This window comes from Desulforhopalus sp. IMCC35007 (assembly GCF_005116575.1).
In the GTDB taxonomy this organism is placed as follows: domain Bacteria; phylum Desulfobacterota; class Desulfobulbia; order Desulfobulbales; family Desulfocapsaceae; genus Desulforhopalus_A.
The window spans coordinates 1-41,330 of the sequence record NZ_SWCN01000033.1 but is presented as its reverse complement, the minus strand read 5'-3'; the positions used below and the strand labels follow the sequence as shown (position 1 = coordinate 41,330).

Sequence of the window (41,330 nt, the reverse complement as noted above, 5' to 3'; positions counted from 1 at the left end):
ATAACAGGGCAGAAAGGGATCTTCGAATGGCTAAAGTGAAGCAGAAAGTATCAGGATGCTTTCGGAAGCAACAATACGCTCATGCATATTGTCGGATCTCAAGTTATCTGCAAACTATGGCGGCCATAGGAGTTAATCCCCTCGTTGCTATTCAGATCGCTCTTACAAAACAAGATTTAGCACCGAATAATGATAGGGGTGAGTAGTTACGTACAAAGGATATATCGGGAAATATAGTGTCGGTACATCTCAAGTGGTACTGTCAATAAATGAGTTGAAAAAAATTAAATTCAAAATTCCCTGTGATGATGAGCAGAAGGAGATTAGCCAATTTTCATTGCAGTTAGACACCAAAATAACCACAGTACAAACCCAACTCACCCAAACCCAAAACCTCAAAAAAGGTCTGCTGCAGAAAATGTTCGTATGAGCACTCAATCCGAAGCTAAACTGGAACAGGAACTTATCAGCCAACTCGCTGACCAGGGGTATGAGAACATCCCTATCAACGATGAGGTGTCCCTTCTCTCCAACCTGAAGGGCCAGCTTGAGAAGTTCAACAACACCAGTTTTTCGGATAAAGAATTTGCAGCCATACTCAACCATCTTGCCAAAGGTAATGTCTTTCAAAAGTCCAAAACCTTGCGTGACTATTACCAACTGACCAAGGATAACGGTGACGGCACTTACGTCCGTTTCTTTAATGGTGAAGATACTGCCAAAAACCTCTATCAGGTAACCAATCAGGTGACTGTCCAGGGGGTCTATAAAAACCGCTATGATGTTACCCTGCTTATCAATGGCATCCCACTGGTACAGGTTGAACTCAAGCGCAGGGGCCTTGAACTTAAAGAAGCCTTTAACCAGATAAACCGTTATCAGCGCCACTCCTTCTGGGTTAATACCGGCCTGTTCCAGTATGTGCAGATATTTGTCATCAGCAATGGTGTGAATACCAAGTATTATGCCAACAACAGGCGTCAATCCTTCAAGCAGACCTTCTATTGGGCAGATACACTCAATCGCAACATCACCGGCCTGAAAGACTTTACCTCATCCTTTCTTACCACTACTCACCTGGGCAGGATGATAGCCAACTATGTGGTGGCCAATGAAACCCATAAAATCCTGATGGTGCTTCGGCCCTATCAGTATTATGCCACCGAGGCCATCATCGACTCTGTTACCAAAAATAGAGGGGATGGTTATATCTGGCACACGACCGGCAGCGGCAAGACCCTCACGTCTTTTAAGGCCAGCCAGATTATTATGGATATGGCCGGGGTGCGAAAGGTTGTCTTTGTTGTTGACAGGAAAGACCTCGATTATCAGACGATGAAGGAGTTCAACAGCTTCAAAAAAGACAGTGTCGATGTAACCAACAACACCCGCTCACTGGTTAAACAGTTTGCAGATGACACCAAGTTGATTGTCACCACCATCCAGAAGCTGAATAACGCCATCACCAAGGCACGTTACACAAAGAGCATGAACCATTTAAAAGATGCCAAAATGGTTTTTATCTTTGATGAGTGTCATAGAAGCCAGTTTGGTGCAACGCACCAAAAGATTACCGGGTTCTTTACCAACCTCCAGCTCTTTGGTTTTACCGGAACACCTATCTTTGCCGATAATGCCCAGAAGAATGAGATGGGTAAGCGGACGACGAAAGATTTGTTTGGCAGGTGTCTGCATAAATATGTCATTACCGACGCCATCCGTGACCAGAATGTGCTCCGCTTTAGTGTTGAATACCTGGGGAGATATAAAAAGACAGGGAACACAGAGATAGATATTGATGTTGAGGCTATCGACACCGGAGAGGTTCTGGATGCCCCTGAACGACTGGAAAAGATAGTAGATTATATTATCCAGCGTCACGACCAGAAGACCCACAGCAGGGCATATTCGGCCATATTTGCGGTGAGCAGTATCGCTAACCTTATTACCTATTATGACCTCTTTAAGAAGCAAATAGAGAATAATAAAAGTGAATTACGCATTGCTACCATCTTTACCTACGGTGGCAATGAAGAGGATGCTGATGCCGATGGCTCACTCCCTGCCGATGACTATGCAATACATATCGCTGCTGAACCTGAAGCCCTCTATAAATCCAGCCATAGCCGTGACAAGCTGGAGGAGTTTATCGGTGATTATAACACGATGTATAACACCAGCTTTTCCACCAGGGACAGCCAGCAGTTTGAGAACTATTTCAAAGATATCTCCAAACGCTTGAAGGAGAGAGAAAAAGAAGGGTATCCCGAGAAGGACAGGCTGGATATTCTTCTGGTGGTCGGCATGTTTCTTACCGGCTTTGATGCCAAAAAGGTCAACACCCTGTATGTGGATAAAAGCCTGAAACACCACGGTCTCATTCAGGCATTTTCCCGCACCAACCGCATTTTAAATGAGCAGAAGTCTCATGGTAATATTCTTTGTTTCAGGAACCTGAAAAAAGCCACCGATGAAGCGATAGCACTTTTTTCCAATAAGGAGGCCAAAGAAGAGATACTGCTGCCTCCGTATGAAGATATTGTCCGCAAATTCTGTGAAGCCTTTGGAAAGCTGTTAGTCATTGTGCCAACGGTGAAGAGTGTGGATGACCTCAAGAGTGAAGAAGACGAGCTGGCCTTTATTCAGGCTTTCAGAGAGCTGATGCGGATCAGGAATATACTCACTTCCTTTACTGACTTTACCTGGTCTGACCTGCCTATGACAGAACAGGCTTTTGAGGATTATAAATCAAAGTACCTGGACCTCTACGATAAGGCGAAGGGTGATCACCAGAAGGAGAAGGAATCTATACTCAACGATGTTGATTTTGAGTTGGAGCTTATTCACCGTGATGAGATCAATGTCGCCTATATCCTGAAACTGCTGGCCAAACTGAAACAGGCCCAGGCGAAAGACTGGTCGAAACAGAGAAAGGCCATCGTTGATTTACTGGCGGGAGAGGTAGAGCTGCGCAGTAAGCGTGAGCTGATAGAAAAGTTTATTGATGAGCACCTGCCCAAGGTTGACGATGCTGATGACATCCCCGATGAGTTTGAAAAATTCTGGCAGGAAGAGAAGGTGCTGGCCCTTGGGAAGATCTGTGAGGAAGAAAACCTTGACCGGAAACAGTTTCAGGCCCTTATTGATTCCTATATCTACAGCGAACAGGAACCACTACGGGATGATATTTTTAAGTGCCTTGATAACAGACCGAGTGTGCTACAGGCCAAGATTATCGGTAAACGGATACTTGAGAAGATGAAGGAGTTTGTACAGGTCTTTGTTGAGCAGATGGTGGCGTGATACCATGGGCTTTCGTCTTGAATATTCCATTTCATTCATTTTTTACTTATTTCTGTAAAAAGTCCACAAGTAAAAAGTGGGAAACGTGGCAATCGCAACCTGCTAACCAGACAGCCTGTAGATTTTATAACCGAAGATCACCCTTGTGAATGGCATCTTCCCATCTGAACATCCCTTAAAACTTCTGTTTCGGCATAGATTCGAGGTGGCGCTTCGTGTCAATACGCCCGGCAATGAGGTCGTATGGCGTTAGTTGTAATGGCCACACCAATACGTGTTTAGCGGTTTGAGGGGAGAAAAATATAAATATTCTTGTTTCTAGAACCTGATTCAAAGAACACAAAAAAACCTCCTTACAGCGAACCGTAAGGAGGTTTTTTTACAGCTACGACAAGCGTTGCATTACCAGACAGGTTTTAAATCAACTCTTCTGTTTTTTGCTCTGCCTTCTTTGGTTTTGTTTGTCATAATTGGTTTGCTTTCGCCATATCCAACCGCTTTTAAACGATCAGCTTCAATCATGGTTCTTTCGATGAGAGCCTTTTTAATTGCATTGGCACGTCGCTCAGAAAGACCTTGGTTATATTTTTCAGTTCCTATGGAGCAGGTATGGCCTTCAAGCTCTATCGTCATTTTAGGGTTGTCTTTCAGGATCTTGGCAATTTCATCAAGCATTGGGTAAAAGACTGGTTTAACCACGGATTTGTCAAAATCAAAGAGATAAGTCTGCTCCAAACTCCAGCAGCCTCTTTCGTCTACCTGAACGCCTTTTGGAGTCCCTGGGCAGACATCGACATCGTCACAGACGCCATCACCATCAGAGTCTACGCAATCTGTTTCAACAACGGCTACGGTTTCCATGACAGGAAGGCTGTAGGCAGCAAGGATTGTGCTCAGCTCTTTGCTGTCGTAGGCAGTTGAAATATTTCCAAAGGTGATCTTCCCATCAGAAACTGTGCAATAGGTGACTACACCTGACAAGGTAGCGGCATCTTCAGGGGTCAGTTGCAGACCATAGGCTGTAAAGATATTGTGATAATCTTGAGGAGTATATGCGATGGAATTCTGGTTAAACATCACTTTGTCCTCGGCCATTTTTGCGTAGCTCGTCGGTACTCCTGCAACTCCTTCAGGAGCAAGGGTCAAACCGTATGCACCAAGAATTGCATTGAAGGTATCTGAATCGTAGGCCGTCGTCGTGTTGTTATAGGTGATTGTTCCATCGGCAACTTTTGCATATGCAGATGGGACATTCGTCGCGTCGGGGCTCAATTCGATAGCCATGGCGGATAAGCACATAGCAAGTGTAGCTACACTGAACACCAGCATACTTATACTTTTCTTCATCTAAATTTCTCCTTACTTTTTAATACTCAATAATTTTACATTTTTCTGGAGTGCACAGCGCACTCAAACAGACTCGTTTCCCAGCCAATCACTTACGAAATTCATTCACTTAAGTTCTGCTTGCCCTCCTCCATGTTTTAAATGAAATAACTGTCGAAATATTTCCATTCCTCAAATTACTGCTAACAATTCAAGAACAGCACCACAATACTAAGTGCGGAGAAAAACTTCAAATCAGCTATTCAAAAAAAAAAATAACTAAATCATTAAAGTGATAGGTTATTCATTTATTTATCCAGGATCAAGTGGATATACTTAAGTTCGTGTAATTTATTTTTCAGTGGCCAAATAAGTTGTTTTATGTTGAGTAACATACAGGAATTATGTGTATTTTTTTCTAAAAAACGGTCTCTGCAGAAAGATAGCATTTTCAGGGCGTTGTAGCCTTGTTGAGTGCTAATCGCTGTTTTTGCGCGTTTTTTAGTTCGTTGGATTTCATGTTGGACGTAATCAGGGTTAGGTAATTTTTCCCGGCAGAGTGTCCATTGTCCGCTGCCATAGCACACCAGATATACGCTTTGACATAGTCCTGGGGGACACCAAGGCCGTTGTAATACACTAAAGCCAGGTTGTATTGCGCACCTGCGTAGCCATTTTCAGCCGCCTGGCTATAGAGTTTAATGGCTTGCTGATAATCTTGAGTGACACCCTGACCATTTTCATACATTATTCCCAACTTGTTCTGGGCTCCGGCATAGCCCTGATCGGCAGCCTTTTTGTACCAGTTATAAGCTTTAGCGTAATCTTTAGTTGCACCGTTTCCGGTCTGATAGATCACACCGAGGGTGTATTGGGCGAAAATATAACCCTGTTCTGCGGCTTTTTGATACCAGATGAGGGCATCATTGTCGTTTTTGGCCACACCGTTCCCGTTAAAAAAAATCTTACCCATTTTGTACTGGGCAACGGGATGTCCTTGTTCGGCGATTTTTTTGAGTTGGTCAAATGTTAACTCAAGAGCTGTTGCTGGTTGTACAAACAGCGACAATCCAAAAAGCGTGATAAGAAAAGATGCTCGTTTATGCATAGTTGGAACCTTCTCAGAGTTTGTCAGAATAACAAAGCAGTACCATTTAGTCTCTTAAACGTAAAATTCTAAACACAGAGTCGGCTTTCAGGACGGTGATGTCAACCAGAAACGTTATTGATTTCTTTGTCAACCCAAGGCGACGGTAGGAAATCAGGCTAGCATCTCGTCTCAGGGAGCCTCAACAATATTGTCGTACTTGATCTTACACTGTACTCATAACAATATACCACTGTGACGGCAGGATGGGGAAAATTTTTCTGAACAAAATGCCTATGTTTGTCGCTGTAATGGTGTTCATCACATATGATATGAGGTTTAAAGAGGCAATAGAGCGTATTATCTGTGGACTATGTGTTTCTGAAATATTGACCATCAGGGTAATTTTTTACTCCATTGTTTTGGTGGTATTCAGGATTATGGTTTGCCTGGGATAAGAATCATGGCAAAATCTGTTGTCATAAGACTTACCCAGATTTTTGTGCAGACCCGTGTAGATAAGAAGTAACGTCGACAAACATCGAGTTTAATTTGTCCTTGTGTATTAAAAACAATGTGAAAGAGGAAAGGCATGAAAATTCTTATTATTGGAGCAACCCGAGGAATTGGAAAAGCACTGCTGGAAACCGCCCTGGAAAAGCACCATGATGTGACCGTTCTTGCCCGAACACCCGAAAAAATAACACTCGATCATTCGGGACTTCAGGTGGTTCAAGGGGATGTTCTGGATCTGGCAGCAGTTGAGGCTGCGGCAAAAGGACAGGATGTTATTTGTTCGTGTATTGGGGTGCCCATTACTTTTAAGCCGGTCGATTTATTTTCAAAAGCAGCGCACAATATACTGGCCGTCGTAAGGAAAAACCCTGGGCAGAAACTTATAGCGGTAACCGGGATTGGTGCGGGGGATTCCAAAGGGCATGGGGGTTTTCTCTATGACAGGATTTTTAAACCTCTTTTTTTGAAAAGTATTTATGCTGACAAAGACCGGGAGGAGGAACTCATAAAGGCCAGCGGTCTTGATTGGATGATAGTTCGCCCCGCCGGTCTGACCAATGGCAAAAGAACGGGAAAATATCACGTCTATAACGATTTAACAGGCGTGGTGTCCAAAAGAATATCCCGTTTGGATGTTGCTCATTTTATTGTAGAGCAACTGGATAACCCGACACAATTCGGTAAGACCCCGTTGCTGACGTATTAACAGCCGCAGGCGCAGCCTAAATATAAAAATAACGTATCGTAACTTTCTGATGATAAAAGATATAACCTCAAGACTCTACTCGGATATTCCACAGGAGCGACTGTATCACTACACAGGTTTTACTGGGCTGTTGGGTATTGTTGACAGTAATGCGCTCTGGGCAAGTGATATCCGCTATATGAACGATTCAGCCGAACTCAAGCACACGGCAGATCTTATTCGTACAGAAATTACCCAGAGGATAGCCGCTGGTCACCCAAAGCCCAACCTCCTTAATCAGTTTCTTGACTGGGTTATCCACCGAATCACCAACGGCCATATGCTTTTTGCATCATCCTTTCGCTCAAATGGTAACCTTTTGAGCCAGTGGCGTGGCTACAGCAGACTCGGCAAAGGGGTAAGTCTCGGCTTTGATCCCGACTATATTCTGCAGTGCGCAACCCAACAGTCGTTCCAGATTGGTAAATGTATTTACAGTTGTGAAGCCCAGCAGCAATTGATTTGTCAGGTTATCGATGCCGTTGAGGCTCTGGCCGAAGAGCATCCCAAAGATCTTGACAGTAGAGATCCCCAAAATGATAACGCCTATCACCCTATTTTTCACATGATAGAGAGTGATCTCCTTCGTATTGCAGCTATTTTGAAACATCCGTCGTTCAGGGAAGAGGAGGAGTGGCGGGTCGTATCACCGGTGATTACCGACTATGTCAATGCGGCGGTTCTTTTCCGTGAGGGTGCCTCCATGCTGGTGCCTTATATTGAGTTTAACCTTGCACCAGCGGGGAACTCAACTATTACCATTGAGCATATTTTTTTAGGACCGACCCCAAACATCACCATTTCAATGAACTCAATGACGATGTATTTGTCCAAACATGGCATTCAGCCGCGCGAGGGCATCTCCTATTGTCAGATTCCTTTTCGGGCAAGGTGAAAGATAAAAAAGGAAAATACAGTCTGTCCCTTTTCTTTTAAGACAACAGTCAGCATAGTGACAACATCGCCGTAAGGATTGCGCGTTGCAGCAACACCGAAGTTTGCACCTCAGAGAACAGAGGGCAGGGAACCTGTGACATGCAAGAAAATGTAAATGATAATAGTTAAGGAGAGATGATGTACACCATATATACCATTCCCGGATCCTGCTCTTCAGGCGTTGTGGTCCTGCTTGAAAAACTACAGGTTGAATATACCGCTGTAAAACGTGAGGCGGTTCCCAACTATTCAGAAATAGTTCCTACCAATCAGGTTCCGGCATTAAAAACTCCCGAAGGTCAGCTTATTACCGAAGGTGCTGCGATTGCCCTCTATCTCCTGGAAAAGCATCAATCCGATATGTTACCTGCCGATTTGTCTCAAAAGGCAGAGTTTTTACGCTGGCTGATGTTTGATTATGCCACCCTGCATCCTGCCTATGGAAAAATGTTCGCAATCAAATTCAGGGTACAAATGGATGAGGGGGAGAGGACAAAGGTCCTGCAGCAGTTGTCGGCTGCAGTCTCTGGCCTTTGGGCGATTCTCGATAGAGAACTGGCACAGAAAAGGTTTATCTGCGGTGATGACCCGACTATTGTCGACTATCTGGCCACCATTTACACAGGCTGGGGAAACAATTTTCCAGACATAAAGATTGAACTTGGAAAAAATGTTGAACGCCTCGTTGATGAGGTCTCGGCTTTACCGGAATTTCAGGCTGCCTATAAAAAAGAAAAAATAGAGTTTAAAAAAGCAGTGTAATTGGCGCTTGGCAAGGGCTGTATAAAAATATAATAAGCCGGACAGTATGATGCTGTTTGGCTTTTTTTATATGGCTGTCCTTTGCGGGGTGTGCTGTTTTTCTACTGTGGTACTGTTGTATGTTTGACTACCCTTTCTAAAAGTGGCTGGGAAGACGTATTTTGTCGATTTTTTTCTTCCAACAAATTAGAATTACTTCATTTTTTATTGATACTGTGCGAGGGGATGAGGTCTTCCCCCCGTGTGTGCTGGGTGGACTGGTCGGTTTTTTTTGCTTTTTACTCATCGTATGTTGTCGTCGCGTTCGCCTCAGAGGGTGGTGCACAATAATTCTACGGTACAATTTGAGAACCCGCCCGTCATCAAGTCTAACCAATAGTTACCAAAAAAAAACATGAGGGAAAAGCGCTATGAATATTGCCATTGCCGTGGATGGAGATTCCATGGAAAGTACAGTTGCAGAGCAGTTTGAACTGTGTCGGAACCTGCTCATTGTCAACGCCGAAACCATGGGTGTTACAACTATTCCAAATGCTGAAAAATCTTTAGATCTTGCCGGACAGAAGCTGGCGGAGAGTGTTCTGCAGTACGACTGCGAAGCGGTTATAACCTGCCTGATCCGGCCAACTGCCTTTGAATTGATTGCCGGAGCCTGCGTTACCCGTTTCTTAGGGAAAGGTCTTGATGCAACAACAGCCATGGAGCTGATGCACAGTAACCGTCTTGAACTTATTCGTGACGCCAATGGCGGGCAAAGCTGTGGAGGAGCCCATCACCATCATTGATTTTTTCCCCTGATCGTTTCCTTTATGGCGTGTAGCGGTTTTCCAAGGCGAGCATTGAAAGCCGTAAAGTTGTTTGGTTAGCCGTGTCTGGCGTTTGACCTTTTCGTATTGTGTTTCTTTGGATTGATATTAGTTTGTGAAGTACAGCAAAATGCAGAGACAACTCCATGGTGTATCTCTGTTTTGTTTGAAGTGCCGTTTGAGGAATGTTTGAAAAATATATTAATATCAAGACGATAACATGCAAATAAGGAGAATCGTATGCGTTATGTAAAATTACTGGCAGCGGTTGCCTTTTTTTATCTGATATCTGCTGCATCCGCAATGGCAGACGACTCAAAGGCGCCAGCCAATGAGCCGAAGTGGATGCAGACAAAGACCAGGGAACTGGTTGACAATGCACGTGCTTCAATTCAAGAGGTATCAATACAGGAGTTGAAAAAACTGATTGATGAGGATGCTGATATCACCATTTTTGATGTGAGGACTCCAAAAGAATACGAAGTGGCGCACATTGCTGAATCTTTAAATGTCTCACGGGGACTGCTCGAATTTAGTGTCTGGTCTGTGGTGCCAGACCAGGATGAAAAAATTTACGTCTATTGCAGGACAGGTGCAAGAGCTGCTTTGGCTACAAAACAACTCAATGACCTTGGTTATAAAAATGCTATCTCAGTGACTACAGGCGTGGTTGACTGGGCAAAGGCAGGATACCCGTTGCAAACCTCCATAACCAATGAGCAGGTTATTATTATTCCTGTAAGCGATGAATAAGTGAGAAAGCTGAATGCCTCATTGTAAAAAACAATGAGGTTTTAACAATATAAGCTGCCTTGGATGATTTAATATTTCTTTTTTAATCAAAGGGTATAGAGAAATTCGTAACTGACCAGGAGAACGGAGTATACGCTTGCCTTCGAAGATATGTTTTTTCTGTATAATCCAGAGCTTGATTGCAATTGTAATGAGTCAGAGAGGCGTTAAGATGAGTGTGAGATATGGAACAATATTTAGAATTGTGCCGGAGAGTGGTCAGTCAGGGGAAGTGGGTCGAAAATAAAAGGACCGGTAAACGGTGTCTTACCGTAATCAATGCAGATCTTGAGTATGATCTCAGTGAAGGTATTCTCCCGGTTCTGACCACAAAAAAGGTTTTTTGGAAAGCTGCAATAGCAGAGATGCTGGGCTATTTGCGTGGCTATACCAGTGCCGCCCAGTTCAGATCAATTGGCTGTAATACCTGGAATGCGAACGCAAATGACAATCCCGATTGGCTGGCCAACCCGTTTAGAAAAGGGGAGGACGACATGGGGAGATGTTACGGTGCTCAGGGGAGAGACTGGAGGAACCCTGAAAACGAACGGGTGGATCAACTTCTCAATGTTTACAACGATCTACGACAGGGTATTGATAATCGTTGTGAGATAATGACCTTCATGAATCCCGGAGAGCGCGACCGTGCCTGTCTCAACTCCTGTATGCACACTCATACCTTCAGCCTGCTGGATGGTGAGCTGTATCTTACCTCCTACCAGCGCTCCGATGACCTTCCTCTTGGCCACGGGTTTAATCAGGTGCAGGTGGGCTGGTTATTGATGGTTATGGCCCAGATTACAGGGTTGAAACCGGCAAAGGCCTTTCATAAGATTGTAAACGTCCATGTCTATGAAGATCAGCTTGCACTGCTTCGCGATGTTCAGTTGAAGCGGGAGCCATATCCGCAACCGCGTCTTACGATTAACCCCGAAATTAAAACGTTAGAGGATCTTGAAACCTGGGTGACCGTTGATGATTTTGAACTTATTGGCTATAAGCATCATCCGGGAATTAAATATGAATTCAGTGTCTAGACGGTCCTTGCACTGATTTTTTGCTGAGGGAAATGTTGTCAGGGTCAGAGGTTTTCTCTGGCCTTTTTTTATTGTTGATGCTGGTTTTTGCAATAGGTTTCCCTCAACCGTAACGCTCCTGCAATAGCCAGAACTGCAAAAAACATCATGAGATAAAGCCCCCTTCGATAGTCCTGTTCGACGTAGATACGTATGTTGTTTGTGGTAGTCCCATCCCAGGAAAGATCGGCAAGGTAACCAAATAGTGGCTGCATGAGTGCAGTACCTATAAAGCATCCGGTATTAACGACACTGACGGACATCCCTGAAAGATTCGGATCCATAATCTCTTTGGCCGCGGCAAAAGTGAGGACAAACCCCGAACCTGTTGCCCCCATTGCTCCAAAGAGCAGGATTGTCTCTATACCAGGCTGAAGAGGGAGCCAGGTCAGAACCGCGAGAAGGAGGGTGTACCCCAGAACACAGAGGAGCAGAATTGGTTTTCTTCTGCCGATTTTGTCTGAAAACCAGCCAAAAAAGAGAGCGCCAAAGGCGAAGCTGAGAAGCATAGTTGTCATGTGGTTTGCAGCATAGACCCGGCTCAATCCATGCACGTCCCGAAGATAGGATACCCCCCATAAGCCCATAAATGAATACAATCCTCCAATCATTCCAAATTGCACCCAGAATCCAGGCCATACTTTGAGTGATGTGATAACGGAAATAAGGCTTTGTGCCCAGCCTTTCTGGGATTTGCTGACAGGTTGCCCACCAAAGTTGTTGGGCGAAGGAAAACCCAGGTCTTCTGGTCTGTTTCGAACGATGAAAAAACCCACAAGAGAGAGAGTGAGTGAAAGGCCGCCGATGGTGATAAAGATAAATCGCCACTCGTAATGGGTGAGCAGGGCGGCAAGGGGACCGGCTGCAAGTACTGAACCCAGATTACCTATGAGAAGGGTCAGTCCGCTCATCAGCCCAAAGACCCTTTCGTGGAACCAGACAGCGTTATTTTTCATAATGGAAATGAAGACAACCGATACCCCGAGTCCAACGAAAAAGCGGCCAACACAGGCCATTTCAAAAGATGATGACATCCCAAAAAGGATAGAACCCATCCCCGCCACAAGGTTCCCGGCTACAACAGAGGTACGGGTACCCAGGGTGTCAGCGATGACGCCGGAGGGAAGTTGCATAAATGCATAGACAAAAAAGTAAATTGCGGACAGCGTTCCCAGTTGAATGCCGGTAATCTGAAATGAGCCCATGAGATACTCAGCAACTACCCCGGGAGCCATTCTGTGAAAGTAGACCAGAATGTAGGTGAGAATTAAAACAGCAAAAATAGACCATTTAGCCCAGGCTAAACCGACTGTTGTCCTGTCTGCTGGTCTTTGGAGCGGAGTTGTCATTCGTTAATTTATCCAGTTGAGAAATGGGAAGTGTACAGCGTAGAAAAAATGAGGAGAAAACTACTCTTTGGCTGTTGCTTTGTCAATGAACGTTCCTTATATGAAGGGATTACTTGGATATTTCAAGAAAAGGGATTGTTTTCATGAAATATTAATATCAAATATTCAGATATTTTTTTTCTGCGAAAATAAGGATAGAGTTGAGAGACAGATACTCTGTGGGATTGCTTCTGATTTTTTAAGCTCTGGGCAAATAAAATAGCTCGCTATTCATTGTTGCAACAGGTAATCACACTACTGTGGCAGGTATGAGTATCTGGGCACCTTGCTTGCAGATAATTTCACCTCGTGAAAATTGTCCAGGTTCAATATCCATAGGAAAAAGTAGTTTTTGAATTGGTCTTGAATTTGCTTGTCATAAATAAGGTTTATCGGTTGCTAGGGCTTTGATGGACGGAGAAAGAGCCCTGCGACTGAGGAATATCGGGAGAGAGAGGATGTTGAGTTTATTCAAGGAGGGATAAGAGAACAAAAATACTGGTTAAATCTGGGTATGTCGTGTGAAAAAATTGCACTTTTTTACTGATTGTTTACTGGATAAAAATAGACATTTGAATTACGCTGCGCGTTAAACTATAGCCAGCGGCACGTTGTTGTTTTCATTTTAAATTATTTTGAATATTGGAGGGGAATTTTGAACAGAATAATAAGGTCTGTCCTGATGGTAGCTGTAGTGGTACTTGGAGTGAGTAGCGTGCATGCGTCTACCACTTTAATGGAGATTGGACGAAGCCCATTTCACCAGCCGCCACTTACAAGCGTGGATACATTGCTTCAAATGGTCCAGGATAAAAGACAGGAGGTTATGATCGGTTTCGATAAAGCAGGACTTACTGAAGTCTATCAGCCGTTTGTAGAGCAACTCCCGACTGCCCAGATTGAGCGAGTGGATTTTGAAAAGGGAACCTGGTTTGAATGGATGCTTTTCAAAAAGAAAGGTAAAGGGGACGTTCGGGTGGCAAAAGACGTTACCTGGGCCAATGAGAAAACGTTTCCTGGTTTTAAATTTGATATTGACTACGACGGCAACAGATACACCTTTGCCGTTCCCCTGGGCTGTGGAAACATTGCCCTTATGGGTGTAAAGGCGATTCCTGCTGAGCCTGTTGTTGTTCCTCCTCCTGTTGCAGCCAATCAGGCACCGCAATGTGGCGGCTTGACAATTACCCCTGTTCGAGCTTTTTGTGGACAAATCATCACCGTTGATGCAAGTGGATCCACCGATGCAGACGGCAGCATTGAGAAGATGAATATCGCCTTTGTTGATGACCAGGGCAATGTTGTGAGCGAGACTGTTGTTGACGGCAAGCTTGTGGCTGATGTGGAGATGCCTTGCGGTGCAACTTCTGTAAAAGTAACCATGACAGACGATAAAGGTGAAACCTCATCACAGGCCGACTGTGTAGCTGCTGTAGAGGGTATGAAGCGTGTCCGTTTTCTGGCTGATGCTGGATATTACAGACAGTTTGACCCTGCTAATTACGTCTTTGGTCGTGTAGGTCTTGAGTATAAGATTACTGACAAGTTTGCAGTCCTTGGCCTGATCGGTGGTGCCCCACAGGTGGAGGGTATTGACGGTGAGTCTGCATTTCTTGTAGACCTGTTGGGTGAATACTCATTTGCTTCAAGGTATTTTGTTGACCTTGGTGTTGGTGGCTGGATCACCGATGGTGACGATGATAACGCAGCAGAAAACAGCCAGCTTGATCTCGTTGCAGGTTTTGGCGCCAGAGTATATGGTGAGCCTGAAGATTTTAACGCATCTCTGTTTGTTGAAGTACGTTCAGCATTTGATGAGTTGGACGGCTTGTATGACTATGGTCGTTTTGGTGTAGGTGTTCGTTTGAGATTCTAAACGGAACCGGCGACTCTTTCTTTAAAGCGATTGCTCCGGCAGATGTATGCCGGAGCAATCGCTTTTTTTTATTGTGTGTAAACGGTGTCAGCGATGAACGTGTGGGTGCAATGAACGATGAAAGCACAATAGTTCATGACAACTGAAAGGGGGAATGGAGTATCAGGCTATACTTGATGTTCTGCGGTAAGACAGCCCCTGCAGATTTTGTGATTCCCGGCTGTTTCCAGTTTTGTTTCCATAACCATTTCTCCACAGATATCACAGGCTTTTGAGGCAGCTCGAGGCGCTCTGTCCGGAAGTTTGAAGTGATCGAGATATTGTACATCAAAAAAGCCTGCCTGTCCTTTTGCAAATAATTGTACTCCACGGTTTTCATACATCTGTTCATACTCTTTTTTTTCTGCAGTAGAGCAGTCCGGTTGGGAGACTCTTTTGGCAAGCTGTTGTTCCTTTTCTGGAACGGCGAAAACTTCAGGTTTTAAGACGAGGCGAACGCCCTTGCCCGACGCGCGACTGGCAAAGGTAAAGGCCATTTTACCATAATCGAGATAGAAAAAATTACCTTTGCCAAAGGTACAGCCAGTGAGAACCTGGATCGCATCGCAACAGCAGGCGTCGGTTTCTACAATAGTAATGAGTTCTTCGTCAACGGCACGCATTTCGGCCAGGAGTTCCATTGCGAGTCTGGCCGCCAGGTAACCTATGGTAACTCCCATGCATGTGTGTCCATGGAAGGCTATACACTGTTGATAGTCGGGTCGGGCTTGGAGAGATTCGGGTATGTACATGCTGTATCCTTTTCAAGTGAGTGTGACGATGTTTGTTTATCGAGGGTGTAGGCAAGAATACCATTTCAGATCCGCCTGGCAAAAGCATTTTTGAAGCAATAATTCTACAATTGAATCCGGTGGGGAGGATAAGCTGGCGGGGAAATACCTGCAGGGTTTTTATTGATAGAGATGTTGGATTCATTTCCTGAATGCTCCATAAAATGAAGGATGCAGGGAGATAGCAATTTCTGTTACAGTATTGATAGAGGGTGTGACAAGCTTTTTTATAATATTCTGTAACCTGAGTGGAGATAACAATTGGCACTTTTTACGATTGACAGAGAAAAATGTAACAGGGATGGTTTGTGCGCAGCTGTCTGTCCGGTGGGTATCATTGGGCTTGACCCAGATAAATATCCTGTGCCTGCAGAGGGGGCTGACGACAGATGTATCGATTGTGGCCAGTGTGTGGCAATCTGTCCTTCTGGATGTTTTGATCATAGAGCCATGGCAGCATCTGAATGCTCCTTGCTTCACGACGGCTTGAAACTCACCAGGGAACAGTGCGGGCAACTGTTTAAAGGTCGCCGCTCGGTGAGGAATTACAAGAAGAGACCGGTGGAGCAAGATATTGTGGAAGAACTTCTTGATCTTGTACGCTATGCACCCTCTGGCCATAACAGTGGTGGGGTCCGCTGGCTTGTGTTGGCCGATAAAAAAGAACTTCAGGCCGTAAAACAAGCTGTTGCTGACTGGATGCTTTTTATGCTTAACGACAAGCCGGAATTCGCCTTGATGCTTCATCTTGACGCAACCTTTAAAAGATGGACAGAAGGAGAAGACGTCATCCTTCGTAATGCTCCAATGCTCATTGTGGCATATGCTGAAAAAGAAAGTAGAATGGCACCAGCAAGCTGCAGCATTGCACTTTCCCATCTGGAGCTGGCCGCAAGTGCACGAGGGCTTGGGGCCTGTTGGGCTGGCTATTTTAATGCGGCAGCTCAGACTTTTCCTCCGATGCAGAAAATCCTGGCTTTCCCCGATGGCTCCCTTTCTTATGGAGCGTTGATGCTTGGTTATCCGCAATATAGCTATACAAGGATTCCCAAACGTAAAGATGCCCATATCATCTGGAGATTGTAGTCCGGCCCAGATAACCTGCCTGAGTCGGGTAATATATGTCAAAAGCTTTTGTTGAGGGACGGTTGGGTGAATAAACGCCCAGTGGTCTATTTTTTGGCATTTCCCTCCGGCTATGATCGTTGAATCAATTCTCTTTCATAACATTTGTATAGAGGTATTGTCTTGTATGTCTTTATCTGTAAGGGGTCGCAGAGGGATCTCCTGATTGCGGATAAAAATGTCTTTAGATGAATCTTTTTTGTTGAAAAAAACAGATTTTTCTGAACTCCCTGGAAATGTGTACCAATTGAAAAAAGACACAACATGTTGTAGTTTGTTCTTGGCGGCTACGCAAATGTGGTGTATAAAGGTGCTGCGTGTGTCGTTGAATTTCACATAAATCAGCGCTTTTTCGCATATCTGTTTCCACAGATGAAATATACATATCTACAGTTTTACATTTCTTGATTTAATAATTTTCGACAAAGAGGTTCCCCATGACACCTGATATGACTAAGCAGGTTTTGACGGCTACTGCCGAAACAGTTCTGGCTAGAAGATACTATCTGAAAGATGCAGCAGGCGAAGTCTGTGAAACGTGGGAAACACTGGCAAGACGTGTTGCTGATGCCATCGCAAAAGTCGATAAGGATCAGGATTTTTACGAAGAGATTCGTGAAGAGTTCTTCAACATGATTTACAAGTTGGACTTTTTACCCAACTCGCCCTGTCTTATGAACGCTGGTACCGATCTTGGTCAGCTGTCTGCCTGTTTTGTTCTTCCCGTTGAAGATTCAATGGATGGCATCTTTACTGCGATCCGCAATGGTGCTCTTGTACACAAGACAGGTGGTGGAACCGGTTACTCCTTTTCAAGACTTCGCTCTCAAAATGCTTCGGTAAGATCCACTCAGGGTGTTGCTTCAGGTCCACTTTCGTTTGCCGCCGTTTTTGACGCTGCAACAGAAACGATCAAGCAGGGTGGTAAGCGTCGTGGGGCTAATATGGGGGTTCTTCGTATCGATCATCCAGATATCATGGATTTTATCACCGCAAAAGAGGACCAGACGAAATTCAACAACTTCAACTTCAGTGTTGGCGTCACCGATATTTTTATGCAGGCTGTTGAAGATGGAGACGAGTATAACCTGATTGAGCCCAGCAATGGTCAGGTTGTTCGCTCTCTGGATGCACGGATGGTATTTGAAAAAATTGTCGATCTGGCCTGGCACAATGGTGAGCCTGGAGTACTGTTTATCGATTCTGCCAACCGGGATAACATGACCCCGCAATTGGGAGATTTTGAGGCGACCAACCCTTGCGGTGAACAGTGGTTGCTCCCTTACGAAAGTTGTAACCTCGGTTCGATCAATCTTGCCCAGTATGTAGTAAATAAAGAGATCGATTACGACCGGTTAAAAGAAACCGTACGCTATGCTACTATCTTTCTTGATAATGTTATTGACTGTAACCGATTCCCGATTCCTGAAATAAAGGAAATGACCCTTAAAACCAGAAAAATCGGTTTGGGAATCATGGGTCTCCACGACATGCTCATCCAGTTGGAAATTCCCTATGGGAGCGAAAAGGGCAGAGAGGTCTCTTCTGCTGTCATGTCCCTTATCAGAGATGCTTCAGAGGAATGCTCCATAGAGATGGCAGAGGTGAAGGGACCTTTTCCTGCCTACGACCCGTCGGTCAATACCTATAAGCCACGAAGAAACGCAGCACTTACCTCCATTCAGCCAACCGGGACCGTGTCGATGATTGCTGACTGCGGATCAGGCTGTGAGCCTTACTTTTCCATTGTTATGGTAAAACATGTCATGGATGGTGACCGACTTATCATGGTGAATAAGCTGTTTGAAAAGGTTGCCAGAGAGCAGGGCTTTTATTCCGATGAGCTGATGAGCAAGGTTGCAGATACTGGTACCGTTATAGGCCATGATGAAATTCCTCAGAAGTGGCAGGAAATTTTTCGTACCGCCCAGGATATCGCACCCGAGGATCACATAAAGATGCAGGGCAAACTGCAGAAAAGTGGTGTTGACAGTTCGATCTCAAAAACCATCAATCTGCCTAACGATGCCTCTCGCGAAGAAGTTAAACTCTCCTATATCACCGGGTATAAACTGGGATGTAAGGGCCTTACGGTGTACCGCGACGGCTCTCGTGACCACCAGGTGTTAAATACAAAAGAAGGATCAGCAAAAGATAAAACGGCTGTTGTCTCTCAGCGGGGACCTGTGAAAAGGAACCTGCCGGATACCCTCGATGCGAAGCGATACAAGGTCAAAGACCAGCAGCAGAAATCGGTGTACATTATTGTCTGTTTTGACGAAAATGAAGAACCAATGGAGGTGTTTGCGAAATTCCCGTTTGATAACCGCGTTGATCTTAAAGATAAATCCACCATGTGGACTACAACCTGTCGTCTGGTCTCGCTTGCCTTGCGTTTCAATGTACCCATGGATGAGATTATCAAACAACTTGACAGGTCGAGCGGCCATATGCTAGATCTTCCGGCTCAACTGAGTAAACTTTTTAAATCATTTATGGCCGGTACTCAGCAGGGTTTCTCTTCTTCCTGCCCTGAGTGTTCAGGGGTTTTGCGTTTTGAAGAGGGTTGCGAAACCTGTCATGAATGCGGTTACAGTAAATGTTCTTAATATCCAGATAAATTCGTTCTGAGGTTGGATTCATGGCAAAGATTGGCAGAAACGAAAAATGCCCCTGTCGCAGCGGAAAAAAGTTTAAACATTGCTGCGCCTTAAAGGAAAAAAACGCCCTCCGGCCTTTAACTCCTGAGCAGGCGATGAAGGTCACTCTGATGGATGGGGTAAAGCAGATCCAGGAGGACGCGGTGAATAGAAAGATCATGAGCCGCGAACTTGGGGTGTTTTTCTTCTTCTCAACGGCAGAGGGGGATGCCTGGCTGATGGAGATGACCGATTGTGATGGCGTACAGGTGGCGGCAGGTGGTGAGCTGCTTGATGTTCCAATCGATGAAAACAGTGAGACCATCGAGATCAACTGGAGTCACACCTTTGAGGTGATCAACAAAAAGATTGTTTTGACTGCCTATGCAGATAAAGCTGTAATGGATCTTCCTGCGGGACCAAGCAAAGAACTGAGTGCTGCAATAAGGAGAATCCGGAAGAGATTTACTCCTGAGCAATTGGAAAAAGTGCACGTTTCAAGTGCTGCGAACAGTCCTGAGGTATGACCGCATCTCCGTATAAAATCTATAAAATAGTTCCCATGATCGTCGTTATGGGAACTATTTTTTTTCTCTCCAGTAAACCCGGCGACGAAATCCATCTGCCAGCCTTTGCCTACAGCGACCTTGTCGCACACATGATAGCTTACGCCGCCCTTGGGGCGACGGTTTGTTTTGCCTGGAAGGACGATTTTAAACAAAGCCAGCCATTCAAAGCTGTTGCCTACACAATTGTTGTTTGTCTGCTGTATGGAATCTCTGATGAGTTTCATCAGTATTTTGTTCCCAGCCGCTTTGTCAGTATTTTAGATGTTTGTGCTGATACCTTTGGGGGAGTGTTGGCCAGTGTGACATGGTTGTTTGTCCAAAGATCCCGGGAGATAGCGCAAGTATCCTGAAATGCTGCCTTGATCTTCCCTGCGAAAAATCCAATTTCTACTATTTTGCCCTCGTCCTTGCAATTTTTTCTCACGAAACCTATACTTGTCAGTATAAAGTAAGTTCACGAAAGCTCAACAGGAGAAGGTTATGATAGGTGAATCGGGTGGAGTTACGACCCTTATATATCAGGAACAGGTCAGTCGGGAAAATCAAATCCAGCGGGACCGCAGTGAAAATCAGGAAATAGAAGAAAATAGTACCAGTCAGCTTACTGCAGATGTCACGTCGTTTTCACAACAAGGACTTGAACTTGCCCGTACAGCAGTGACCTCAGCGCAGGCCGCTCCGGAAGCAGCGTTGGAAAACGAGTCCCAGAATAATCAGGAGATGCAGCGAAGTAGTGGAGCACCAGCACAGTTTCTGGACATTCGGGCGTAGACGGCTGAACTGAAAAAAACAAAGACAAAGGGGACGTTGATAGCATTCAACGTCCCCTTTGTTGTTTCATGCTAACCTGCGTTTCTCATGAGGCTTTTGATTACAAACTCAACCACATGATTTCATTTTTTAAAATTGACTATCGCAGAAAACAGGGTGTTTTTCGTGTCAACAAAAAGCTCACCTTTTGGGTCAATAGATTTTTTCGCAGGTGCAGCGTTACAAGCCACTTGCAGTAATTTGCTACCGGAGTCTGCGCTTACCTGCTTCATGGCTTGTGTCTCGACCTGCGAAAAAACTTTATCACTGAGAAATGCGGGCTGAGGACTATCTGTTTTTGAGAATTCTCGCCATATCTTTGGCAAAGTAGGTGATGATTATATCCGCACCCGCTCTTTTAATGGAAAGAAGAGTCTCTTCCATCACCCTGTCTCCATCTATCCAGCCTTTTTCTGCTGCGGCTTTGATCATTGCATACTCACCGCTTACATGATAGGCGGCGATGGGCAGGTCGAATTCATCGCGTAGTCTTGAAATAATATCAAGATAGGCTACAGCTGGTTTAACCATAAGGATATCAGCACCCTCATCTACGTCAAGGGTTGCTTCCCGTAACGCTTCACGGCTGTTGGCCGGATCCATCTGGTAACTTCTTCTGTCACCAAACTGCGGTGCACAGTCGGCGGCATCTCTGAAAGGTCCGTAGAAGGCAGAGGCGTATTTCACGGAATAGCTCATGATAGGGATGGATTCAAAATTATTCTCATCAAGGCAGGCCCGTATCTCCGCGACCCTTCCGTCCATCATGTCAGAAGGTGCTACCATATCAGCACCCGCCTGGGCATGGGAAAGAGCGGTTTTTGCGAGGATTTCAAGGGTCGCATCGTTGTCTACAGTCTCGTCTATCAGACAGCCGCAGTGCCCGTGGTCGGTATATTCACAAAGACATACATCGGTTATGATGAGCATCTCGGGTACTTTCTTTTTGATTTCCCTGATTGCCGTCTGAATAATGCCATTTTTAGCGTGGGCACCGGAACCAACTGCATCTTTACTCTCAGGAAGACCAAAGAGGATGATGGAGTTCACTCCAAGGGCCAGGCATTCTCTTGCCTCTTTCTCAAGTTGGTCAACGGTGAGCCTGAAAACTCCGGGCATGGAGCTGATCTCTTCCCGCTTATTTTTACCCGGCATTACAAAAAGAGGGTAGACAAACTGGGCGGGAGAAAGTTCTGTTTCACGGATGAGGGCCCGAAAGGCATTGTTTTTTCTGAGTCTTCGAGGTCTATATTCTGGAAAAACCATGTGATCTCCTATGGTTGTTTAAGGTTGTCGGTGGAGCCTATTGAATAAGTTCAAAAGATTTAAGTTTTTTATGCAGGTGGCTTCGTTCAAGGCCAACCTGCTCGGCAGTTTTAGAGATGTTATTGTCATTTGCCAAGAGTTTTTGTTGTAAATATTCTTTTTCAAAGAGTCGCTTGGCTGTTTTATAGTCAGCTTCCATAAATGGGCTGAGGCTTTTACCGCTACTACTGCTGGTGGCAGCGCTACCTGCAGGATTGAGAAACAGGCGGATATGGTTTGCAGTTATGGTCTCCTCCTGGCACATGATAACCATCCGTTCGATAAAATTTCTCAGTTCTCTAACGTTACCGGGCCAGTGATGCTCCATGAGGGCTGCATAGGCATCTTCAGAAAATATTTTTTCTTTAAGAGCTTTCCTCCGAAGACTTTTCTGTACTGCTGAGACCAGAAGGGGGATATCTTCGAGGCGGTCGACAAGGTTGGGGACGTGAATGGGCACCACGTTGAGACGCCAGAAGAGATCTGCTCTGAAGTTGCCCGCCTCGATCTCCTCTTCAAGATTTTTATTGGTGGCCGCAAGCACCCTGACATTGACGTTGATGGTTTTGTTGCCACCCACCCGCTCAAATTTCTGTTCCTGAAGAATACGCAGGATTTTTGCCTGGGTTGTGAGACTCATATCTCCGATCTCATCGAGAAAAAGAATGCCTCCGTCGGCCTGATCAAATTTGCCACGTTTACTGGTGTGGGCCCCAGTGAAAGAGCCTTTTTCATGGCCGAAGAGTTCCGATTCAATGAGCTCTTCCGGGATCGCGGCGCAGTTCACCTCAATCATAGGCTGGTCGGCTGATTGAGAGGCGCGGTGTATTGATTGAGCAACGAGTTCTTTACCGGTCCCGTGCTCTCCACGGATCAGTACCCAGGCATCTGTGGGGGCGACCATCTCAATCTGTTTTTTTAAGGCGAGTATAACAGGTGTTTCCCCTGTTAGGATGGCTTTTGGAGCCGTACCCTGCCGGAGAATTCTGTTTTCCTGTTCAAGTTTGGCAAAGCGCAGACCATTGGTGATTGCCAGGATGATCTTGTCGTAAGACAGAGGTTTTTCAATGAAATCAAAAGCGCCCTTACGTGTGGCCTGAACCGCGGTTTCAATGGTGCCGTGGCCGGAGATCATGATAACCGGAATTTTATACATGGCTGTAATTTTTTCCAGTGCAGTCATGCCGTCCATATTGTCCCCAAGCCAGATATCGAGGAGTACCAGATCGACGACATTCTCCTCCATCAATACAAATCCTTCTTCTGCAGAAGAGGCGGTTACCGGAGTAAAGCCTTCATCTTCTAAAATACCTGCGAGCGACCGCTGGATGCTGACTTCATCGTCAATAATAAGTATTCTTTTGCTCATGGATTTCGGTTGAAAAGAGAAGTGGGGGATAGTATTGCTTTCTTCTGTCGTAATTGAGCTACTTGAGTGCAACCTGGTTTTGTATGGGTAACTCAATGATAAAAACTGAACCAGTGGGTTCATTATCCTGTACCCTAATATAACCATTGTGGTCGGCAATAATTGTGGAAACGATAGCCAGGCCAAGCCCTGTACCTGTCTTTTTCGTTGAAAAATAAGGTTCGAATAGTTTGAGTTTGTTCTCTTTGGTGATGCCAGGTCCGTTATCTGCAACCTTGAGAAAAACACTGTCTTTTTCTTCGCCGAGACTGAGGTCAAGATTTATTGTACCGCCCTCGGGTAAAACTGCAACTGCATTATCCAGCAGATTTATAAGGCACCGTTTGATCTGCTCGCCGTCAAAACTAAAATCCGGAATTTTTTCCTGTTCTGTGCAGGTAAAGGTTATTTCCTTGTGGGCTTCCTGGTAGAGGAAAAGTGTTTTTTTCGTAAGCTCTACAAGGTTGTCGAGAGATTTCTGAACCTTAGGCATCCGGGCGAATTGGGAAAATTCACTCACCAGGGTTTTCAGTTCGTCTACCTGGGTGATGATAGTATTGGTGCATTGATCGAAAACGCTGTCCTTTTCCTTGAGTATCTCCGGATATCTCCTTCGCAGCCTTTGTGCAGAAAGCTGTATTGGGGTAAGAGGATTCTTGATCTCATGAGCAATACGTCTGGCCACCTCACGCCAGGCAGCCATTCGCTGCATTTTTTCGAGCTTTGTCAGGTTGTCAAAGACCAGAACAAAGCCTACGGGGTGTTTTTCTTCGTCTTCAAGTCGGGTGAAATTGACCAGAAGAGAATAGTATTTACCGAGAATATTGAGTTTGAGGTGCTGCTCCACAGTGGTTTTACCGGTGAGCTTCAGTTCCTCTATGAAGTCATCAACGATCTTTGCCTGATATGGAGGCAGAACGTGGTTGTATTCAAGCCCTATGAAGAGAGATTTGTCGATATTGAGCAGTTTTTCTGCGAATCTGTTGATAGTGGTAATTTTTCCGGTTTCATCAAGGGAAATGACTCCCGCTGAAACATTTTGCAGGATGATTTCTGTATACCGCCTGCGCTGTTCCGATTCCTGTGAGCTCAGCTCGAGTGCGGTATGAGTTTCAGCAAGACGCTGATTGCTCAGGTTGAGGTTGGCCGTCATCTGGTTAAATGAATCCACGAGCAGGCCCATTTCATCGTTGGATTCACGTTCCATCTTAAAGGCAAGATCGCCATCGGCTACCCTTCTGGTGGCAAGGACAAGATTCTCGAGTGGGTCGGTGATACCTCTTGAGATATACAAACCGAACCAGATTGCCGCAAAAATAACGAGTAAGGTGACGATAAGAAGGATAATCAGCAGCCAGAATTTAAAGGGTTCCTTGAAATGTTTGAGTTGTCTGTAGCCTTCAATCCCCTGGGAAATTGTTGTCATGCTCGTGAGCTGATCGCGGTTGACCAGTAAAGAGGTGATCAGAAAGGCCGTATCTTTTTGCTCCTGACCTACGGTGATTCTTGAAATACAATTGACAAGATCTCCAGTCTTTAACTCCTGTAGAAGATTCTCTTTTGTCTGGGAAGTCAGGACTTTTTCGTAAACACTCGCCGGGATGCTGGGAATAATGACATTGCGCAGCTCGGGACCTGTCACCGTGATTTCAAAATTTCTATCTTCGGTGACCAGACGAATGACATCAGGCCCGTTAATGGGATTAAAACGGAGGATCTGCGCAAGATTTTCCTGGATGCTTACGGCGGAGGTGTTGGTAAGGTTCAGTTCATTGAGCTGGCTGGCAATAACCTCACTCATCTGATTGGCCTGCTCTTCTTTTTCATGGAGAAGGGATTGTGCAAGTTTCAAGGATTCAGTTAAGGAATCTTCAATTGAGGCGTTAAACCAGTAATCCATACTGGTAGAGACAAACTGCAGGGAAACAAAAAAGAGGAGAATGGTCGGAATCAGGGTCAGCGAAAGAAAAGAGGCAATGAGTTTTGTTTTAAGCTTGTTACCCAGACGATTGATTTTTCGTTCAAAAAGGAGCTCAGCCAGGTTTCTCAGGACAAGAAACAGTACAAAAAGAACGAGCAGAACATTAATATTTATAAGAGCGAAAATCAGAATATTGTTGTTATGGGGCAGCTGTAAATTGCTTTCAAAGAGCTGGCTTTGAATCCAGATAAAAAGAGGAATAAGCAGAATACAAAAGAAAATTGCCCGTCGAACAAGTTTTCTTTTCTGTTGAACCTGCTGCGCGTTATAGGGCTTTTTGCTGTCGAGCCTATCTGGAGGAGCTGAAGGTTTCATGGTGGGCTATTAATATGTGAACTCAATTGAATGCCAGTCTGTTTCAATATCCCACCAGGAGAGAAAGGGAAAAATCGAATGGAGGCTTAGCGGTAAGGTTTTTTTAAAAAGCTCGGCTTTGATTTTAAGTTTGTACCTGGTTTCGGGGACGAGTTGTTTCAATTCTACCACCTTGGCCCCGTTAATTTCATTGATAGCTTTTTGAGCCTCAAAAAAAGACTTGAAGCTCTGCTCTTTGTTGTTGTCTTCCTCTATTGTCACACGGTACATTTCCTTGAGGGTATCAAAGGTCATGATATGTTGAAAATTAAGAGAGGCGATCTGCTCTTCCGGCCAGTCCTTTTCAATTTTATGGAGTTCTACAAAAAAAGAAAAATGGAGTGGAATACCGCTATTGAGGATTTCGATCATTTCTGAGGTGAAGCTATTTACCAGTGTGCCAAACATTATCAGATGGGTTTCAGAAGTGGTGGCGGTCAGTTCTTCTATCGAAGCTTGGCGGCTGTTATCAGCGGATGCTGGTGTGCATCCTGCGGCGATGATAAGAGATAGAAAAAGTAAAAAAAGTGGTCTAAAAAAAATGATCATAATGAGTAGTGCTGTATATATAAAATAAATTGTATCATAAAAAGACTCCGCTTATCTGTGAGGGATAAAGAATGTGTTGCCGGAGCGTATTCAAAACTTGAAATAGACCGCCATTTTAGGTTAAATAACCACATTGTAATATATTTCATTATTCCAGCAGATAATTTACCTGATCTCTTGTCCGTTGTCCATCTGGTTCCATCGGTTGTGCACAGTTGTCTTGATCTTCGGCTTGTATTGTAATATTTAAGGGAGCTGAAAAAATTCTTGTGCATATGCACAAAAAAGATGTAAGGTATATTGTTAAGATTATTTTTACGAAGAGCAGGTTGAAAAAATTATGCGTATCGCGGTACCGAGTAATACCCCAGGCGGCCTTGAGGCAGAACGTTCAGATCATTTTGGACACTGTGATATTTTCACCATTGTTGATTTCAATGGAAAAAATGAAATAGAAAAAGTGTTCACAATAGCCAATGGTGACCACGCAGCAGGCGGTTGTCTGGTTCCTGTGAAGGTTCTGCATGAAGGCGGTGCTGAAGCGATTATTGTCGGAGGAATGGGGGCACGGCCAATGCAGGGCTTTGCAGAAGTTGGAATCGCGGTGTATTTTGCCGATAGAAACACGATGAAAACGGTGGCTGATGTTGTAGCAAAGTTTGTAGAAGGGCAGCTACCCAGAATGAATACCGATCAGGTCTGTAAAGGTTCTGGAAACTGTCACCATTAATGGCGTGACACCGTCCAGAAGCAGTTGATGAATTCTATGGACGGCTATGTTCTGCCTTTTTCTACACGTTCAACAGAGCTTCAGTCGGGAGAGTACGGCTGGAGCTGTTGAGACTTCATTCACGGACATCGTTTTGTGAACAATTAAATATAGAAAACCTATGTCGCCTCGTCCAAAAAAAATCCGAAAGTGTCAGGGAAAATTCTGTGGAAACGCATTTAAACCCACGGGAACACCTCTTACTGATTTAAGAAAAGTCGAATTGCATCGGGATGAACTGGAGGCTCTGCGATTATGTGATGCCGAAGGATTAACCCAGGAAGAAGCTGGTCTGTCCATGGGAGTATCCCGTGGTACCATCCAGAGAATCATCACCGTTGCTCGAAAAAAGACATCTACTGCCCTGACTCAGGGATATGCACTGGTTTTTGTCGATGATGAGGATGAGTAACTCGGTGATGGATCTGGAGTGCAAAGGCATGCAATGATACGACCGCATGCCATGCATATTGAACCCCCTTGGCAGGGGCGATGTACCAGATGGGTTTCCTGGTTGGTGGCTCTTCTAAAAAGGGATCAGTCCTCGGTTTCAGAGATTTTCTCTTGTCTTCTTAAACTCTATGGCGGGCCATTTCTCCATGAAGTAGTTTAACATCCATTCGCTTTGGGCGAGATAGGTGAGAAAACCTTCAGAATCATAGGCGAGTGCTGACTGATTCTTTCGTTCAAACTCAGCGAGTGCCTTCTTATCCTCGCAGCGAACCCATCGGGCTGCCTGGTAATCAATCGGCTCGTAAATTGCTTTTACGCTGTATTCATTTTGCAATCGTGCCATGGTCACTTCGAACTGGAGCACACCTACTGCGCCCATGATGTAATCAGACCCGATGAGGGGTCTGAACACCTGTATGGCTCCTTCTTCAGCCAGCTGAACGAGACCTTTTTGCAGCTGTTTCATTTTCAGAGGGTCTTTGAGTAACACTCGCCTGAAATGTTCCGGTGCAAAATTGGGAATACCTGTGAATTTCAGTTCTTCTTTTGGGGTGAAGGTGTCACCAATTTTGATGGTTCCATGGTTGTGAAGCCCAATAATGTCTCCCGGCCAGGCTTCATCTACATGGGCTCTTTCCTGGGCCATAAAGATTGTGGCATTGGAGAGGGTGATATCTTTGCCGAGCCGGTGATGCTTTACCTTCATCCCCCGGGTGAATTTACCAGAGCAGACTCTGAAGAATGCAATTCGATCCCTGTGGGCAGGATTCATATTGGCCTGGATTTTAAAAACAAAACCGGAGAAATCCTCCTCACTGGGCAATACTTCCCGGGACACGGCCTGCCTGGGGCCTGGAGGAGGGGCCATTTCCACAAAACAGTCAAGCATCTCCTGGACGCCGAAATTGTTGATTGCACTGCCAAAAAAGACAGGTGTCTGGCTGGCTTTTAAATAATGATCATATTCAAAGGGATTGGCTGCACCTTCGAGGAGCTCAAGATCTTCCCGTAAATCCTTGGCTTGGGCGCCCAAAAGTTGATCAACCTGAGGATCATTGAGGTCCTCAATGACAATCCCTTTGGTTTCGCGGATGTTTTGGCCCGGAGTAAAGAGGTGCAGGGTTTTGTGATAGATATTGTACACCCCTTTAAAGGTCTTCCCCATCCCGATAGGCCAGGAAAGAGGAGTACATTCTATCTGCAGTTTTTCCTCAATCTCTCCCATGACGTCAAGGGGTGACTGTCCCTCACGGTCCAGCTTGTTGATAAAAGTGATGATTGGGGTGTTGCGCATGCGACACACTTCCATCAGTTTTTCGGTTTGCGCCTCAACCCCTTTGGCACTATCGATCACCATGACTGCTGAATCAACGGCTGTCAGGACCCGGTAGGTATCTTCTGAGAAGTCCTGATGGCCTGGGGTGTCGAGCAGGTTTATTTCGTAATCGCGATAGGTGAATTTCATGACAGAGGTTGTCACTGAAATGCCCCGTTCCTGTTCGATGGCCATCCAGTCGCTCGTTGCATGGCGATCAACCTTTCTTGATTTAACCGCGCCTGCCATATTAATTGCTCCACCAAATAAAAGGAGCTTTTCTGTCAGGGTTGTTTTACCGGCATCGGGGTGGCTGATGATGCCAAAGGTCCGTCTTTTGGCTATTTCAAGATCTTGTTGTTTGCTCATGGTGGGAAAATATGACTTTGAATTATTCAGTGAAGTTATTATAAGAACAGTCAGAAAACCTTCTAGGATATGGTCTTTTTCCAATAATGCAAAGAGAAAACTGATAACTATGAAAAATAAACGTACTGTTCTGGTCACCGGGGGCTGTGGTTTTATCGGGTCAAATTTTGTTCGTCTGATAAATGGCACCTGTAAAAACTGGAGAGTGATCAACCTCGACAAACTTACCTATGCCGGTAATCTCAATAACTTAGAGGGGATTACTGAGGGGGCTTCCTATAGATTTATTAAAGGCGATATTTGTGACAGCCGTTTGGTTGAAGGTCTTTTTGCCGAAGAAAAAATCGATACCGTCGTCCATTTTGCAGCCGAATCTCATGTCGATCGATCTATTTCCGGGCCTGCTGACTTTATCCAGACAAATATTGTTGGCACCTTTACCCTTTTAGAGGCAGCCAAAAAACATTGGCTTGGTGCTAAGGAAGATACCAGCGGTAAGTGCTTTCTCCACGTCAGCACCGACGAGGTGTATGGTTCTTTAGGGGAGACCGGCTTTTTTACAGAAACAACGGCTTTTGATCCACGTTCACCCTATTCAGCCTCAAAAGCTTCATCGGATCATCTGGCAGGTGCCTATTTTCATACCTACGGTTTACCGGTCAAAATTACAAACTGTTCCAATAACTATGGTCCTTACCAGTTTCCAGAAAAACTCATCCCGCTGATATTCAATAATGCCCTGAATGGGAAAAGCCTGCCCGTTTATGGTGACGGGAAAAATGTCCGGGACTGGCTCTATGTCCAGGACCACTGTGAGGCCATTGTAGAGGTGATCATGGGCGGACGCTTCGGGGAGTGCTATAATATTGGTGGGAACAACGAGAAGCAGAATCTGGAGGTTGTCCATGTTGTCTGTGATCTGCTTGACAGTAAGGTAGGGCTCCTCTCTGCTTCCAATCCCAGGAGGTCCCTCATTACCTTTGTAGAAGATCGACTGGGACACGACCGGCGTTATGCCATTGATGCCACAAAGATCAGTAAAGAACTGAACTGGCAGCCCAAGATGACCTTTGAGCAGGGCATGGAGAAAACCATCGACTGGTATCTGGCGAATAAGAAATGGATTGATACCATCGTCTGCGGCGATTATCAAAACTACTACGAGAAGATGTACAGCCGCTCATAGAAAAAACATCTGCGCCAGATGGCAGGCACTCAGGGGGCAGGAGCCGCTGTTTAAAAGCGGTGCCTTCATCCCGTAGAATTGCTGCCCGGTTCTGCATGCGACTGAGTTGTTTCGGCTGCAATCTTTTAAAACAATACAGAGAAGGACAACATGAAAGTTACACCATCAGCTATTGCTGACGTATTGGTTATAGAGCCTGACGTCTTCGGTGACGACAGGGGCTTTTTTTTTGAGAGCTTCAATCAAAAAAAATGGCTGGAGCAAACCGGTCTTGCCAGAACCTTTGTGCAGGATAACCACTCCAGGTCCGTCAAAGGTGTCTTAAGGGGCCTGCATTACCAGATTCAGCAGCCTCAGGGTAAGCTGGTTCGAGTCGTTTTAGGAGAAGTTTATGATGTGGCTGTTGATATCAGACAATCTTCTGCAACTTTTGGCCAGTGGGTAGGAGTTCACCTGAGTCAGGAAAATAAGAAACAACTCTGGGTGCCTGAAGGTTTTGCCCATGGTTTTGTGGTACTGTCTGATGTTGCCGAATTTCTCTATCGAACCACTGATTATTGGGCACCGCAACATGAACGCTGTATTACATGGAATGATCCGGAGCTTGGAATCAAGTGGCCTATTGAATATCATCCGCAACTGTCCGATAAAGACAGCAAAGGGGCTTCGTTCAAGGACGCTGACCTATTTATGTAATGTTCTTTTTCGGGGGAGGATGGCATGAAGCTTTCAACGCTGGTTGTATTGGGAGTGGCTGTGGTACACCTGAGTTTTAGTGCTGGTTGCGCGAGGATGTCTGATAAACCGACTTATGTTGTTTTGCAGAATCCGGTGACCATGGAATTTGTTCATTGCGAGGTTGGACAGTGGAGTACAAAGTCCGCTTTCGCAAAAAATGAACAATGTGTTGAAGATTATAAACGACAGGGCTTTGTAGTCTGGGCCAAACGTTGAGCCCTGATCTGGTTGCAGGGGCTTTGCCGCTCTTGCACCGTTATTGCTTTTTATCTGTCTGATTGTCCAACCCACATTGGGCCTCACCATATATTTCCTGCTGAATGGTCCGTGCCAGCAGGCTGAGGCTGACCGGTTTTGCAAGATACTGGCTCACCCCCATTTGCCTGGTTTTATCACGGTCCGGGTGGTTTAACTGGCCTGAGGTGATAACTGCTTTTTGTTGAGGGTTTATTTCGAGAATATTTTTCAGGGTCTGATAGCCGTTTATCCCCGGTTTCAGCACCATATCGAGCAGCACGAGGTCGACATGATTTTCTTTGATGTGCTCTATCGCTTTTTCACCACTGGTAACACTGGCTGTTTTATATCCGAGTCTGTTCAGCACAGAACTGATGATATCTAGTTGTTCCTTTTCATCGTCGACAATGAGAATGGATTCCCCTTTGCCAAACATGGTGTTTAATATTTTCGGTTCCTGAATATGCCGCTCCTGTTGAGCAATGATCGGAAAATAAAGTTCAAAAATAGTTCCGGTGGGACCTTTGCGAATATCAATATAGCCGTAGTGGTCTCTCATGGTATGCTGAATGACAGTAAGGCCAAGGCCTGTGCCGTGAGTTTTTCCAATATTTTTGTTAGTGAAAAACGGCTCGAAAATATGTTTCAGGTGCTCTTTTTTTATGCCGGTCCCTGTGTCGGCCACGGTCAGCACGGCAAATTCCCCCTGGGGAATGGTCTCGTATCCTTGATGGGGTACGAGAAACCTCTGTTTACTTGTATGGATTGTGACAGCACCAGGTCCATCAATTGATTCAATACCATTTCGGACCAGATTAATGATGGATTTCAGCACATGAATCGTGGAGAGGCGACTGTTGCTGACTTGTGGTGAGGTGTCGATTTCAATAATAATCTCTGGATAGCTTTTGCGAAGGTGACTGAGTTCTTGAGATTGTCTATACTCATCGACCACTGAGTTAAGGTTTTTGACCTTCTTTTGGCTGGTTGAGCCACGTGTAATGGTGAGGAGATCACTCACCACGGCGGCAGCTTGTTTCCCAGCTGTTTTTATCTTATTGATATCTCTTCGGTATTTAGCATTTTCCGGCATGTCCAGCAGCAAGAGTTCCGGAAGGGTGACCATGCTGCTGAGGAGGTTGTTCAGATCGTGGGCTACGCTGCCAGCCATGAGGCCGATGGACTCCATTCTTTTTGCATTGATAAGCTGTTCCTCGAGACGGGTCCTGGCAAGCTGGTCCAGGAAAGACTGGGTAAGGTCCCGGATGGCAACCACCCACTGTGGTTCATGGGAGTTGTTCAGCGGGGCGATACGCAGTTCCACCGGGAAAATCTTGCCATTTGGGTGCAGGGCTTCACTCTTAACGATCGAGGCTGGCTGCCCTGCTCTCTCGTTACCGGGAGTGAGGAGTAGGGCCAGTTCGGGGAGAAAATCAAAAATTGACAGGGTCGATACCTGTTTTTCGTCAACAGCAAAGAGTGTACAAAACTGCTTATTGACTTCTTTTATCTGCGATTTAGTGAAAAAAGCGATGCTCTCCCAGCTCGCTTCCGCGAGCTTTTGATTTCTGATCGTGATTGTCTCAAGTTCAAGTTTAAGGCGTCTGTTTTCAATGCCGTTGTTGAGGACACGGCTTACCTGATCGGCGTGGCAGGGCTTCGTTAAATAGTCGAAACAACCTGCCCGGACGGCCTGTTGTGCTGAGATGGTTGACTCACATCCGGTGAGAATAATAACTGCACAGTATGGATCCCTTTCTTTGATGTACTGGGCTATTTCCATTCCTTCAAGATCAGGAAGAACCAGGTCCAGTACAATCGCTGCGTAGTGATTGGTGCGGATCTTATTGATCGCTTCAACACCGGATCCTGCACTTTCCACGTGGGAATGCCGGTTACGCAGTAGTCGCAGCATACTTTCGCGGAACAGGCTGTCATCATCAACTATTAATATTTTATCAGGCATAGGAAAACAATCGGATGGTAAGTGAAAAGCGGTAATTATTTTGCATGTGTTATCCTGATAATCAAGGGTTGCCCTTTATTGGGTAGGTTTGGTCCGTATCGGGAAATGAAAGGTGAACTGCGTATGCCCTTGTTTACTGCTGCTGTGGTAGATCCTGCCGGAAATATCTTTAACAAGTTTGTTGACGATAGCAAGGCCAAGACCTGCATGACCTTCAGCCTTTGTTGTTTTTCCTGCCCTGAAGATAGTGTTGGCAATTGCAGGAGGAATGCCTGGGCCATTATCTGATACCGTGATCACAATTTCTCCAAGAGGTACTGCGTCATTGCCGGGGATATGGTGACAGAGGATTTCAATTGCCCCCTGACCTTCTAGTGCATCAATGCTGTTTGTGATGAGGTTGACTAAAATCTGTTTTATTGGGTTTGCCTCCATCCAGAGTTCCGGCATGTTTTCAGGCGGTTCAAAATCGATTGAGATATTGGTGGCAGGTGAAAAAGATTTTTGAAACAGTTTCACAGTTTCCTGTATGGCCTGATTGATATCAACGCGGCTCATTTCAACGGGTTCCAGAGTTGTTGAGAGGTCGTTGAGTTGTCTGCTGATGTTTGCAATTCTTTCTATTTCCTTATTGATTATAGAAAGTTCTTCGTTCATCTCTTTATCCGGTCCATCCTTTTCAACAAGAATAGCGATGTAGTTCTGAATTATGCCAAGAGGGTTTGAGATCTCGTGGGCAATACTTCTTGCCACATCTTCCACTGCGGTAATCCGTTCCTTGGCAAAAGACTGTGCATACTCTTCTTTGACAATTTCCTGATAAAGACGGTTACCTACATGGCTGCCGAGGAGTTGCAGTATCTCTTCGGCTTCCTGCAATGCTTCTGTCTGTTCGTGGAGCCCGAGTATTAAAAGACCTTTACGGGTTTTTGAGAGGGTAATCGGCAGAGCAAGGACAGAAGAGGCGTCCAGCGCTTTAAACAGTTCATTAACATGGGGCTTTTTAACAATATCCGTTCCAAATATGGTCGGTTGTTTTATAGCAGTTAGTTCAATTTCATCTTTGGTGTTGTGAGTGGCGGTGTCATGGCAGAAATAGACAAATTTCTGACTTTTTAGCTTATTGACGATCTGATTACGAAACGATCCATGGGGGAGCAGAGGCCCATTATCCTGTGAAGGCAGAAGGAGGACAGATCTCTGGCAGTTAAAAAGCAGGGACAGGCTCTCTTCAAGGGCCAGAAACACCCGATTGATATTTTGTGCCTGAATAATATTGTCCATAAAGCCGTAGAGCCGGGCACGCAATTGAATTTTGTTGCTGAGAAGCTGTTGACCATGTTCATCGGGCCAGGATAATATGGACTCCGGTTCTTTGATGGTAATGCCCAGTGTCTGGGCCAGATCCCCGAGGACCTCTTTTTGTGATTCAGCAATGGAGTGCAGTGCGGTCGGAGAAATACAGAGTATGGAGGTGTCTTTTAATACCTGCTCATTTGTTGTGGAGCTGTTTAAGGCAAGAGTGTTTGCCAGTCTTATTATTCTGCTGAGAATACTCATCTCAGTATTCTCTGCATCGGTGTTGTGATGGTCCCGGACCGCATTGCCCAATTCACCGGACATGTTCCAGCTGTCGAGCAACCATTTGCCGACATCACAGTGGCTTATTCCAAATTTATCCTGCTCTGCTCCGATAACATCAGACTGGTGGATCTGTTCATCCATGAATTCTTGATATGGCTTGCCAAAATGCAGACACAGAAGATATTTACCAGTGTCGTGAAGCAGGCCTGCCAGGTAAGCGGCCCCAGGATCGTCGTAACCGCTTTTTTGGGCAATCGCTTTACTGATAAGAGCTGTAAGAAGGCCGTGGTACCAAAATTGTTCTTTGGCAAAACCCTCGGGGACCGGTGTCTTGCCGAAAACATCATAAATTGAAACAGATATAGCGAGATTGCGGACGGTATCGATGCCAAGAAAAATAACAGCCTGGTCTATATTTTTAAACTGGGTTCGAGCCCCGAGAAATGCTGAGTTGGCAAGCCGAAGGGTCTTGGTCGTAATCGCTATGTCTTTGGCGACAGTCTGGGCTACGAGACGGATATCTGCATCTTCAACCTTGCAGATGTCAATGAGTTGAACGAGAACTGCCGGCAGTTGCGGCAATTTAATCTGTGCGAGTCTGTCGTATATGTTATTTCTTGATTTCAATCTGGCCACTTGCCTGGAAAATGAATAAATAGTGATTTTTTGAAAGTTGTATCAAAGATTCTAACTATGTCAAAGTACTTTTTATAATTCTATCACAATCAAGATGAAGACGTATAACAAAATTAGGCAATTTGGCTCAAGATAGTAGTAATACAGATCAATATTGACAGAAAAATTAAATAGTACATATGCTCAAAACACGACTCCATTGAGCGTGGAGCGGTTTAGGCGAAACACGGTCAGGATGCCTTGAACCGTGAGACCCCAGGCCCTGAAATTGTACTCCTGCCATCAAGCCCCGCATGCAGATGCAGTTGCACATCAATGCGCTCTTTGAGTAGAGGGACATGGGAGATGATGCCAATAATTTTCCCGGTTTGCTGCAGGGTACTCAACGTTTCTAATGCGACTTCGAGGGATTCTTCGTCCAGGGTTCCGAAGCCCTCATCGAGGAAAAGTGAATCTATTTGCACTTTTTTACTTGCCATAGCCGACAGACCAAGGGCGAGGGCAAGACTGATTATAAAAGTTTCGCCTCCAGAAAGATTGGCAGTTGAGCGAACTTCCCCCGCCTGGTAGGCATCAATCACGGTAAGCTCCAATGGTTGTTCCGGTGTGCGTCTGAGCAGGTAGCGATCGCTCATTCTTTCAAGGGTGAGATTTGCATGGTGAACCATGAGCTCGAAGGTGAGGCCTTGAGCAAAATTCCTGAATTTCTTTCCATCGGCAGAACCGACGAGCTGGTGAAGCTGAGCCCAGTAGCCGTATTCCTTTTGTTGCCTGGTAAAGAGCGTTTGCTTATCTTTCTGGTTGGCAACGTTTTTTTCGTGGTTGCTGATCTGTTCAGTAAGAGCCCCCAGTTGCTGCTGGAGCTCCCCGAGTTGCTCAGTCTGTTCGGCAAGTCGGCCGACCAGTGATTCGTGGCTGAGGTCTGTTGGTTGTTTTAATTTTTCTTCAGATATGGCCTCTTCTACACTGGCTAATTTTGATTGAGTTTCACGCAACTGGATCTGCAGTCTTTCAATCTGGCTGAAAAGCTGTTCTCTTTTCTCATCGGGGAGTCGTGAGTTGAGAAATGTGGTCTCTGAATCAAAATTGTGTTGGAGCAATAGTGAGGCGAATTCCTGTTCTTTTGTGTCTAAACTTGCTTTGCGCCTGGAGGTCGAAAGAGAGAGCTGTTCTTTACGTTCATGGAGGGTCGCTATTTCTTTTTCCTTCACCAGTAATTGCTGACGACAAAGGGCCACATTTTTTTCGGTGGAGAGTACCTGCTCCTGTAGAGTAGCCTCGACGATAAGTGGGTCCTTGTCAGCGAAAAGTGCTGTTCTTTTTTTGCTAGTCGTCTGGTGTTGGATTTTGAGCAGGTCTATATGCTCTTTTATCTTCGTCCGCTCCTCTTTGAGCGCCTCAATACTGAAAAGGGTCTCTTTATGGGTACTGGTAAGAGATTGCAACTGAGTCTCCTCATCACGCAGAGAAGCCACTGATTTTTTCCAGCGCTGCTGTTTTTCTTTAAGAGCTGCCTGAACCTGCTGAATTTCCTCGCAACTCGAAAGTGGTGCTGCACTGTACGGGGCTGTGAGTTGCGATAGCTCAGCGGTTAGTGCTGAAATCTCGTTTTGCGAGGCTGCCAGCCCATCTGCATGCAGTTGCAATGTCGTCTCGCATTTTTCGGTGTCTCTTTGCAGCTGTTGCACCTTTTCTTTCTGCTCAGCCAGGGCAGCGGTGTGCTTTTTGAGTTCCTGCTCCCAACTCAATAGTTTCTTGTTTTCTGCCTCAACCTTTTCTATGGTCTGTTCGGCCGCTGCAACTTTTCCCTGAAGTGCGAGAATAGCGGGGCCTATGTTGTCTAAACTCATGGAGGAGAAACCGCCCTGCTGTATCTTTTCACCGAGTCGCTCTATCTTTCCTGCAGCTTCTTCTATGGCACTGCTGCACGTTTTCCGGGATAATAGCAAACCATGAAGAGCAACGTCCTCGCGTCGTTCTTTTTCTCTGAGTTCCTCAAGTTTTTGTTGCTCTTCATGGAGGTGTTTTTTCAAATCATCTCTATGGGATATGGTTGACTCAACAAAAGGATGCGTTGTAGAACCGCACAGCGGGCAGGGTGTATTTTCCTTTAGTTTTTCTCTTTCCTTTTCAAAGCTTTCTATTTTGTTTGCCAGAAGTACTATTTCTTCCTGTTTTGCCACGTTAGTTTTTTGCAGCTGTAGAAGGGCTTTCGTTTGCTGTAGTGTTTTCCTGAGTTCCTCAAGTTGTTCAGCCAGACTGGTTTTTTTAATCTTTTCTTGTTCGACCTTTAATAACAATAGCTTCTTTTCATTAAGCAACGTGGATGTTTCCCGGAGCCGGTTGAGTTCATTGTTGCGGTGCTGCAGCTCCTTGTACATGGATGACAGACCATTCGGAGCAATTATCTGAAATTGTTGGCGCCCTTCTGCCAGCAGCTTGTTGAGTTGCTCATTTTTCTGATGCAGTTCTATGGTGGTTTTGTCTTCTTTACGCTGGAGCTCTTTTTTTATTCTGTGGTCGTTTTCAAGAGTTTTTTTACGTCTGATCGCTCCTGGGAATGCTGCGAGCAATTGTAAAAGCCGGGTTGACCTCTCCTCCAGGCCGGAAAGTATTTCGACCAGCTTCTCATCAGCACCATGGTTTTGCTGATACTGCCTGATTGTGGCTATATTTTTTAAGCAGTCCGCTTTTCTTTGTTCCTGGCTTTTTATGGCACTATTTTGGAGAGCAAGCTGACGTTCGAGCGCGACAACTTTCTTATTGGACTGTTCAATTTCTTCAAAAGATTTCTGAGCTTCATAGTCGAGCTGGTGTACCTCTTTGATTACTTTTGCTGTGTCTTGCTGCAGTTTTTGCGTCTGGCTGTAGGCCTGTTCGCACTCGGTCGTTTGTTGTTGCAGTGCCGCCTGCATTTTTTTCTGTTCTTGCAGGCCGGTTGTTGTCGTGGCGATTCGCAGCAGTTCTTCCTTTTGGCTTGCCCGCAGTTGGCTCAGATGACTGTAGACTCCCTGGAGTAAGTGGCAGTTCGTGGCCTTATCAAGTTGTTCCCGTAATTGAGCCGTATTCTCCCACTGGAGTTGCAGGTGTACCAACTGTTCTTTGAGGTTTTTTTCCTTTTCGCTGAGGCCGAGAATATTCTGGTGCCAGGCAATCCCCGTGTTGGTGAGATTAATGGTTTGTTTGAGCTGGCTGGTATGAGTGAGTATTGCCGACTTCTCATTATGTAGGTCCTGAATTTCTTCCGGGGAGAGGATGTGCAGGCTGTCGAGTTCCTGCCGGAGTTGTTCGAGTTTTCTTTCCTGTGCTGATGTCTGCAGGTGGACCTGTTTTGAAATAAGGCTATAGATTTCAGTACCGGTGATCTGTTCAAGGATTGGGGCCCGCTGGTCGGAGTTCGCCTGGAGGAATTTACTGAAATCCCCCTGAGCAAGAAGCATGGACCTGGTAAATTGATCAAAATTCATTCCCGTGGTCTCGGAGACCTTTTCAGCAACGTCTTTTAACTTTGAGGCAAGGACCTTATCGGTTTCGGCAGAAACAAATTCGTGACGTGGGGCCTGAAGTTCCCCGGCTGGATTCTTCCTGGCTCTGCGCTGGCTCCAGTGCGCCCTGAAGTTGCCTTTCGAGGAGATAAATGCCACCTCAGCATAACATTCCCCCGTCTGCCGGCTCATGATTTCATTGGAGGATTTACTGATCTGCTTTAACCGGGGAGTCCTTCCGTAGAGCGCAAGACTTATGGCATCGAGAATAGTACTTTTTCCGGCCCCTGTTGCACCAACGATTGCGAAGATTCCACTTGAGGTGAAATGCGGATCTGTGAAATCAATGAGCCACTCCCCTGCAAGGGAGTTGAGGTTTTTAAAACGTACGGTTAGTATTTTCATCGTTCCACAAAAGTTAATCTTTATCCTTGGTCATTTTGCTGGAGTGCCTCCATTGCCTGATTAAAACGTAAGGTCAGCTCATTTTGCTGTTCTCCGCTAATGTCGTTTTGTGCGAGACATCTGGCAAAGACCTCTTCCACGGAGAGTTCTTCCAGGGTTTCCTGGCTGGTCTCACTGCTCAGCACCGAATTGATGATACGTGTGTTGAGAATGCGAAGAATCTCCAGTTTACTTCCGGCAACCGCCTCTCTCAGTGTTTCCTGGAGATGAGGTATAAGTTCCTCGCCGGTATATTTGATCTCAAGCCAGATTGAACAGTTCTGGGCTCTAAGGTGGGTCATCTTTTCCAGAAGTTGCTGCAGATCTCCTTCTAACGATTCAAGTCGTTGAAAACATGGCACCTCAAGCTCTGCAATGGACTCAATGTTTGATGTGCACTCGATTTGTATGACAGATTTGGCTTTTTTCCCTTCGGCAAAGCTTACGGGTAATGGACTGCCACAGTATCTTCGTGACTCATCTCCTGCGACCCGCTGGCTGCTATGGAGATGGCCAAGAGCAAGGTAGTCAATTTCATCTGGAAAGATGGATGCTGGGACGTGGGCAAGAGAGCCAACATATAATTCCCGTACACCGTCACCTTTAACGCTTTGTCCACCTGCCGCAAAAAGATGACCAAGAGCAATAATTGGGACATGTAGCCTTTGGACCGTTTTTAATTGCAAGGCATGACTGACAACCTCGTCATAATGGTTCTGAATACCCTGGATAAGTTTAGCGGATTTTTCATCCACGGTTTCCCCCGGACTTGCAGATCTGATATCCCTTTCCCGCAGGTAGGGTACGGCACAGATAATCAGTTGAGGGGTTTCATCCGTCCCCTTAATTGTAATAATTTCTTTATGTATGTTGTCATCAATACTGCCAATAACATGGATGTTCATGGTTTTCAGAATGCCTGCGGGAGCCTCGAGAAAACTGGCAGAGTCATGGTTACCAGCGGTTATGACAACATGACGGCAACCTGTTTGCTGGATCCTGGTGAGAAACTGGTAGTAAAGGTTTTGAGCCCAGTTGCTCGGCGTTGTGGTGTCGAAGATATCACCGGCTATCAGCAGAACGTCAATTGCCCGGCTGGAGATTGTGTCGAGCAGCCAGTCGAGGAACTGGCTGAATTCATCGTTTCTTTTCCGGCCATAAAGTGCGCGGCCAAGATGCCAGTCTGAGGTGTGGAGTAGCTTCATGAGATGGTTGTGCAATGAAAAGTAGAGGTGAACAAATGTCTGTCACCTTATAGTAACAGCTTGTATTTTATTTGGAAATACATATGTCTGCATATTAACAGAACATATCCTGTACTTTTAGAAACACCTTCTTTTGTTGCAGGGGGAGTGACGGGGTGAAAGAGGCGGGGCAGAAGACAAAAGATAGGGCGGGCGGTTTACACTGCAGAAAACCCATGGGGATGGTGAGAAAAGATATGGTGATATTTTACTGGGTAAGGTGAACGGCTGATTGCAGGGTTTTCTTGTTTAATCCAAATCAAGCGAGGGGAAGTGAGTGCGCGCACATTCTGGACAGAATCCATGGGAAATCAGAGTGGAGGATCCAGATATCTCGCCATGATCGACATATGACCAGCTGTTCTGAGAGACTTTGGTCTTGTGGCAAAAAGCGCAGATAATAACCAGATGAGGTACTACAAGCTGAGTTTTGAAGGTGTTTTTCGTGTTGAGCTGAAGAGATCTGATCGTCATTGGCTTCTTGGTATGGTTGAGGGAGAAAAAGTAGCTCACTCTTTTGGTTCACACGACGTTACAATCAAGACGGATCTCATTCCAGTAAGCTTGCTAAACGTAGGTAAAGTAACATTGAACGTAACTACTCACCCCTATCATTATTCGGTGCTAAATCTTGTTTTGTAAGAGCGATCTGAATAGCAACGAGGGGATTAACTCCCATGGCCGCCATAGTTTGCAGATAACTTGAGATCCGACAATATGC

Annotated in this window: 32 protein-coding genes and 1 pseudogene; 20 read left to right on the top strand and 13 right to left on the bottom strand. The window is 45.4% G+C overall.

Going from position 1 to position 41,330, the window contains the following annotated elements; translation table 11 throughout:
* The 3 genes and pseudogenes from FCL48_RS25285 to FCL48_RS22520 form a co-directional block, all read left to right on the top strand.
* Positions 1-206, top strand: a pseudogene (locus FCL48_RS25285) (IS66 family transposase); the annotation flags it as partial.
* Between the two features lie 17 nt (positions 207-223).
* A complete protein-coding gene (locus FCL48_RS25990) occupies positions 224-430 on the top strand; it encodes a restriction endonuclease subunit S (RefSeq protein WP_371418689.1) in 207 nt (68 codons plus the stop codon).
* A complete protein-coding gene (locus FCL48_RS22520) occupies positions 427-3,303 on the top strand; it encodes a type I restriction endonuclease subunit R (RefSeq protein ID WP_136875942.1) in 2,877 nt (958 codons plus the stop codon). The genes FCL48_RS25990 and FCL48_RS22520 overlap by 4 nt, the downstream gene beginning before the upstream one ends.
* 402 nt (positions 3,304-3,705) lie before the next feature.
* On the opposite strand, the gene FCL48_RS22515 is transcribed toward FCL48_RS22520, so the two are convergent.
* Both FCL48_RS22515 and FCL48_RS22510 read right to left on the bottom strand, forming a co-directional pair.
* Entirely contained in the window at positions 3,706-4,650 is a 945-nt protein-coding gene (locus FCL48_RS22515) for an OmpA family protein (RefSeq protein ID WP_136875940.1), read from the bottom strand.
* A gap of 430 nt (positions 4,651-5,080) precedes the next feature.
* On the bottom strand, positions 5,081-5,737 hold the full coding sequence (locus FCL48_RS22510; protein ID WP_136875938.1) for a tetratricopeptide repeat protein: 657 nt from the start codon (positions 5,735-5,737) through the stop codon (positions 5,081-5,083).
* 571 nt (positions 5,738-6,308) lie between these two features.
* Here FCL48_RS22510 and FCL48_RS22505 point away from each other — a divergent pair.
* The 6 genes from FCL48_RS22505 to FCL48_RS22480 all read left to right on the top strand — a co-directional run bounded on the left by FCL48_RS22505 (position 6,309) and on the right by FCL48_RS22480 (position 11,310).
* Positions 6,309-6,938 carry an NAD(P)-dependent oxidoreductase gene (locus FCL48_RS22505; RefSeq protein WP_136875936.1) on the top strand — a complete coding sequence of 210 codons (630 nt, stop codon included), beginning with the start codon at positions 6,309-6,311 and terminating at the stop codon, positions 6,936-6,938.
* Positions 6,939-6,987: 49 nt separating this feature from the next.
* On the top strand, positions 6,988-7,872 hold the full coding sequence (locus FCL48_RS22500; protein ID WP_136875934.1) for a DUF2971 domain-containing protein: 885 nt from the start codon (positions 6,988-6,990) through the stop codon (positions 7,870-7,872).
* Positions 7,873-8,048: 176 nt separating this feature from the next.
* Positions 8,049-8,675 carry a glutathione S-transferase family protein gene (locus FCL48_RS22495; protein WP_136875931.1) on the top strand — a complete coding sequence of 209 codons (627 nt, stop codon included), beginning with the start codon at positions 8,049-8,051 and terminating at the stop codon, positions 8,673-8,675.
* Between the two features lie 410 nt (positions 8,676-9,085).
* Complete coding sequence (locus FCL48_RS22490; protein ID WP_136875930.1) at positions 9,086-9,460, top strand: NifB/NifX family molybdenum-iron cluster-binding protein; 375 nt, start codon at positions 9,086-9,088, stop codon at positions 9,458-9,460.
* Between the two features lie 261 nt (positions 9,461-9,721).
* Positions 9,722-10,234, top strand: a complete 513-nt coding sequence (locus tag FCL48_RS22485) for a rhodanese-like domain-containing protein (protein WP_136875928.1) — start codon at positions 9,722-9,724, stop codon at positions 10,232-10,234.
* Between the two features lie 224 nt (positions 10,235-10,458).
* On the top strand, positions 10,459-11,310 hold the full coding sequence (locus FCL48_RS22480) for a thymidylate synthase (RefSeq protein ID WP_136875926.1): 852 nt from the start codon (positions 10,459-10,461) through the stop codon (positions 11,308-11,310).
* Positions 11,311-11,378: 68 nt separating this feature from the next.
* Here the strand turns inward: FCL48_RS22480 and FCL48_RS22475 are convergent, their stop codons facing one another.
* Positions 11,379-12,698, bottom strand: coding sequence for an MFS transporter (locus tag FCL48_RS22475; protein ID WP_136875924.1), 1,320 nt, complete (start codon positions 12,696-12,698; stop codon positions 11,379-11,381).
* Between the two features lie 694 nt (positions 12,699-13,392).
* Between FCL48_RS22475 and FCL48_RS22470 the strand changes: the two genes are divergently transcribed.
* Positions 13,393-14,613 (top strand): hypothetical protein, encoded by a 1,221-nt coding sequence (locus tag FCL48_RS22470; protein ID WP_136875922.1) that lies wholly within the window; start codon positions 13,393-13,395, stop codon positions 14,611-14,613.
* 167 nt (positions 14,614-14,780) lie between these two features.
* On the opposite strand, the gene FCL48_RS22465 is transcribed toward FCL48_RS22470, so the two are convergent.
* Positions 14,781-15,404, bottom strand: a complete 624-nt coding sequence (locus tag FCL48_RS22465) for an FmdE family protein (RefSeq protein ID WP_136875920.1) — start codon at positions 15,402-15,404, stop codon at positions 14,781-14,783.
* A 300-nt stretch (positions 15,405-15,704) separates the two neighbouring features.
* Here FCL48_RS22465 and FCL48_RS22460 point away from each other — a divergent pair, with 300 nt between their 5' ends.
* The 5 genes from FCL48_RS22460 (at position 15,705) to FCL48_RS22440 (ending at position 20,547) form a co-directional block, all read left to right on the top strand.
* Entirely contained in the window at positions 15,705-16,529 is an 825-nt protein-coding gene (locus FCL48_RS22460) for a nitroreductase family protein (RefSeq protein WP_136875918.1), read from the top strand.
* Between the two features lie 476 nt (positions 16,530-17,005).
* Positions 17,006-19,177, top strand: coding sequence for an adenosylcobalamin-dependent ribonucleoside-diphosphate reductase (locus tag FCL48_RS22455; RefSeq protein WP_136875916.1), 2,172 nt, complete (start codon positions 17,006-17,008; stop codon positions 19,175-19,177).
* Between the two features lie 32 nt (positions 19,178-19,209).
* Positions 19,210-19,734 (top strand): YecA family protein, encoded by a 525-nt coding sequence (locus tag FCL48_RS22450; RefSeq protein WP_136875914.1) that lies wholly within the window; start codon positions 19,210-19,212, stop codon positions 19,732-19,734.
* Positions 19,731-20,126: a VanZ family protein gene (locus FCL48_RS22445; protein WP_136875912.1), complete on the top strand. Its 396-nt coding sequence runs from the start codon at positions 19,731-19,733 to the stop codon at positions 20,124-20,126. The genes FCL48_RS22450 and FCL48_RS22445 overlap by 4 nt, the downstream gene beginning before the upstream one ends.
* A 130-nt stretch (positions 20,127-20,256) precedes the next feature.
* Positions 20,257-20,547 carry a hypothetical protein gene (locus tag FCL48_RS22440; protein ID WP_136875910.1) on the top strand — a complete coding sequence of 97 codons (291 nt, stop codon included), beginning with the start codon at positions 20,257-20,259 and terminating at the stop codon, positions 20,545-20,547.
* Positions 20,548-20,874: 327 nt separating this feature from the next.
* Here FCL48_RS22440 and hemB read toward each other — a convergent pair whose 3' ends face one another.
* The 4 genes from hemB to FCL48_RS22420 are packed head-to-tail and all read right to left on the bottom strand — an operon-like array spanning position 20,875 to position 26,183.
* The gene (gene hemB / locus FCL48_RS22435) at positions 20,875-21,852 is read right to left on the bottom strand and encodes a porphobilinogen synthase (RefSeq protein ID WP_136875908.1); all 978 of its coding nucleotides are present in this window, start codon (positions 21,850-21,852) and stop codon (positions 20,875-20,877) included.
* A gap of 37 nt (positions 21,853-21,889) precedes the next feature.
* The gene (locus FCL48_RS22430) at positions 21,890-23,260 is read right to left on the bottom strand and encodes a sigma-54 dependent transcriptional regulator (protein ID WP_136875906.1); all 1,371 of its coding nucleotides are present in this window, start codon (positions 23,258-23,260) and stop codon (positions 21,890-21,892) included.
* A gap of 58 nt (positions 23,261-23,318) precedes the next feature.
* The gene (locus FCL48_RS22425; protein WP_136875904.1) at positions 23,319-25,595 is read right to left on the bottom strand and encodes an ATP-binding protein; all 2,277 of its coding nucleotides are present in this window, start codon (positions 25,593-25,595) and stop codon (positions 23,319-23,321) included.
* Positions 25,596-25,604: 9 nt separating this feature from the next.
* Positions 25,605-26,183, bottom strand: coding sequence for a DUF4390 domain-containing protein (locus tag FCL48_RS22420; RefSeq protein ID WP_136875902.1), 579 nt, complete (start codon positions 26,181-26,183; stop codon positions 25,605-25,607).
* A 340-nt stretch (positions 26,184-26,523) separates the two neighbouring features.
* Between FCL48_RS22420 and FCL48_RS22415 the strand changes: the two genes are divergently transcribed.
* Both FCL48_RS22415 and FCL48_RS22410 read left to right on the top strand, forming a co-directional pair.
* Complete coding sequence (locus FCL48_RS22415) at positions 26,524-26,913, top strand: NifB/NifX family molybdenum-iron cluster-binding protein (protein ID WP_136875900.1); 390 nt, start codon at positions 26,524-26,526, stop codon at positions 26,911-26,913.
* 160 nt (positions 26,914-27,073) lie between these two features.
* Positions 27,074-27,364, top strand: coding sequence for a DUF134 domain-containing protein (locus tag FCL48_RS22410; RefSeq protein ID WP_136875898.1), 291 nt, complete (start codon positions 27,074-27,076; stop codon positions 27,362-27,364).
* Between the two features lie 138 nt (positions 27,365-27,502).
* Here the strand turns inward: FCL48_RS22410 and FCL48_RS22405 are convergent, their stop codons facing one another.
* Entirely contained in the window at positions 27,503-29,089 is a 1,587-nt protein-coding gene (locus tag FCL48_RS22405; RefSeq protein ID WP_136875896.1) for a peptide chain release factor 3, read from the bottom strand.
* Between the two features lie 109 nt (positions 29,090-29,198).
* Here FCL48_RS22405 and rfbB point away from each other — a divergent pair, with 109 nt between their 5' ends.
* From rfbB to FCL48_RS22390, 3 genes are all read left to right on the top strand, one after another.
* Positions 29,199-30,275: a dTDP-glucose 4,6-dehydratase gene (gene rfbB, locus FCL48_RS22400; RefSeq protein WP_136875894.1), complete on the top strand. Its 1,077-nt coding sequence runs from the start codon at positions 29,199-29,201 to the stop codon at positions 30,273-30,275.
* A gap of 150 nt (positions 30,276-30,425) precedes the next feature.
* Entirely contained in the window at positions 30,426-30,971 is a 546-nt protein-coding gene (gene rfbC, locus FCL48_RS22395) for a dTDP-4-dehydrorhamnose 3,5-epimerase (RefSeq protein ID WP_136875892.1), read from the top strand.
* A 24-nt stretch (positions 30,972-30,995) separates the two neighbouring features.
* A complete protein-coding gene (locus FCL48_RS22390) occupies positions 30,996-31,229 on the top strand; it encodes a hypothetical protein (protein ID WP_136875890.1) in 234 nt (77 codons plus the stop codon).
* A gap of 40 nt (positions 31,230-31,269) precedes the next feature.
* Here the strand turns inward: FCL48_RS22390 and FCL48_RS22385 are convergent, their stop codons facing one another.
* The 4 genes from FCL48_RS22385 to FCL48_RS22370 form a co-directional block, all read right to left on the bottom strand.
* Entirely contained in the window at positions 31,270-33,216 is a 1,947-nt protein-coding gene (locus FCL48_RS22385; protein WP_136875888.1) for a response regulator, read from the bottom strand.
* A gap of 75 nt (positions 33,217-33,291) precedes the next feature.
* On the bottom strand, positions 33,292-35,427 hold the full coding sequence (locus FCL48_RS22380) for an HDOD domain-containing protein (RefSeq protein WP_136875887.1): 2,136 nt from the start codon (positions 35,425-35,427) through the stop codon (positions 33,292-33,294).
* Between the two features lie 239 nt (positions 35,428-35,666).
* On the bottom strand, positions 35,667-39,326 hold the full coding sequence (locus tag FCL48_RS22375; protein WP_136875885.1) for an AAA family ATPase: 3,660 nt from the start codon (positions 39,324-39,326) through the stop codon (positions 35,667-35,669).
* A 20-nt stretch (positions 39,327-39,346) separates the two neighbouring features.
* Positions 39,347-40,570: an exonuclease SbcCD subunit D C-terminal domain-containing protein gene (locus tag FCL48_RS22370; RefSeq protein WP_136875883.1), complete on the bottom strand. Its 1,224-nt coding sequence runs from the start codon at positions 40,568-40,570 to the stop codon at positions 39,347-39,349.
* Positions 40,571-41,330: the final 760 nt, after the last annotated feature.

Bases quoted from the DNA above. Each gene is read 5' to 3' on its own strand.
- FCL48_RS22520 (WP_136875942.1), top strand. From the start codon at position 427: ATGAGCACTCAATCCGAAGCTAAACTGGAACAGGAACTTATCAGCCAA.
- FCL48_RS22515 (WP_136875940.1), bottom strand. From the start codon at position 4,650: ATGAAGAAAAGTATAAGTATGCTGGTGTTCAGTGTAGCTACACTTGCT.
- FCL48_RS22510 (WP_136875938.1), bottom strand. From the start codon at position 5,737: ATGCATAAACGAGCATCTTTTCTTATCACGCTTTTTGGATTGTCGCTG.
- FCL48_RS22505 (WP_136875936.1), top strand. From the start codon at position 6,309: ATGAAAATTCTTATTATTGGAGCAACCCGAGGAATTGGAAAAGCACTG.
- FCL48_RS22500 (WP_136875934.1), top strand. From the start codon at position 6,988: ATGATAAAAGATATAACCTCAAGACTCTACTCGGATATTCCACAGGAG.
- FCL48_RS22495 (WP_136875931.1), top strand. From the start codon at position 8,049: ATGATGTACACCATATATACCATTCCCGGATCCTGCTCTTCAGGCGTT.
- FCL48_RS22490 (WP_136875930.1), top strand. From the start codon at position 9,086: ATGAATATTGCCATTGCCGTGGATGGAGATTCCATGGAAAGTACAGTT.
- FCL48_RS22485 (WP_136875928.1), top strand. From the start codon at position 9,722: ATGCGTTATGTAAAATTACTGGCAGCGGTTGCCTTTTTTTATCTGATA.
- FCL48_RS22480 (WP_136875926.1), top strand. From the start codon at position 10,459: ATGGAACAATATTTAGAATTGTGCCGGAGAGTGGTCAGTCAGGGGAAG.
- FCL48_RS22475 (WP_136875924.1), bottom strand. From the start codon at position 12,698: ATGACAACTCCGCTCCAAAGACCAGCAGACAGGACAACAGTCGGTTTA.
- FCL48_RS22465 (WP_136875920.1), bottom strand. From the start codon at position 15,404: ATGTACATACCCGAATCTCTCCAAGCCCGACCCGACTATCAACAGTGT.
- FCL48_RS22455 (WP_136875916.1), top strand. From the start codon at position 17,006: ATGACACCTGATATGACTAAGCAGGTTTTGACGGCTACTGCCGAAACA.
- FCL48_RS22450 (WP_136875914.1), top strand. From the start codon at position 19,210: ATGGCAAAGATTGGCAGAAACGAAAAATGCCCCTGTCGCAGCGGAAAA.
- FCL48_RS22445 (WP_136875912.1), top strand. From the start codon at position 19,731: ATGACCGCATCTCCGTATAAAATCTATAAAATAGTTCCCATGATCGTC.
- FCL48_RS22440 (WP_136875910.1), top strand. From the start codon at position 20,257: ATGATAGGTGAATCGGGTGGAGTTACGACCCTTATATATCAGGAACAG.
- hemB (WP_136875908.1), bottom strand. From the start codon at position 21,852: ATGGTTTTTCCAGAATATAGACCTCGAAGACTCAGAAAAAACAATGCC.
- FCL48_RS22430 (WP_136875906.1), bottom strand. From the start codon at position 23,260: ATGAGCAAAAGAATACTTATTATTGACGATGAAGTCAGCATCCAGCGG.
- FCL48_RS22425 (WP_136875904.1), bottom strand. From the start codon at position 25,595: ATGAAACCTTCAGCTCCTCCAGATAGGCTCGACAGCAAAAAGCCCTAT.
- FCL48_RS22420 (WP_136875902.1), bottom strand. From the start codon at position 26,183: ATGATCATTTTTTTTAGACCACTTTTTTTACTTTTTCTATCTCTTATC.
- FCL48_RS22415 (WP_136875900.1), top strand. From the start codon at position 26,524: ATGCGTATCGCGGTACCGAGTAATACCCCAGGCGGCCTTGAGGCAGAA.
- FCL48_RS22410 (WP_136875898.1), top strand. From the start codon at position 27,074: ATGTCGCCTCGTCCAAAAAAAATCCGAAAGTGTCAGGGAAAATTCTGT.
- FCL48_RS22405 (WP_136875896.1), bottom strand. From the start codon at position 29,089: ATGAGCAAACAACAAGATCTTGAAATAGCCAAAAGACGGACCTTTGGC.
- rfbB (WP_136875894.1), top strand. From the start codon at position 29,199: ATGAAAAATAAACGTACTGTTCTGGTCACCGGGGGCTGTGGTTTTATC.
- rfbC (WP_136875892.1), top strand. From the start codon at position 30,426: ATGAAAGTTACACCATCAGCTATTGCTGACGTATTGGTTATAGAGCCT.
- FCL48_RS22390 (WP_136875890.1), top strand. From the start codon at position 30,996: ATGAAGCTTTCAACGCTGGTTGTATTGGGAGTGGCTGTGGTACACCTG.
- FCL48_RS22385 (WP_136875888.1), bottom strand. From the start codon at position 33,216: ATGCCTGATAAAATATTAATAGTTGATGATGACAGCCTGTTCCGCGAA.
- FCL48_RS22375 (WP_136875885.1), bottom strand. From the start codon at position 39,326: ATGAAAATACTAACCGTACGTTTTAAAAACCTCAACTCCCTTGCAGGG.
- FCL48_RS22370 (WP_136875883.1), bottom strand. From the start codon at position 40,570: ATGAAGCTACTCCACACCTCAGACTGGCATCTTGGCCGCGCACTTTAT.